The following is a 57671-nucleotide window of genomic DNA, read 5'->3' as shown; positions in this document are numbered from 1 at the left end:
GCGTCGCAGTATTTTTGAATCATGACTTCGATCTGCTCATCCTGCATGGCGCGGATTTCCACCCCGTCCTCGCGAGTCCCGTCAATCGTACCGTAAACAAAGCCGGGGTTGACCGGCATTAAACCAAGATTGGTGTTTTGTCCGGCGTGACAGAGCTCAATGGCGGCAACGGCACCATGCCGGGTGATGGCGGTACTGGTGCGGGTCAGATTAACTTTTCCAAGAATATCGTTGCCCCGCATTTGAAAGGGATGGCTGCGTCCATAATCACCATCGACGATCATATCGCCAACACAGACCGAAGCAAAACCGCCTAGCGCTTTGCGTTCATAAAAATAGGCGGCTTCTTCGGTTAAAAACCGGTCACTAGTTAAACCGGGATAATCCTGAGGTGACGAAAAGATCCGGTTTTTAAAAAGCGTCTTTCCCAGCTTGATGGGTTCAAACAGATGTTTATACTTTAATTCTGGCATATTGACAATCTCCTTCAATTTTTATAGATAGCTAAATTTTATAACAAGGACGTCATCGAAGCATCACACCAATGGCTGAAAATGCGGGCCGGAATTTCGACAATTACTTAAATGCTAAAAAATTGAAAACATGATAAACTTATTGAAAGTAGAAAGAACCGAAAGGGTCGACCAAATGAAAATTAAACTATCCATGATTCTGGATCAATTAAAAGCGTATCGATATGAATATGTTGAAGGTGACGCAGGCGATCAGCTGGGGTTTTCCAGTGTGCGTTTGCTCAAACCCTTGGAGCAGGGGTATAAGAAAGAGGTCTTATATCTGGGATCAGCAGCCGTAATGCAGCAGATTGATTCGCGTCATCTGCCATCCCAACTGATTTGCCTGGCCGATTCGTCTCTTGCGCTTGAAATTGAAAAGGTTCAAACCATCGGTCTGGCGCTGATCTATTCAGATTGCGATATTGAGGTATTACTGGAAAGAATCGCCGACATCATCAGCGAATATCACCAGATCTACGATGACATGATCAGGCGGATCACCGACAACAAAGGGTTGACGGAGATTATTAATGCCATAACTCCGATTCTCGGCAATCCGCTTTATGTGGCCGATGCGGATTTTAAGGTGTTGGCCCGAACCGACTGCGTCCTGGAGCAGCCGGATCAGTGGCGGCATATTGTTGAAAATGGCATTGAAGACGGTTATATTTCCAGCTCCGTCAATGATTTTTATTATATGAAAGACCTGGTACAAAAAACCGAGCATCAGCATGAGCCGGTATTCTTTTCCGGCAATGAACTCTATCCCCATTCTTTTTGCACCATGAATTTAACCAGTCGCAATAAAAAAATGGGCCTAGTGACGGTGTTTGAAACTGAGCGCCCATTTTCAATCGGCACCAAAGCAACCATTGAATTTTTCAGTGACATCCTGATCATGGAAATACAGAAAAATCAGACCTTAATCAGCAATGAAGGGGTCAAACTGGGCTACCTGTTTGCCGAAATTCTAACCGGTAATCATCATTCCGAAAATGAATTGCGAAAAGTCATCAACTATGTCGATATTGATTTTCCGGAAAAGTTTTTTATTGTGGTTTTAAAGTCCCGGCATGACAATCGCAACCGCTATGAACTGACGTTTTTAAGGAAAAAAATCATCAGTCTGGTCAAAAACACCATTTGTATTATTCATCAGAATAACATTGTCATGCTGGCCAATGACAGCAGCAGCCAATTTAGCGGACAGGGTTTGTCCGAAATTGAAAACTGGCTCCAGGATTCACAAATGGTGGTTGGGGTCAGTGATGATGGCTGTGATATTAAACAGTTCAGAAAATCTTATCAGGAAGCACTGACGGCCATCGAGTTGGGTCTGAAATCGGAACGGGAGGATGTGATCTTTTTATATGACCGTTACCGCTTTGCCCATCTGATGGATGTGCTGGTGAATCTGGAAAACAGTGAAGCGTTTGGCCATCCCGCCCTAGCTAGACTGCAGCTGTATGATCATAAAAAGGGCGCCAATCTGGTGGAAACCCTGTATTGTTATATGAAAAACGGTCGCTCCCAAGCCCAGACCGCCAAAGAATTGCATCTGCACCGTAGCTCCCTGCAGTATCGGCTGACGAAAATGGAAGAAGTCATGGGCGTGGAGTTGGATCATTATCAGACATTTTTGCATCTGCAGCTGACCTATGAGATGCTGAAACCGATATGATGGACGTATAATCAGTAGCTTAAAAAAATCTTAAACTAGTTAATGTGCAATCTTGACAAATTTTTACAAAAGTGGTATAAAATAATCAAAGTTAGCACTCGTTAAGTGCGAGTGCTAACAAATAAAATTTGTAAAGGAGTGGTTATGGTGACAGCACTGATTCCGTTTAACAGAAAACGCAATGATTTGATGAATACCGGTTTTGATGATTTCCAAAATATGCTTGACGACTTTTTTGCAGAAGGATGGCCTTTGAGAAGAAGTTTAGCAGGTGACACCTTCAAGATCGATTTACAAGACAATGAGAAAGAATACATTGTCGAAGCCGAGCTGCCCGGTGTTGCTAAAGGGGATATCAACCTTTCGCTTGAAGAAGGAAGACTTCAGATTTCAGTCAAGAAGGAAGAAGTTAAGGAAGAAAAAGAAAAGAATTATATTCATCGCGAAAGAAAATTCTCTTCGATGACCAGAAATGTATTTCTCGCTGATGCAGCTTCAGATGATATAAAAGCCAAACTGACTGATGGGGTTCTGACCATTACAGTACCAAAAGCAGTGAAGCAGGAACAGTCAAAATTAATAGAAATTGAATAAAGGTTATCCAGTGGGAGTTAAAAATTTCCGGTTTCATGAGCAAAAAACCTCGTCAGATAAGCTGATGAGGTTTTTTGCAGTAATCGACAATGGCCAGACAAAAAGTAGTACTTACTGTTATGGATAACAATAAACCTTGCTTAATTAGTAAATATAGACTATAATTAAATGTCAAGTAATAAACCAGCTGTATCTTCTGTGAATTCCCAGTGGATACAGCTTTTTAAATGGATTGAAATAAGTTTATAATAAAATAAAGAAAGCAGAAAAACGTGATAAATAAAAAGTTTAACCAGTACCAACTTAGTGATGAGCTCCTAAAAGCCATCGAAAAACTCAATTTTGAAAACCCGACCAAGGTTCAGGAAGCCGTGATTCCCATTGCTTTGGAAAACAAAGATATTCTCTGTAAGGCCCAAACCGGCAGCGGTAAAACGGCGGCCTTTGGCATTCCAATCTGTGAACTGCTGGACTGGGAAGAGAACAAACCTCAGGCCCTGGTGCTGACCCCGACCCGGGAACTGGCGCTGCAGGTCCACGAAGATATTTTTAACATTGGCCGCTTCAAGCGGGTGAAGGTGTCAGCCCTTTATGGAAAATCCCCGATCCGCCGGCAGGAAAAAGAGCTGAAACAGAAAACCCATGTGGTGGTGGGAACCCCAGGCCGGGTTATGGATCATATTGAACGGGGAACCTTTATCACCAATGAGATCCGTTTTCTGGTCATCGACGAAGCTGATGAGATGCTGAATATGGGTTTTATTGATCAGGTTGAGGAAATCATCAATGAGATGCCCAAAAATCGGGTCACGATGTTGTTTTCAGCGACGTTGGAAAATGAGATAAAGCGGTTGTCAAAAAAATATATGAACGATCCCCAGATCATCGAGATTGAAGCCGAGGCCAAACGGACCGATGCGATAGAACAGTTTGTTTATAAAACGGGCCATGACGATAAACTGGATGTGTTAAAGGATGTGCTGGTGGTGGAAAATCCCGACAGTTGCATTATTTTTTGTAATACCCAGGAAATGGTCAATGCCATTTATAATCTGCTCGGTAAGGATAATAAGGCCTGTGAAAAGATTCACGGTGGTATGGAACAGGATGACCGCACCCTGGTCATGCAACGTTTTAAAAAGGGCGCCTTCCGCTATTTGATTGCCACCGATGTGGCGGCTCGGGGGATTGATGTTCATGAGATTTCGCTGGTCATTAATTTTGATGTCCCCTGGGAAAAGGAAACCTATGTCCATCGCATCGGCCGGACCGGTCGTCGGGGCACCACTGGTAAAGCCATTACCCTGGTTTCGGCAAAGGAAGGCCGCTTATTTCGAGATATTGAAAACTATACCGACAAAGAAATAATTGAAAAAGAATGTCCCACGCTTTCCACGGTCCATTCACTAAAAGCGGCCTTTATCGAAAAACTACAGGAAAAACCGGAAGAAAAGTTGGACAAAGCCCATGACTTGACCCGGGAGATCACCAAGATCCATATCAATGCCGGCAAAAAGACAAAAATGCGACCGGTGGATATTGTTGGTACCCTGTGTAATCTGGAGGGGATGACCGCCGCGGATATCGGCGTAATCACGATTCTGGATGTCTCCACCTTTGTGGAAATTCTGAATAACAAAGGCCCTCAGGTGTTAAAAGAGCTGCAAACCCGAAATATCAAGGGGCGGCCGAGAAAGGTAACCCTGGCCGAAGACAAGCCAGTTACCATGGCCCGAAAAAAACCGATTCGTCGATTCTATTGATTAAAATTTAGTGTTTAAGATTAATATTTAACACGAGATGATTATAGTGAGGTGTCCATGGATTATTTAACCGCTATCACTGCGTTTAAACCGGGATCAGCCCAGGAACAGGCCGATCAGCAGACCTTTATCCGATTCATTAATAATAATCCGGATGTTTTGCTCCGGGAAAATAAAATTGCCCATCTGACCAGTTCAGCCTTGATTTTTAATGAGGCTCGGGATAAACTGTTAATGATCTACCATAACATTTATCAATCCTGGTCCTGGACCGGGGGGCATGCCGACGGTGAACCGGACCTGCTGCAGGTGGCGATCCGGGAAGCCAAAGAAGAAACCGGATTAAAGCAAGTAACAGCAACAGCCGATAAAATTATTTCTCTGGATATTTTACCGGTTTTTGGTCATGTCAAAAACAATCAGCCGGTTTCGGCCCATTTGCATTTATCAGTGGCCTATTTACTTTCGGCTTCGGAGGACGAACCACTGATGATCAAGCCCGACGAAAACAGTGGGGTCAGGTGGATCGCCGTTAATGAACTGGCAAACTATGTCAGTGAACCCCATATGCAGGTGGTTTATGATAAAATTTTAAATAAGCACTGATCATTACTTTCTGTTTTGGAATTATTTTGATAAGATTTAAAAATCTAGGAGGGTCTATGACAATATCAAAAGCCATTGAGTTTTCTGCCAAAGCCCACGAAGGTCATTTCCGGAAGGGCTCTCAGGTACCCTATATTACGCACCCTTTTGAGGTCGCCAAAATTCTCGGTGAGGCGGTGGACCCGGAAGAAAACGAAGCCCTGATCATTGCCGGCCTGCTTCACGACACAGTGGAAGATACGGATACCAACCTGGAAACCATTCGCCGGGAATTTGGTGACGTGGTGGCCGATCTGGTGGCCTCCGACTCGGAAAACAAACGGTTACCTTGGGAAGCGCGCAAGCAGCATACCATTGATTTTCTCAAGAATGAAGCAACCCGGGACATGCAGTTGCTGGCCTGCGCTGATAAACTGGCCAACATGAGAAGTGTTAAAGCCGATTATGCCAGAATCGGCGAAGAGGTCTGGGATATTTTTGTCAGAGGTAAGAAAAAGCAGGCCTGGTATTACCAGGGCGTGCTGGATGCATTGACACCGCTGGAAGGTTTAGCAATGTATCAGGAACTTAAAATACTGATTGAAGAAATTTTCGACTGAAATTTCAACTGAATTTGTTTGGTTGAATTTTAATGATTCGATAGGTGAATATAAAAACGGCGATTAAAGACAAAAGCAGGCTGAGTCATTCAGAATGCCTTTGTCTTTTTTATTTACAAACCTGTAATCGACAAACAGAAATTTAAACACCATCTATTTAACAGAGTGTTAACAATTTCTTTACCTCCCTAAAACCTTTTATGCATTTTTATTTGGTAAGATAGCTATGCAAACAACGAAAATTAAGGAAATTTGAAGGAGAAAAAAATGTCAAAAAAATTAAAAAAAGTTCTAGTATCACTGTTAGTTGGTGCAACAGTGCTGACCCTGGCAGGATGCGGTTCTTCAGGATCAACAACTTCAACAACTAAAGATGCGATTTCAGGCGAAATCAACGGCGGTGGTTCGACATCGGTCCAGAAAATTATCGATGCAGCCGGCTCAGAATTTACCGCGTTAAACCCAGATGCCAAGTTTACTTACAGCGGAACGGGTTCATCTGATGGAATCAAAGGCGCAACTGCTGGGACCTATTCCTTTGGTTGTGCATCCCGGGATTTGAAAACAGAAGAAAAGGGCAGCCTAACTGAGTTGATCTTTGCTTATGATGGCATTGCCATCGTCACTAATCCGGCGAATACCGTAACAAATCTGACAAAAGATCAGGTTGCAAAAATCTACATGGGCGAAATCACTAACTGGAGCGAAGTTGGTGGAGCAGATGCACCGATCGTCGTAGTTTCCCGAGAAGATGGATCAGGAACTCGAAGTGCGGTTGAAGAATTAGTTGGTTTTGCAGAAAAACTGAAAGTTGATGCCACCATTAAAGAAGGTAACGGAAACGTTCAAACGACAGTAGCCGGCAATGCCAATGCCATCGGCTATGTTTCGTTAACCTTTGTTGACAAAACCGTTAAAGCAGTCGATGTTGACGGCGTTAAAGCGAGTGTTGATAATGTTAAAAACAAAACCTATCCAATTTCAAGACCGTTCCTGGCCATGTATGATAAATCAAAGGTTGATGATGCAACCCTGGCATTCCTTGACTTCCTGATGAGCACAGAAGGACAGGCAATTGTTGAAGAGCACGGCGGTATCGCAGTTTAATACCAGAAAACTGAGACTCCTGAAAAGGAGTCTCTCTTCATTAAAATAATCCCATGACAGGCGACCAGCATGGGTAGGAAAAGGAGCGTTTATTTTGCAGGCAATTAAACGTAATAAACAAAAAGAGACAATCATCGAAGGCTTTTTTCTAATCTGTGCTTTCGTAGCTGTAATCAGTGTTCTGGCGATTACAGTTTTCGTTTTTTTCAATGGACTTAAACCATTTATTTCAAATAGTTATTCCCTTTGGGATTTTTTAACCGGCGTTGAATGGCGACCGGGTTCAAACATGTTTGGGATCTTTTATATGATCGTGGGATCGATTTTTGCAACGTTGGGGGCCATTCTGATCGGCGTGCCAGTAGCGATTTTCACGGCTGTTTATATATCTGAACTGGCTGGTTCCCGAATTGGTAAGATGATCCGCTTTGCGGTGGAATTGCTGGCGGGGATCCCATCGGTTTTATATGGGGTTTTTGGTTTGGGAATCATTGTTCCTTATGTGCTGAAAGTTTCACCGATGGCTCAGGGCGAATCCCTGCTGGCGACCATTTTGGTACTGGCGATTATGATTTTGCCGACGGTGGTCAGCATTTCGGAAACATCTATCAGTGCCGTCCCGAAAGAGTATCGGGAAGGTTCCTATGCACTGGGAGCTTCTAAAATCCAGACCATCTTCAAGGTCGTGCTGCCGGCCGCCCGATCCGGTATTATGACCGGTGTAATTCTGGGGATTGGTCGAGCCATTGGCGAAACCATGGCCGTCATGCTGGTTTGTGGTAATCCTATCGCCGGTATTCCGACCAGTCTGTTTGATCAGATCCGTCCTCTGACCACCAACATTGCCTTGGAAATGGGTTATGCCTCGGGCGTCCATCAGGAACTTTTGTACTCGACCGGGGTGGTGTTATTTATCTTCATTATGATCATTAATCTGGCAGTGAATAAACTGGTTAAGGCAAAGGTAGGCAGTTAGATGGGTAGAAAAGCAAAAGATAGTTTAGTCAAAGGTGTTATTTATCTGGCCACCGGCATCACCTTAAGCGTCTTGCTCTTTATTGTCGGGTTCATTTTTGTTAAAGGAATTGGGTTGGTTAACTGGGATTTTCTGACTCGCGACTTCAATGAAAAGGTAGTTTATGCCTTTATCGAGTCCAACGAGGTCCCGTTAAGCATCGACGAAGAAACCTTAAACGGAAAGAATCCCTACGATAAACGGTATGAAACACACTTGGAAGGACCCATTTATGTGGAGAATATTGGCGCCGCCATTGCGAAGGTAGCTTATAGGAATCACAGCACCGAGCGGGATCAGTTCGTCATTACCTACATTGAAAAAGATTCGCCCTTAAAAAGTGCGATAGATTCAACTGGTAAAAGTATCACGATTGGTAGCGATTATATTTTGCAGAGTATCAATGGTAATGATTTTACCGGGTTGACCCTGGAAGAAGTGGCAACAACCATTGCTGACGAATCCGGGGAACTTAAAATTAAAATCGTTCAGCCTGGCGGTGGGATTAAATCCAATATTATTACCACCCTATATATGGTATTGTTATCCCTTATCGTGGCATTACCCTTGGGGATTTTTGGAGCGATTTACCTGACCGAATATGCCAAGCCCGGCAGATTGGTGAATGCGATCCGCTTTGCGGCTGAGTGTCTGGCCGGCATCCCGTCAATTATATTTGGTTTATTTGGGATGGCGTTCTTTGTGGTCGCGCTGAAGTTTCAAATTTCGCTGATCTCCGGAAGCCTGACCGTGGCCATCATTCTACTGCCGGTTATCATCCGAAGTACTGAAGAAGCACTCAAAACAGTGCCGATGGCATTCCGGGAAGGTTCACTGGCTCTTGGAGCTACCAAGCTTCAAACCATCTTCAAGGTGGTGCTGCCCTGTGCGGTACCGGGTATTGCCACAGCAGTGCTGCTCAGCATCGGCCGGGTGGTCGGGGAGTCGGCGGCGTTACTATTAACCGCCGGAACAGTAGCACAAATTCCCGGGACCCTTTTTTCACCCGGCAGTACCCTGACGGTACAAGCTTATTATGTGGCGAAAGAAGAAGGTAACATCGAATTGGCCTGTGCCATCGGGATTGTCATAATTGTAATTGTTATTGTATTGAACATCTTGTCCCGCGTCACTTCCGACAAGTTGGATGTCTTTAATAAAAAATGAGGAGAAAAATGGACACAAATATAAAGTTTAACACCAAAAATCTGGATTTGTTTTATGGCGATTTCCAGGCTCTTAAATCAATCAATATGGAAATTCGTGAAAAGGAAGTAACTGCTTTTATCGGCCCCTCCGGTTGTGGGAAGTCAACCTTCCTGCGTTGTCTCAATCGCATGAATGATTTGATTGATTCGGTCAAAATTAAGGGTGAAATTATTTTTGACGGAAAAGATATTAACGGTCCGATCGATGTTATTAATTTACGGACTCGGGTGGGAATGGTTTTTCAGAAACCAAATCCCTTTCCGATGAGTATTTATGAAAACATTGCCTATGGCCCGAAATGTCAAGGAATGAAGGATAAAAACCAGTTGGATACCCTGGTTAAAGAAAGCCTGGTGAAGGCGGCACTGTGGGATGAAGTTAAAGATCGCTTAAACAAATCGGCATTGGGATTATCAGGTGGACAACAGCAGCGGCTCTGTATCGCCCGGACCATTGCCATGAATCCGGAAGTTATTTTAATGGACGAGCCAACATCGGCTTTGGATCCCATTGCGACAGCAAAGATCGAAGATTTGATGTCCAGTTTGAAAAAAGATTATACCATTATTATCGTCACCCATTCCATGCAGCAGGCCGGGCGAATATCTGATAGAACTGCTTTCTTTCTGATGGGAGAGGTGATAGAATTCAATGAAACACCGATCATATTCACGAACCCCCATGATAAACGGACAGAGGATTACATCACCGGGCGTTTCGGTTGATAAGGAGAATAAATCATGCGAGTAGAGTATAATGAAGAACTAAGAATGATCAAAGACGAGATCTTGTTGATGTCGGCAATAACAGAAAAAATGCTTTCAGATTCGGTTTTGGCATTAAAATCCAAGAATTCTGAATTGGCCAGATCGGTTATCGATCGGGATGATTTAGTGGATGCCAAAGAAATTGAGCTTCAACTGATTGTCAGTAAGGTGATCGCCACCCAGGGTCCGGTTGCCACCGATCTGAGACGTCTGGCATCAACCTATAAAATTATCACCAACCTGGAACGAATCGCCGATTTGGCGGTGAATATCTCCAAACGGGTGCTGGAATTATCAGATGTGGTTTACATGAAGCGTCTCATCGATATTCCCCGGGCCTGTGAACTGGCCCAAACCCTGCTTAAGCTGGCGATTCAGGCTTTTATTCATGAAGATATCAGCCAGTTAAGAAAAATAGTGGATCTGGAAGATGAGATCGATGCGCTTAATATGCAGATTCATCATGATTGTTTGGCTTATATGATGGATAATTCTAAAAACATCCATCAAGGATCAGTATTTATTTTTGTGGGATCTTATCTGGAACGGATTGGTGATCATGCCACCAATATTTTCGAGACTGTTTTTTATATCGTCACCGGGGACTATATTGATTTCAATGATCTGGATGAGGAAATAATCAGTCAAACCCTGGAAATACAGAAGAAGATTGATCAGATCGAAAAAGAAGACTAACCGGTTCAAGATAAATGCACCTTTTAACATAATCGAGCAGGTAAGCCAGAGGATTTATTTCTCTGGCTTTTTTTGTAGAGAAATTTGCAGTTATTAATCAGATGCAGATATAAATTGAAGGGTGCGATTTCGAATAAATTACTAGTAAATTTTGGTGAAAATCATTATAATTAAGACATTAACGAAATCATTCGTAATTAACGGGAATATTGTTTAAACAAGTAAAGTTATAGAGAGTGTCAGGACTGGAAGGTACTAAAATGAAAACAGTGGAAATACCGAGAAAGACTTTTGATAAAGAGGCTCGGGGAGATGAGGCCCGGTTACTGAGACTGGTTGATATTTTACAACATCCTTCCGAGACGATTCAGGAATTTTTGGACTATGCATTGAAACAGGCCATTGAACTCACCGAAAGCCGGATCGGTTACATTTATCATTATAATGAGGAAAGATGTGAGTTTGTTCTTAACACCTGGTCTGAAGAGGTCATGGAAGCGTGTCACGTTGAAAAACGGGAAACAACCTATCAACTGGATAAGACGGGAATCTGGGGGGAAGCAGTGCGACAGCGGCGGCCAATCGTAATTAACGACTTTCAGAAAGAAAATCCGCTCAAGAAGGGTTGCCCTAAAGGGCACGTTCCGATGACGAATTTTTTGACGATTCCCATTTTCAAGCATCAAAAAATTGTTGGGGTCGTGGGACTGGCCAATAAGGAAACCGATTTTGATGAAAATGATCTCTTGAATGTTACCCTATTGATGGAAGCCGTCTGGACAGTGACCGAGAGTAAAAAAGCTGAACAGGCCTTAGCAGAAAGCGAAGAACGTTTTAGAGCCCTTCATAATGCTTCATTTGGCGGTATTGCGATTCACGATGGAGGCGTCATTTTAGAATGCAATCAGGGTCTTGCCGAAATGTTCCAATATACCAGGGAAGAGCTGATTGGAATGGATGGCCTGTTACTGATCGCGCCGGAATACCGGGAACTGGTTGGCAACAATATCGCAACCGGCTATGAAAAATCCTATGAAGCTTTTGGACGACGTAAAAATGGTGAAATCTTTCCGATGCGATTAGAAGGCAGAAATATTCCTTACAAAGGAAAAATAGTCCGTGTCGTTGAATTCAGGGATATTACAAAAGAAAAGGAAACGTATGCTAAAACAATCGAAATAAATCGGCGACTGCAGGATGAAATCATTGAGCGTAAATATATAGAAGAAGCCCTCAGAGCCAGTGAAGAAAAATTCAAGGCGATTATTGAGACATCACCTGATGGCATTGCCATTTCAACCCTGGATGGGATTGTAGAGTTTGCGACAGAAAAATCCTATTCGATGTGGGGGTTTGCGTCTGACGAAGAATGTATCGGCAGAAATATTATTGAATTCATTCATGAAAGTCATCAACAGAAAGCCATTCATTATGTCACCGAAATGTTAAACGGGAATTTAACCGGTGCGGCAGAATATTTGATGGTCAAAAAAGACGGCAGTCAGTTTTATTGTGAGGTCAATGCGAATATTCTTCGGGATAAAAATAATAATCCGACTGGTGTTCTTTATATTGAAAGGGATGTGACCGAACGCAAACATTTAGAAGAGGAACTGAAGGTTCTGGCCATTAAAGATCAGCTCACCGGACTTTATAATCGCCGCAAAATTGATGAAGTATTGATAAATGAAAAGGCCGAGGCTGATAGCAATGACCGGAATTTATCGGTAATTATGGTGGATATTGATTTATTTAAACTGGTGAATGACCAATATGGCCATCTGGTAGGAGATCAGGTATTAACTGAGGTTACAGAAATTCTGGCTAAAGGCACCCGGAGTATGGACGTACTTGGACGTTGGGGTGGTGAAGAGTTCATTATTATCTGCACCGATACAGATTTAGATGGCGCTACGGTTTTGGCTGAAAAATTACGGGAAATGATCGCAGCTCATGAGTTTAAGCTAGTGGGCAAAAAGACCTGCTCTTTTGGTGTTTCTCAGCTGCACAGTCATGAAACCATTGATGCACTGCTAATCCGATCGGATCAGGCCCTTTATCGTGCCAAAGACCAGGGACGGAATCGGGTGGTAACAGAATTTTAAGGATAAGACCTTTTTATCTAGTAAAGTACAAAAAAACAAGGGGTTAATCACCCCTTGTACATGTTTAGAGACCACGGTTTTTTATTTCTTCATCGCATTCATTGATGCATTCCTTAAGTTTTTTGGATTCAGCATCAAATTCTTCCATTTGCGCAACAATTTTTCCGCTTGATACGTGCATGCCAGATTGCTTAAAAATAAAGCTGCGTTCATTTTCAACATCTTCCAGGTCTTCTTTCAATTGTGCCAGCTTATTCTTGAGTTCGATGTCACTTAATTTACTTAATTCATCCATATTTTTCTCCTGTTATTTAAAATGATTCTTTTTTCAAGTATAACATGGTCAATTTCAGAATGCAACCGCTTAAACAATTGAGATTAAGACCGATTTATTAAAAATCATTCCTAAATCTTTCGCTTTTTTATTAGTCAGGCGCTATAATAGAATTACAGATGGAAGTGTTTTTATAAATCTGATCAAGCCCTTTATCTGGCAAAAAATAATGGCCGAAACCGGGTTGCGTTTTGTCAATAAGAATTATAAAACATGAAATTAACAGGAGGATACAATGGAAACCATTCATGAACGAAAAAACAAATTTTATATCGGTGCCAACGAAGAGGAGCCCATCGGTTTATTAAATTATCATATAGAAGGAGAGCTTTTTATTATCGATCATGTCTATGTGACCAGAGAACTCAGAGGGCAGGAACTTGGTGTTAAGCTGGTGGCCAAGGCGGTGGCCTTTGCCCGGGAAAACAAGCTGAAAATTATCGCTTACTGCTCCTATGCGGAAAAGGTGCTGACCGAAAATCAGGACTACCGGGATGTTTTTTCAGTCAGTAACGACGAATCAACAAAATGACAGAAATAAAATTAGCTTATTAAAAAGTAAAAATAAACTGACTCAGGGAGTTTCATATGAATGTTTTAGTTGCTGAAGATGAAAACGATATCCGAAACCTTTTAAAACTTCATCTTGAAGAAAATGGTTATACCGTCTTTACTGCAGTTGATGGTTTCGAAGCCTTGGCGATTTTTAGAAGTAATTCAATCAATATAGGGATTTTTGATGTGATGATGCCCCGGCTGGATGGCTTTAATCTGCTGCGAAAAATCCGGGAAACCAGTCAGATGCCGGTTATCTTTCTGACCGCCCGGGGAAACGAAATGGATAAGGTGCTGGGGTTGGGTCTTGGCGGTGATGATTATCTGGTTAAGCCTTTCAGTATGGCCGAACTCATTGCCCGGGTTAGCGCCCAGCTCAGACGTAACTATGAATACTCAGATAATAATCAAATGATGAAGTCCTATCTGAATGTCGGGAACTTATGTCTTGACGAGGATGGCTGTTGTCTTTATGTGAATGGCGTATTGGTGGAACTCAGTGCCAAGGAGTATTTGATACTACAGTTTTTAATGAAAAACCCGGACAAGGTTTTTACTAAAAAGCAGCTCTACCGGCAGGTTTGGGAAGAAGAGCTTTACTATGATGATAACACCATCATGGTTCATATCAGCCGACTGCGCAACAAATTAGAAGCAGATCCCAGAAATCCTGAGTATCTCAAAACGATTCGCGGGATTGGCTATAAATTTCATAGTCCCAAGGTTCCCTAGGATGAAAAAAAGAATTCAAAATCGCTTTGTCGCTAATTATGTGCTGATGTTTTTAATCTCCACCCTGATTGGTGTTTTGGCGGTGATGCTGTTAAGCTTTGCCAATGATGTGATCTCAAAAAATCTGGTCCATCATAACTATACAGCAGAAAAAATCATGAGCGATGATCTGTCGGTTATCGATGCGCTGCCGGTGCTGGAAAATGGCGGAGGGGTTCAAGTTGTTAATAAAAATTACGAGGTCATTTTCAACCAGGGAATTAACAATTTACCAGAAATGTTAAACCCGGAAACATTCACCGACTTTTTAACCGCCAGTCACGCCAAGGGTAACCCCTACAGTTACAGTATTGCTTATAATCCCAGAGCAGAATTCTGGTTAGTGGTAACCTTTCCCACCTCCATTCGCATTGATTTTGCGATTGTTCATAATCCTGATTTTTCATCGGTGGATACCCAGGGGGTTGTCGGCGTCATTCTTGCCATCATTTTGTTTTACTTAATGCTACTGGGAATCAGTACGGTTATTTATTCAAAGCTGACCTCACTAAGTATCATTAATCCCCTTAAAAAGTTGTGCAGCAGTGCCAGCCGGTTAAAAGCAGGCGATTATACATCACGGGTTGACTTGAATCTGGATAATGAATTCGGAGAACTAGAAACCATTTTTAATGAAATGGCCGATGAAATTGAAAAAGAAATTGCTTTAAGAAAACAAAGCGAGGAAAATCGGAAGAAGCTGATTTTGGATATTTCTCACGATCTCAAAAATCCCCTGGCCAGTATTATGGGCTACGCAGAACTCTGTTTAATAAAAAAAGAAATGACCACCGAACAATTGCGGACTTATCTGACCACGATTTATAATAACAGCAGTCGGGCTAACCGCTTGATGAGCGATCTGTTTGAACTGTCTAAAATGGAAGCCTCGGACTACATATTAGTTAGGGAAAAGCTGGATTTCGTTGAATATCTGCGGGAACAAATGGGTGCAGCCGTGGCAGGTTTGGATGGCGCCGGATTTTTTTATGAATTCGAGCTTCCCGATCACGAGATTACGGCAACAGTGGACAGACAGCAGATGAGCCGGGTGTTTGAAAATCTTGTTGATAACGCCATCAACCATAACCCAGTCGGCACCCGGATTGACCTGACTATGTTAAATCATCCCGAACTAATTGAGATTCGTTTTAAGGATAATGGGGTCGGAATCCCCGTGGAGTTAAGCGATCAGGTTTTTGAGCCCTTTGTTAGGGGCGATCCGGCCAGGTCTTCAGAAAACGGGGGGACCGGTTTGGGTTTAGCCATCGTCAGAAAAGTGATGGAAGCTCATGGCGGATCCATCAAACTGGCAATTGAGAACACGGTCGGGAGTGAATTCATTTTGCTTTTACCAAAGAGTTAAGATTGAGTTAAGATTAAAAACAGCTTCATGTATGAATCGCTTGCTATAGTAATAGCAAGGGATTACATGAAGCTTTTTATGTGATTCCATTAAAATTTGGAGGTTGAGAAATTGGAAACATTGGATAGTCATTTTTATAATTGGTTTGGGGTCGTATTCTTTGCGGTACTTTATGGCGTGATCTTGTTGTTTATGCCATTTTATAAAAAAATGGATCGGAAGCCGGCGGGTACTTATCTTGCGTTCGTGATCGCTTTTGCCATCGAAATGCATGGGATTCCCTTCAGTATGTATGTGATTTCCTGGTTGATTGGAAAAAATCTACCCGAAGGGGTTTTATGGGGCCACACGCTTTTTGATACCATCGGTTATTGGGGGATGTATATTAATATTGCCTGTGGGACAGTTGGCATATTTTTAATTATGAATGGCTGGTACAATATTTACAAAAAATACTGGTCCCGGGAAACCGGAACGGGAACCCTGGTGGAAACGGGGATTTACAAATACATCCGTCATCCCCAGTATACCGGCTTGTTGTTATTATCCTTCGGAATGATGGTGGAATGGGCTACCTTGCCCTTGTTGATTCTATATCCGGTGATGGTTTTTATGTATGTGCGGCTGGCAAAAAAAGAAGAACAGGACATGATTGAAGAATTTGGAATAGATTATAAAAATTATATGGCGGATACAAAGATGTTTATTCCCCATCTTATTTAATGTGTCGATAGAACTATAATATGGCAAAAGAGCAAAAAGACAGGTATTTTACATGTCTTTTTGCTCTTTTGTCATTGCTTTTAGTAATTTATATCCGTATAATAAGCGAGCATTAGAAAATATAACAATGAAATCTATATAAATTAGCGAATAACGTTTACATGATATCAAAAGTGGTATATTATTACAGCGAGTTTGTTTAAATTTTATTGACAAAATGCATCGCCAAGCTAAGTGAAGCTCATGAAACTAAATTATAAGAAAAGGGAAAAGGAAGGGGAAACTATGAAGTCAATCCGATTACGTCTGATCACATTGTTTACCGCACTCATTTTGGCAGTCACAGGTATTTTAGGGGTGGTTGTCGTTAACCAGTTCACCAGCGTTCTGGAGGAGGATGCGCATGAAGAATTACAGAATATGGCGGAGGTCCAGGCGAGGTACATTGAATCGAAACGAGATGCGGAGCTCCAGTATATGGAGAGTCTGGCACAGAATTCGCTATTACTTGATGGGGTGATTCCCCAGAGCCAACGGGTAGCATTTTTAGAGGCGGAAGCTGCCAGAGCCGGTTATGATGCCTATGTTTTAGCTGATTTGGCTGGCAATGGTGTTACCCAGAACGCAGCCGGGGATACGGTTAATGTCGCCGACCGGAGTTATTTTAAGGGGGCTGCCGCCGGGACACCGACGGCATCGGATATCACCATCAGCCGGGTAACCGGAGAGCCAGTTATACTGTATGCGACACCAGTTTATCAAAACGGCGCTATTGCGGCGGTACTATACGGTCGTAAAGATGGTACTTCATTAAGTGAAATTACCAAACAGGTTACCTACGGCAAAACCGGTTTTGCCTCGCTGGTCAACAATGAGGGGGTTGCCGTTGGAAATTCGAATCTGGATTTGGTCAAACAACAATTTAACTATGCCAAAGCTGACGAAGAAAATCCTGATTACGCAGAATTGGCAGAATTAGTACGTAGTAAAATGATGACCCGGGAACCGGGCTTTGGCGATTATACCCTTGAAGGGAAAGATCTGTTAGTCGGTTTTGCGCCGGTTGAAGGCAGTCCCTGGATCATGTCAGTGGCCATGGATCAGGCTGAGCTGGATGCCCAGGTGGCGGAAGTCAGAAATACGATTATTACGGTGATCATTCTGGCAATTATCGCCGCAGCTTTCGCTGTATTCCTGATCAGTGGCACCATTGCCAAACCGATTGTGGCAACCACCGAGGAATTAAACCGGCTGGCTGGCTTTGATTTTAGACATAATGAACATTCTAATGCCGTTAGATATATTAATCGGCATGATGAAATAGGTACCATGCTTAAAGCGGTAGCGTCTATGCAACAGAATGTTCAGGATAATCTGATCGACAAACTTGAACATATTTCACAGGGGAATCTGGATGACGAAATTATCATGGTCGGTGACAATGATCAGGTCGGACCAGCCTTACAGGATACCCAGGGAGCCATCAAAACGCTGATTACGGATACCAATATGTTGGTTAGAGCAGCAGTTGAAGGTCGGCTGGATGAACGGGCCGATGCTTCAAAATACAATGGCGATTATCAAAAGGTTATTGCAGGGGTCAATGCCACCCTGGATGCCGTTGTCGAACCGATTAAAGAGGCCTCCGGCGTTCTGGAAGCAATGGCTCGAGGGGATCTTGAACAAGACATGCAAGGGGATTATAAGGGCGAACATGCCGCCATCAAAGTCTCCGTCAACAAGACTTTTGCCAGCATTAAAATGCTGGTAAGCGATACTAATGGTCTCGTCGCAGCTGCCGTCGCCGGCGAGCTAGATACCCGGGCTGACAAATCCAAACATCAGGGTGAATACGCCAAAATCATCGCCGGGGTCAATGCCACCCTGGATGCCATGGCAGAACCGATCCATGAAGCCTCCGGGGTGCTCGAAGAAATGGCTCAGGGTAATCTCGACCAAAGTATGGCAGGCAATTACAAAGGGGAGTATGCCGTCATCAAAGAATCAGTCAATAAGACCTTTGATAGTATCAAAATGCTGGTGGATGATACCAACAGTCTGGTCGAATCGGCCGTAGCCGGGGATCTCAACGCCCGGGCCGACACCTACAAACACAGCGGCGAATATGCCCGAATTGTGGCCGGTGTCAATGCTACTCTGGATGCCATGGTGGCACCAATTCAGGAAGCCAACACGGTACTGGAAGAAGTGGCCAATGGCAGTCTGAAGCTGCGAATGGAAGGGGAATACATGGGCGAACATTCCGCCATCAAAGATTCCCTGAACAGTACCCTGGACTTTTTGCAGGGGGTTATCGATGAAGTGTCTGAAATTCTGGACCAGATGGCTAATTCCAATATGGCCGTCAGCATCACCGGTGACTATAAAGGCGATTTTGAACCAATTAAAACAGCCCTTAACCACATTATTGAGTCCTTCAATGGCATTCTTAAAGACATGAACGAAGCGGCTGATCAGGTCTCAGCTGGGGCTTCTCAGGTATCCGACGGCAGTCAGATGCTGGCTCAGGGTTCCACCGAACAGGCCGCCGCCATCCAGCAATTGAGTTCGTCGATTGATGAAATAGCGGATAAAACCAAAGACAACGCTAAAAGGGCCAGTGAAGCCAATATGCTTTCTACCACCGCTCAGGAAAAAGCTCAAAAAGGTAATGACAGCATGCGCCAGCTCCAGGAGTCCATGGATGAAATCAACCAGGCGTCGGGCAATATTTCAAAAATTATCAAGGTTATTGATGACATTGCCTTCCAGACCAATATCCTGTCTCTAAATGCTGCCGTGGAAGCGGCCAGAGCTGGCCAGCATGGCAAGGGCTTTGCCGTGGTAGCTGAAGAGGTTCGATCATTAGCCGCCAGAAGTGCAGAAGCCGCCAAAGAAACCACCGTTTTAATCGAAGGTTCGGTGAAAAAGACTGAAGGCGGTACTGCCATCGCTGATGAAACTGCCAATGCGTTGGAAGAAATTGTGGTAGAAATTACCAAAGCAGCCCAGTTGGTTCAGGAAATTGCGGAAGCATCCAATGACCAGGCCACCAATATCACTCAGATTAACCTGGGGGTGGATCAGGTTTCTCAAGTTGTTCAGGGAAATACGGCAACAGCTGAGCAATCGGCTGCTGCCAGCGAAGAATTATCGGGGCAGTCGCAGTTACTCAAGGAAATGATCTCACGATTTAAACTTAAAAGATAAAAAAACGAAGTAAAAAGTAAAACAAAAAGACAAGGAAAAAATTCCTTGTCTTTTTGTCGATAAAAGTGCTTTATCTCTGGTAAATGAGAACACCGTCACGTAAAAAGGCTTGTTATTCTTCTTTGGCCCAATCATCAAAGCCCTGCATGACCTTATCATAGGTTTGCTGGGAGATTTCGGGAAGTTCACCGCCAAATGCTTCTTTGGCACTTTCAAAACCGTCTTTGAAGGCATTTCTCAAGGTCTCAATTTTACTTTTATCACCACCGGAGAGGGCTTTGGCAAAATCGACAATTCGTTCTGATGTTTTATTAACCCCAAAATAACCGTCTTCAGAAATCGCTTCTTGAGCAGCAGCCCGGGTTTCAGAATCAACCGTGATCTCAACATCTTTTCCTTCAGCCAGATCTTTTAGAACCTGATTGACCTTCAAACCTTGTTTTTCCAGCATGGCGGTAACCATTTTTTTGAATGACTCGGTATTTCGGGCAAAATCTTGTTTGATTTCATTTATCTTTTTGCGGTCGACAGTGTAGGTTCCGATGTCTTCAGAAGTTGCGGTGCCAAGTTCAATGGAGTCGAGTTTTTGCACAACTGGTTGCACTTTGTCAGCAGCCTCGGGTTCCACTTTGACGTCGGCATTTTGGGTAACGCCTTTTGTCTGAATCGCTTGATTAAGAGACTTATTCGCATCAATTGTATTGGTATTCATAACATCCTCCTTGATAAATATTTATAAACAGTAATGAGCTTCTCTAGACTATATCGACAAAATTCAGCTGAAAATAACATTTATTTCTAATTAATCAGATAAAAATGTCCCTTCAGCATTTTCAATGATAAGATTATGCTAAATAAAAGTACTTGATAAAAGAAAAACAGGATGGTATACTAAAACACAGGAGTTAGCAAAAACTAACTCCTGTGTTTTAGTGTTGAGTTAGATTAGACTAATAAAAAAGTGGGAGTTGTCGATGGAGAATAAACAAAAGGATCATATCTTTACTGAAATATATATGGGGATCCATTGCGTTATGGTATTAATGGTACTGGTTTATTACATATATTCCCAGACAATGGCGGAAATGATGACCGTGATGCTGGTTGTTTACGGAATCTATATTGGCTTTGAACTATACTTGTTTGCCACCAGACAAATACTAAAATTGGAAAGCATGTTAGGCGGATATTTTCAGAGCATTATCGATATTCTTTTCATTTCCATTTGCAGTATTTATCTGGAATACTATTTCTTTATTGTTCTGCCGATCTTTTGTCTGTTTATCTTAACCGCCAGTTTGGCCAATCATCGCACAAAAAGTATGATCCTCGGTCTGTTGTCAACCATTGGTTATCTGGCGGTCGGAATATTAAATGGCTATTTCACACTGGGTGTTGTTTTATTTCAGGGAGTGCTCCTGATCGGTTTCAGTTTTTTTGTGGGTGAACTGCATCAACTGATCAGTGATGTGTATAAAAGAAACCACTATGCCATGGTAGAAATTGAATATAAAAATCAGTTGCTGGAATATCGAGCGACTACTGACTTTCTGACTGATTTATCCAATCATCAGGCGTTCTATCAGTCGCTGGAAGTGATTGCTGAAAAACATGCACCAATTACTTTGATCCTCCTTGACATTGACGATTTTAAGGCAGTCAATGACGCTTATGGCCACCTCTCAGGAGATTACGTGATTCGGGAGGTTTCACAGATTATTAAAAAACAGCTCCGCACCACTGATATCGGGGCCCGATATGGCGGCGAAGAGTTTGCGGTATTGCTGCCAGGAACAGGGGATCCTTTTGGACAGCGAATCGCCGAACGGATTTGCACTGCTGTTGCGGAATACCCCTTTGAATTTGATAATCAAAAGATGAGGATCACCCTTTCTGCCGGCGTTTGTCATTCAACGGTGGCATTGAATCGGGGGGAACAGACCATGTTGGTGGATCAGGCAGATGAACTGCTTTATTATTCAAAAAGAAACGGCAAGAACCGGGTTACCAGCGCTCAATTCAAATAAGGTCTAATGCAATGAAAGGATATTCAGATGACTGAAAAAAAAGCATCCCGCGATATATATGTATTTTCACAATATTTAAACGAAGTGTACCGATTGTATGGCTTAGCCGGTAATCAGGAAATATTTACCGATAAATTCAGGACCTATCTGAAACGGATGATTGTAAAACTAAAAGATGCATCATTCAGGGATCTCGAAAAGTATCGGAATGCAAACTGTGCCAGCAATTGCCTGCCGGGACATTCAATCCGAACCGCTTTGCTGGCCATGGGTCTTGCTAAAGAGCTGGGTTTAAAGGACTCAGAAATCACTGAAGTCGGGGTGGGGGCCTTACTTCATGATATCGGCAAACTCTTTCTACCCAGAGAGATTTTGGACAAACCCTGTAAACTGAGCGAATTCGAATTTGATGTGATCAAAAGCCATTCAGAAATCGGGTTTCAGGCACTCAAGAACGAAAACTGGTTGCCCGGACCCTGTATTGAAATTGTCCATAATCATCACGAACGTTTAGACGGCAGTGGTTATCCAAATCATTTATGCGGGGATGAGATTCATCAATACGAGCGCATTGTAGGGGTCGCTGATGTTTTTGATGCGATGACCAGCAAGCGTAATTATCGGGAGGCGCTGAGTTATGAGTTGGCTTTTCAGGAAATTAAAAAAGAGTCACCCCTGCTGCTGGATCGACAAATCGTTTTTGTGTTAGGTGATCTTATCAAGAAATACAGCTATCCCAAACGGGAATTAACAGAGCGATTAGAAATGAGGAGAGAAATATGCCATTATCCATGTGCCGAATAGGAAGTACGGTTGTTGTAAAAAATCTAAGCGTGGATGAAGCCTTAGCTAAAAGGCTTTACAGCATGGGTTTGATTAAGGGCGCACTTCTTAAAGTTATTTCTACTGAGCATCACGGGCCGATGACCATTGAACTATTGGGCAGTCAATTGGTACTGGGATATGAGATAGCCTCGCAAATACAAGTGGTGACAGCAAAATATCACTAAAGTGTTAGTTTTAAATAGGCAACCATAAAAGCAAAAAATAAGGTAATAGAGAGACAGATTTCATTAAAGCCAAGTTCGAATGAAGTAATGAAAGCCAGACGATTTGTTTTTTTGAATAAGCCGCGATAAATAAGTATACCCAGGAATATTGATCCTATGAAAAGTAGCATTTTTACACCGTAAGACAATAGGTCGACAGTCAATTTGACGTTAAAAAGGATGGCGATCAGTTCGCTGCCAAAAATACCACCGAGAAAACACAGCATACTCAGAGTTAAGACCACCGTTTTCTCCAGAATATCGGAGTCGGCGGTTTCTTTTTTGCCCGAACTGCCAAAAAGAAGTTGGCCATATTTAATAAAGACGACAATGGTTCCCAGATTAATCAGAATCAGTGCAGATTCGATCCAAGTGCCGCTTGAACCAGAAGCAATCAAATATTTTGAGATACTGCCATTAAATAGCGGGGCCCCAATAATCCCCAGAATAGACAAGATAGTGGCGACCCCGACGGCCGGCATGTGTTTAAAAACACCGTTAATCTCGGCAAGGTTCCGGGTCTGGTACTCGGAGATGATCATCCCGGCCGTAAGAAACAGGGTTGATTTAAAAATGGCATGATTCATCAGATGATAGAGTCCGCCCCAGTAAGCCATGGGATTGTCCAGGTTAAGACCAATCATAATGACACCAATCTGAGAAACGGTTGAATAAGCCAATAGCAATTTAATATCCTTTTGAGCTAAGGCCAGGATAAAACCGACGATAGCCGTAATAAATCCGAGGAACACAAAAAGTTCGGAGGTATCAATAAGGGGGGAAAAAGCAATCTGCAGCCTGAGAAATACGTAGATACCGGTTTTAACATATAATCCGGATAAGATGGCCGAAACTACTGACGGGGCACTTGGGGTACCATGAGCCTTCGGCAGCCAGCTGAAAAGTGGCATTAAAGCTGCTTTTAAACTAACTGCAGTAATCATAAAGGCATAGGGCAGAATCAGGCTTTGGGGGTCTTTGACCTGGCTGAGTGCTGTTTCCAAGGCATAGAAGTCAAGAACGCCAATTTTTTTATAAAGCATGCCCAGACCCATCAGGAAAAATGACATCGCCACGACATTGATCAGAAGATACATCATGCCATCATAAATAGCGACATTGGCCTTCTTATACATGATTAGAATGGTGATGATCAGGGTGGCGGCTTCAATCAAAACAAAAATGTTAAACAGGTCATTTGAAAGAAAGATACCAATAATCAAGCTTTCCATACTAAGAAAAAGAAAGAAAAAAAGGTGGTCGGCATAATTTTTATTGTGAACAAAGATGACCATCGCCAGAAATAAAAAGCAGGTCAGCAGAACCATGGCAGAGGCCAGTAGATCGGCCCTTAAGGTGATCCCGATGGTATCTGGCCAGCCACCAATATTTTCCAGGACGGTGCCATTTTTACGCACATCAATAAAGATCATGGTAGCAAAAACCAATAACGATGACTGAAAAAGAACCATGATTTTTTTTGCGCTTTTAATGGAAATCAACTTAACGATGGTGCCTAAAATAATCGGTAATAAAATAACCCAATGCAAATTAATCATGGTGTTTCCTTTTTTTCATAACCTTTTGCCAGTTGGTGGAGCCGAAACGATGATAGAGGTGAATAAACATGGTCAAACTAGCTGCTGTTACCCCAATACCAATAACAATATCGGTAATCATTAAGGCCTGGGGGAGCGGATCAGCCACTTGTAAGGTTTGGGCCACATCGCCAATCGGTGGGACGCTTCCCGGGGCAGTATTGGCAGAAATAAAATACAAAATAATAGCCACTTGCATGATACTGATGGACATAATTGATTTGATAATGTTTCTTCGGGCAATCAGGCCGTAAACACCCACAAAAAAAAGTAGAATGCTGATGGATTCTCCGTTAATAGATATCATGAGATACCCCCTTCATAAAAAGCAAATCGAAAAAAAATGATAGTAAAACCGCTACAGACTTTTAAGCCGATCAAAAAATTCATCACAACAAGATAGGTCAGATTCATCAGTTCTGTGTGGTTGGCGGTGGTGGCGAATAAAAAAAGGGCCGGGTAAAGAATAATGCAGACAAAAAGTGTCTTTTCCGCTGTTTTTAAGGTTTTTAAACGGATGCAGCGATCCGGCTCGACCAGATAGCGGGTGATAAAAACTGAAGCCAGTACCGCACCGCCCTGAAATCCGCCACCGGGACTGGCATGGCCGTTCAAAATAATGTAAAATCCAAACAATAAAATAAAGGGGTATAAAAGTCCGGTCATCCGGGAAATAATTTCAGAATGGTCAGTCATCAGTGCGCCTCCAGGAAAAATTTATGACGGCTGAAACGCTGACCAGCAGAATCAGAGTTTCAAAAATACTGTCAAATACCCGATAATTGAGGTAGATCGCCGCCACCGCATTTTGGGTATGAGTGTCGGCAGTGAAATGTTCAAGATAAAAATCTGCGATGAGCGGATTAGCCACCAGATTAGCATCAAAATTAATAAAAAGCACCAGACCGGCAAGGGCCATGGTAAAAATCATGGTAATGACTCTACGCTTCATTATCTTCTCCTTCCGCACATCGAATCAGGTGGATATTCAAATCACCATGGTACGCGAGTAAATATTCTTCAACGGCATCAAGCTGATAGTCCTCAGCACAACCATAAACCCGAATGTCCTGGTCGGAATGATGGATGGCCAGATCAAAATTTTCCTGATTCAGAATCGTCTCGATGGGATTAGTTGAATAGATAATCTGAGGCTCCATTTCCCGTTTGATCAAAAAAGCTTCAAGATTATTTAAAAAGGTTGAATTGTTCTTACGCTGTTGGATATCCTGATCATTCAAGCTACTGGTATAGTAAATCGAAAAGACCTGATATTTTCGCAGTGCCACCAGATATAAAACAGTGGTGATGGTGCTTCCGATTATCGCTTCAGCAATGGCCACGTCAGGGGCTCCATAGAGTAGATAAACAAAGGAACTCACTAGCGAAAAAACACCCAGATAGACAACTGCCCGGCGCAGTTTTTTGGTGTTCAAAGCGACCACTGCCAGAACAATCAAGGTGATCAAAAAGATATTTTCGGTCATCGTCGGGGCTCCTGATTAATGGGATAACCGCTTAAAAAAGCCGATCGGGCGATGGTGTGGGTGGACAGGGGGTTGGTGATCATTACCATCAGCGTAATCAACAGAATTTTCATGGCAGCATAGCTGAGCCCGGATAAAATCACAAAACCAATCATAATGGTCAAAAAGCCAACCGTTTCAATTTTCGCAGAAATTAAAATTCGCGAGTAAAAATCTTTAAAACGAAACAAGCCGATGACCCCTAAAGCCATAAAAATAAGGGCGATGGTGATGAGCAGATAAGCCAGTAAATCGATCATGAGATATCTCCTTTTTTTTCGATGAAGCGGGCAATCAAGACTGTACCGATAAATCCCAGCAGTGCGTAAACCAACGCCACATCCAGCAAATAGGGCTGTTCGGTGATGATTGAAAAAATGACGATGGACATGATAATTTTGGCTGAAATGGCGTTCAAACCGAGCAGACGATCCCAAATGGTGGGGCCCAAAATGACCCGAACAAGGACTAGAGCAATGTAGATAGCAATGACAAATAGAGCTGTTTCTAAAAAGGTCAATGGTCCATCCTCCTTAAAATCATTTCGTAGGGGGAACAGGTATTACCTTCAGTAATATCGGTGAAGGTATTTTCATCCTGAAAAGCCAGGATTTGAAGCTGGTGACCATTCTTGTCAATTGTGACAGTACCGGGAGTTAGAGTAATGGCATTGGCTAACAGACAGATACCTAGTTCATTACTCATACAGGTTTCATATGTAATGATTTTGATAGAGTCTTCACCTTTAATAATTTTTAGAATAGCGGCAAAGCCGGATTGATAAATTTGGATAAATAAATACAGACTGTAATGTAAAAGAACTTCAGGTTTAATCGAGTAGGCACCGAGATAATCAGCTTCCAGCAGATAACGATTGGTGAAGAGAAGAGTTACTGCTGAAAAAAACAGGCCGATGAGAAGCTGTGAAACAGCAAGACTTTCATTTAAAATAAGCCAAAAGCCGGTAAAGATCAAAACGAGAATAAGAGTGCGAATCATTTTTTTCATAGGAACTCCTTTAACGTTACGAAGATAACCATGAGATTATTTCATTATAATCAAGGTAAGAACTTGATGTCAACGAATTTTCTGACAGTCACAGTATCGTGAAACGGAATCAAGACCAGTTCGGAGATATGAAAATGAGGCCTGGATAAAGAAACCAGGCCTCAAAAATGTGTTGCTTATACTGAACTAGTATTTATCCATCTCCATATCATCGAGAATGATACTTGGTTCCGGTGTTGGTGTTGCAGCCGGTTTTACCGATGGTACAGAAACTTTCCGGGTTGTTTTAACAGCGTCACTTTTGGCTTTCAACTGGAAAGCGTCTACCATATGTTTAAGCATTTCGGCCTGGCCGGAGAGTTCTTCACTGGCAGCAGCGCTTTCTTCGGCAGTAGCCGAATTGGTTTGAACTACCTGAGATACCTGTTCAATCCCCTGGGTGATCTGGGCAATTTCAGAGGCCTGATCATTGGAGGCCTGGGCAATGGTACCGACTAAACCGGCAACCTTGTCGATTTGACTGAGAATCTCTTTCAAACTTTCGGCGGTGTCATCGGCTATTTTTGTACCGACGCTGACCTTGTCGATGGAGCCTTCAATTAAGCCGGTAGTTTCTTTGGCCGCTTCGGCACTTCGGGCCGCCAGGGTTCTTACTTCTTCAGCGACCACGGCAAAGCCCTTGCCATGTTGTCCGGCTCGGGCTGCTTCAACAGCGGCGTTCAGGGCCAGAATATTAGTCTGGAAGGCAATATCATCAATGACCTTGATAATTTTAGATATATTGTTTGAAGAATCATTGATGTCGCCCATGGCGCCAATCATGGTGGCCATTTGACCATTACCTTTTTCGGCATTAGTACGAACATTCATAGCCAGATCATTGGCTTCATTGGCATTCATGGCATTACGTTTGGTCTCGGCAGCTACCTCTTCTATAGAAGCGGTCAGTTCCTGGATGGCACTGGCCTGTTCGGTGGTGCCCTGAGATAAGGCTTGTCCGCCGTCAGAAATCTGTTTGGCGCCCATATCCACCTGACCTGCCGCCATATTGATTTCGGTCATGGTATCGCTTAAGGTGCTGTTAATACCATTTAGCGCTGTTTTGATAGCCTGAAAATCGCCCAGGTATTCGGTAGTAATTTCTTGATTCAGATTTCCCTGACCCATTTCTTCCAGAGTATAGGTGATTTCATCTACATAACGTTTCAGGAAAGCAACAGTCTGGTTCATGTTATCTTTAATCAGGGTGTAATCACCGTTGTAGTTGCCAACCATGCCGGTGTTCAGATTTCCCTGAGCCAGTTCTTTTAAGGTGGCAGAAGCTTCCTGCACCGGTTCGACTACGGCATCAAGAGTGGCATTGACGCCATCGACAATTCGAGCAAAATCGCCCTGATGTCGGCTGGCATCAGCTCGGGTATCTAATCGGCCATCAATACCGGCTTCGGCCAGCATCGTGGCATCACTGATCAGGTTCTCGACTGAATTTTTAACTTCGCCCAAAGTGTTGCCAATTTCATGGAATTGGGCACTGACTTCAGTGGTATACTCATCAGCTTCGCCAACATTCATGTCGAAATCCAGATCGCCTGCTGACAAGCGGATCAGATTGTTACCCAGCCGCGATACTTCGGTTTTGGTATAGTCGCTAACTCGGATAATTGGTGTTAAATCAGTAACAACTTCAACGAAACCAATGTTTTCGCCTTTTTTGTTTTTGAGATAGGCGGTATCCTGTTTATTACTGCGGCCGACCCATTCGAAATAGCTGTCATTTAAGCCCTGGTCAACCAGACGTCTGATCCCGCAACCTTCGGTACGGCAGATATTAGCGTTGGCATTGTAGCAGTCCATCCCACACGCTGAAGTACGATCTTTGATAACCCCATTGGCAATCATTAAATCTTCAAACGGTTTGTTCATAAAGGTCCATTTCATATCGTTGTCAGTAACATGGAGCGGGAAGGGGATGGCGTCAATAATAGCTTCGTACCAGACCATTTTATCAACAACTGTATCCAAGGTGGCATTAACCCCTTCGACAATTTCCTTAAAACCGCCGTTGAAAGCTTCGGCCTTACCCCGGGTTTCCCACTGGCCGGCAATGGCCGCATGGGATAGCATGGTTGCTTCACTGATCAGCCCTCGGATTGTTTCAATAGTTAGTTTAAGGGCTGGAGAAAGCTCGTCCTGTGCATCTTTCGGTTCAACGTCAGTGCTGACGTCGCCATTTGAAATCTGATTCATGGTACCAATGACAAGAGTTTGGATGTCATCAGAAAAGTTGTCCATGGATTCTGCCATTTCGCCGATTTCGTCCTTTCGTTTCATGTTCAGACGCATGGTGAAATGTCCCATACTCATTTCTTTGATCATATGGTTAGCTTGTTGCAGGGGTTTGCTGATCATCGAACGGAGTACCAGACCAAAAATGAGGGCAACAGCAAAAGCAGCAAGCGTCACAATAATCATCGTAGTCATGGCCGCATTAGCAGCGGCTGTATCCTGCTCTTCAGTCCGTTGTGCTTCTTCCAATTTCATCGGTACCAGTTTATTGATTAGATCCATTTCTGCCGAAGCGGCAATTTCGTATGACCCAGTATCAGAAAGCAGTGCAAAGGCTTCAGCATCACGATTTTGGACCGCCAGCGCTTTGACCTTTTCAAATTCATCGGCTAAAACCTTTCGGGAGGCTACAAATTCGTCAAAGACAGCCTGCATCTCCGGATCAATAATGGTTTCCTGGAAAGCGGCAGCAGCTTCATCAATTTCGCCGTTACGGATAACAACCTTATCCGCATTGGACTGGATCAATTCCGGACTGCTTTCAATAATCATATCCCGGACGATAACCCGCATCCTTTGGTAGGAGGTGGAGATCTGACCGACCTCGGCAATTGGCACGGTCATCTTTTCATAAAGTATTTTGTTGGAGTTTTGAAGTGTTTGCAGATTCATAATTCCCACAATGCCGACAACCCCAGTGATGAGAGCGACGATAATGAAACTCACAATCAGTTTCGCTCCGATTTTCATGTTATACATCCATTGCATTTTTAATTCCCCCTTTGACTAAGATAAAGTAATTCCTCTTTCAGAAGATATTTACCCAAATCAAATAAACAATAACAGCAAAAGAGAATAAAATGATTTGTGAAAATAAGTAAAAATTGTCTGAAGGACGTCTGAAAACCGCTCCAAACATTAGTTGAACAACCAAAAGCCCCCCGGTGTCATGAACTGACAACCGGGGGGCCGGGTGATAATTTGAACTGATCCTGAGAAAGCCACTTTTAACCAGATGTTTTAAGTTTTAATTCAGCTCTGGGGGCTATCAGTATTTATCCATCTCCAGATCATCCAAAAGGATTCGTGGTTCGGCGGCCGGCGATTCAACCGCGGGTTCTGGTTTTGAAATGACAGTGGCAGTGAAGGTGGGTTGGCCTGCTGTTTTGACTTTAAAAGCACCCACCATTTCTTTGAGCATTTCAGCTTGACCGGACAGCTCTTCACTGGCGGCGGCGCTTTGCTCGGCGGTGGCTGAATTGGTTTGAACCACTTGAGAAACTTGTTCGATACCCTGGGTAATCTGGGCGATTTCCGAGGCTTGTTCATTAGAGGCCTGGGCAATGTCGCCGACCAGCCCGGTAACTTTTTCAATCTCATCAAGAATTTCTTTGAGGCTGATGGCTGTTTCATCGGCGATTTTTGTGCCCATGTCCACCTTGTCGATGGAGCCTTCGATGAGGCCGGTGGTCTCTTTGGCAGCTTCGGCGCTTCGGGCAGCCAGGCTTCTGACTTCTTCAGCAACGACGGCAAAACCTTTGCCGTGTTGTCCGGCCCGGGCAGCCTCGACGGCGGCATTCAGGGCCAGAATATTGGTCTGAAAAGCGATGTCATCAATCACCTTGATGATCTTGGAAATATCATTGGATGACATGTTGATATCGCCCATGGCGGAGATCATTTTGGTCATTTGGGCATTGCCGACTTCCGCGTTGGTGCGAACTTCAATGGCCCGTTCATTGGCTTCATTAGCCCGCATGGCGTTTTTCTTAGTTTCGCCGGCGACTTCTTCGATGGAAGCGGTTAATTCCTGAATCGAGCTGGCCTGTTCGGTGGTGCCTTGAGCCAGCCCCTGACCGCCATCAGAAATCTGGCGGGCCCCGACTTCAACCTGTCCGGCAGCGACATCAATATCAGTCATGGTGGTGCTGAGGTTGGTGTTGATATCGTTGAGGGCCGTTTTAATGGCCTGGAAATCGCCCAGATAATCAGTGGTGATTTCCAGGTCTAGATTGCCGCGACCCATTTCTTCCAGGGTACTGGTTATTTCCGCAACATATTGGCTCAGGAAGCTGATGGTTCGGTTTAGGGCTTCTTTGATCTGGGCATGATCCCCACGGTAGTTACCGGCCATTTTGGTGTGCAGGTTCCCCTGGGATAATTGGGTAAGAGTCGCCGAAGCTTCTTCGATGGGCGCAATGATGGCATCTAAAGTCTGATTAAAGCCTGTGACGATTTTCCCGTATTCGCCAGGGAAGCCGGAAACATCGCCTCGGTTACTTAAATTACCTTCGATGGCAATACTGGCCATTTTTTCGGTTTCGTCAACCAGGTTGATAATATTCTGAATCATGCCAACCAGGGCGGGAATCAAGGTATCGTTGGCGCTGCGTTTGCCAACTTTTGTCAATACGTCCAGGTCGCACAGATCGCCATTGGCAATATTGGTAGAGATTTCAACAATCCGGGTTAAGCGGGTATGGACATCGTTGATGGAATGGCCAATTTCAGCATAGATACCCAGATAATTAGTGGGCATGGTTTCTGAATAATCATTGAGACTCATTTTGCCTAGCACCCGGTTACTTTCTTCCAGAGCTCCCAAGCCATCAATACAGGCATTGATACTATTCTTCAGAGTGTTAAAATCACCATTATAGGTAGCAGTAATTTTTTCTGGAATTTGCCCTTTTCCAATACGATCCACATAATCTGCAGCCACGTTAAGGGGGCCAACCACGGCGTCAAGGGTGTCATTGACACCGACGACAATATCTTTGAATCCGCCTTTGAAGGCTTCCGCATCCCCCCGGGTGGATAGCTGTCCGGCCACACCAGCCTTGGCCAGCATGGAGGCTTCATCAATTAAACCCCGGATTGATTCAATGGTCTTTTTAAGGGCCGGTTTGATTTCATCCTGATCGTCGATGATTTCAATATCGGCCGAGACATTGCCGTCAGATATTTGGTCCATCACCTGAATTACCTCAGTTTGCAGGTTATCCGCAAAATTATCCATGGCCAGAGCCATTTCGCCAATTTCATCATTGGTTTCCATATTAAGCCGAGCACTTAAATGACCCAGTCCCATTTCTTTGATCATATGATTGACTTTTTTTATCGGGTCGGTAATCCGTTTGGCAATGAAATAGCAGAAGATGATGCTGACGACTAAAACAACAATGGAGATCAGCACACTACTTAAGATAGCGCCAGGCAGAGCGGATAGCACTTCGTCGGATTCCACTGCCAGAACCACTGTCCAATCCATACCTGCCACTTTAGCGGAGGCCATGTAGTACTCCTGATTGTCCAGGTTATATGTCGATGTGAAAGAATCCTGCTCCAGCGCTGATCCTATGGCAGCGCCCAGCCCTTTATAATTGGCATCTGTTTCTGCTAGGGTGAGGGGATTCATTTGATTGACAACATTATCCCGATCGGGATGAGAGATGGCGGTACCGGTTGAATCGACAATGTAGGTATAGCCGGTTTCACCGAATTTCATATTATCGGTGATGTCATTTAAGAACCAGGCATTCGCCACCGCTACCAGAACGCCGGTGATGGTACCATTTTCATAAATAGGCACCGAGTAGGCCATGATTAAGGCGCCATTGTCATCGGGATTCACACTGATAACCGGATTCATGGTGCCTCGTTCACCGGCAGCAGAATCATGAAAATAATCCCGTTTGGTGATATCCACTATCTGTCCCCGGTCACCGTAACTGTCAGACAGGTAGAGGTTTCCATTGAGATCGGAAACCCCGATTCGCAGGAAACGATCGGAACTGCTGACGTCATTTTTCAGCATTACCATTTTTTCATTTATCGGTACGTTGCTGGAAAAAATCTTATCCCGGGAGGCGATCCCTTCAAGATAAATATAATTTTGCTCGTTGCGGCTGCTGATGATTTCAGCTGAATTCTGAGCCTGAGTTTTCAGTGATTTTTCAGCTTCAGTCACCACTGCATTGGTTAAGGCATTAATGGAGACAAAAGTAAAGACTGCGCAGACAACCAGAATCAGTCCGGAAAAATAAATCATGAGTTTTGTTCGAATGCTTTTCATAGATACCACCCCTTTTGTGTAAAAAAATTCTTGTACGATAAAAATTTAATAATACGTATGCTGGTTTATAGCTTTTTTATAGGATATCTCTTCTTATCTGTTTGATCAATGGTGAATTATGCCGTATTGATAGATTTTTTTAATTTCAGTTAGTTCTTAGCTGTATACCCTAAAATGATTGTTTAATTCGTTCTTTTTAGTGATTGGGATAGTGGAATTGTAAAAAAAGATAACAATCGCAAAAGGGATACGTTTCACGTAAATTAAGTGGTATTAATTTACGCCTGAAACAAAAAAAGAAATAGACTTCCTTTCCCTGATTTGTTAAGATGAAGATACAGAATTAAGGCGATTTGATATGAGTCGGCGTTGACCCGAAAAAATCAATTAGCCCAGGCATTTTTGTCTGAAATAATAAAAACAAATAGCAGGAGGAAAAAATGGCAATTTTTGAACGTCTTAGTGACTTGTTAAAGGCGAATGTAAACGACATGCTGGATAAGGCAGAAGATCCAGAAAAAATGGTTAAACAGATTATCATTGACATGGAAGCACAGGTTAACAGTGCGACCCAGGCATTGGGAGCAGCCATGGGCAGTGAAAAACAGGCTTTAAAACAATTGGAATCTGCTAAAGCCGCTTCAGCAGACTGGACTAACAAAGCGAAAACTGCTTTAACGGCGGGTAATGAAGAACTTGCAAAAAAAGCATTGGCGCAAAAAACCAGCGTGGATAGTGATTTAGTTCAGTTCCAGGCTGCTTATGACTCGATGAGCATGCAGGTTGGCCAATTGAAAGATCAGGTACGTCAATTAAAAGCCAAGCTGGAAGAAGCCCGGATGAAACAGAATATGCTGATCGCTCGTTCTAAAATGGCCGATGCTCAAAAAAGTGTCAGTACCTCTTTAAACAGCACCGACAGTACCAGTGCTTTTACCAAGCTGGATAAAATGGAACAGAAAGTGAATGCCAAAGAAGCAGAAGCTCAGGCGTTTACCGAAATGGCGGGCGAAAATACCAGTCTTGAAGATGAGTTTGCCGCATTGGAACAAACATCAGCTGTCGACAATGAACTGGCCAAGCTAAAAGCTGAGATGGGAATAGAATAGAACCATGGCATTTATTATTGGAATACTGATTATGATTGCAGGGATTTGCTACGCTGTTTACGTTTTGAAAAAAAGTAAGACAAAAGCGCAGGAAATCCAGTTTCAACAGACAACCTGCATTAAAGACGTGTTGGATATTGTTGGGGATTTATCCAGTTTGGATGAAAATTACCGGCATTACAGTGAGGTGAAGGGCCACCTTCACAGTGTATCAGGCGATGTTGAAGCCCCCTTTTCACAACGACCGGTGGCCTATTACGAAAATGAAGTATTTTCTGTTCATGAAGAAACTAGAACCGAACGGGATGATGAAGGAAATACTAGAACCATTACTGATAAAGTGGAAAGCTCTTTATCCAGCGAAAAAAGTCCGGTGGAGGTTTATCTTTCGGACAGCAGCTCGGATGAAAAAGTTTATATTGACATGGCCAGCTTTGGCAGCGATGTGGATTTAATGCCAGGTTGCAACCGTATGGAATCATCTGATTCCAATTGGGTCAGAGATAACTTCAATTTCAGTTTTTCGAATCCGCGAGGATCCCGCTTTCTGGGCTATCGTTTTTTTGAAGAAATTCTCCCGGAAGATCAACCGATGTATATTTTGGGTGAAATTCACAAACGGGGAAACCGGCTTTATGTGGGACGTTCGGTGACAACCAAGAAACCATCCCACGTGACCTATAAATCAGAAGATGAATTGCTGGATGATATTAAAAACGAAAAATTCATCGCATTGGCTATTGCCATCGGCAGTGTCATTGCCGGAATTGCAGTGATGTTTCTATTCTCCTAGACTAAACCAGTCAGGTAACTACAAAATTTGAACTTGAAAACCCTGATGATTGAAAAATCATCAGGGTTTTACGTAAAAAAATAAAAAAGCAGTGATCCCGGATGGATGCACTGCTTTTTTTATATTAGGAATGAAAAGAAAAAGGGGAGATGTTTATCTCTTGTACAGATAATAACCCGCTAACCTTTAGTGAAACTTGGAATTCAGCAATTCTTAAGAAAAGTCGTAAGGGTGGAATGGCATAAATAATTAGTGATTGAATAAAAGCGTTCTTACAGGTATAATTTCTATATCAAATAATACAAGAATGTCAAACAATGACAAAACCGTGCTCGGCAAAAGATGTTGGAGCAATCCAAAAACGAAATCATCTGATTAAAAAAAAGAAAGCGCAAGAGGTAATATCAATGAAATTCAAGAAGGCAATTGTCTTCCTGCTCGCTATGGTTTTAATTGGGAGTTCCTGTCCGCTGGGGGTTATGGCTGAAGGCCAGTCCATGGTCATCCAAAGCCTGGACCAAGTTGCAAATCTTGATGCCGATTCAAATATTAATGATCAAATTATCGTCATTTACAAAGACCAGGCCACGATTGGAAGTCTTGCCCTGACCAGCGAGGACATTAAGGGCGGCGAATCATTAGGAGCTCAGGTGGATATCATCGAAGTGGCCGATTCTACAAATACTGACGCACTGATTGCCCAATTGTCAGAAAATCCCAATGTGCTGGTAGCCGAAAAAAATGCTTATATCCAGACCTCAGCGCTTCCCAATGATCCAAATTTGTCGGCAGCCTGGCAGTTTGAACGAATTGGCGCTGATGAGACCTGGAACAAGGTTAATAATTCAGAAACGGTAGTGGTAGCTGTCATTGATACCGGCCTGAATACTCAACATCCTGATATCTCCGATAATGTGGTTACCGGCTATGATTATGTCGAAGGGACCACTAATATGATGGATTTATCCGGCCATGGAACACTGGTCTCGGGCTGTGTGGCAGCGGTGACCAATAATGGCATTGGTTTTGCCGGGATCACAGGTACCGCCAACATCAAGGTCGCTCCGTATCGGGTTGGCGGCCTATCAGACGGCGACAAGAACCTGGATGTCGGCTATATTTGCGCCGCCTTGTATGATGCGGCAGCACGATCAGATGTAAAAGTCATCAATATGAGTTTTGGTGGCTATATGGTTTCATCGGCGTTACGAACTGCTGTGGAAAATGCCGCCAACGCTGGTAAGGTGATGGTAGCGGCAGCGGGAAATGAAGGTAGTAACGCTAATTACAGTGGTGAACTGGCAGTTCCGGCCTCCTATAATAATGTTATTTCAGTGGGTGCCACGGATAATACCAATAAGATTGCCTATTTTTCGCAACACAACAGTCTGGTCGATTTATGTGCTCCGGGCTACAGAGTATATTCGACAAACCATGACGGAACCTATGAAGAAACCTCCGGAACATCTTTTGCCAGCCCCATCACGGCTGGAGCCTGTGCGGTGTTAATGGCGGCGGACTATACGATGACCAGTGCCCAGGTGGAAACTCTGCTAAAAGAAACCGCGTTAGATTTTGGTACTACAGGTCGGGATGATTACTATGGCTACGGCTTGATTCAGTTGGATGCGGCCATGGCCAAGGTTACGCCGAGTAATCCACTAAGTATTGATACCTTTACGGTTGATAAACCAACCGGACAAACGCTGGGAACGCTGCTTGTCCTGAGTGCCGCAGCCAGTGGGGGTGAAGGGGATTATCAGTATGGATTTTATTATGAGTTAAACGGAAAAACCACCACCATCCAGGACTACAGCAGTGTTCCCACCGCTGCCTTTACACCAACCGTTGCGGGAATCTATACCATATCGGTGCAAGTACTGGATGGTAAAGGCAATACCGTCAAAGAATCGATTGTCAATTATGTGGTGAAAGAAAAAGCGACACCGGCCATTGAATATCGAACTCATGTCCAAAATGTCGGCTGGCAGAGTTTTGTCGCTGATGGTGCTGTCAGTGGAACCGCAGGGAAATCCCTGCGACTGGAAGCGATTGAGATCAATGCTATTACAGATATCTATGACCTTGGAGTGAAATATAAAACCCATGTCCAGAATATTGGCTGGCAGAATTTTGTGGCGGATGGTGCTTTAAGCGGAACCGCCGGGAAATCCTTGCGACTGGAGGCAATCGCCATCGAATTAACCGGTACCGATGCCGAACTTTTTGATGTTTATTATCAGGTACATGCCCAGAACGTGGGCTGGATGGGCTGGGCCAGCAATGGCGCACAAGCTGGAACCGCCGGTTTTGGCTATCGACTGGAAGGCATCCGCATCGAGATTGTGCCAAAGGGCAGCGCTGCCCCAGGCTCGACAGTTAACCCTTTTATCGAAAAGTGATTGAATAAGAATTGCAACAGAATCTTTATAAGTAGATTTACTAAGACCAGCGAATGCTGGTCTGTTTTTATTTTATCAACTAAAAATGACGAGAGACAATGAATTTTAGATATTACATCCGGATTTGATAAAAGTTGTTCGATAGATTTCATTTATATCTGGCGGTAAAGGGTATGTAGTTATTAATATAGTGTTGTGTAGCAGAAAAATTGAATTGTAAGAAAGGAGTAAAAATGAAACTATTAGATAAGATCCGGGAAAAACTCAGCAATCTGGTTGAGGCGCTATCCCGCTATCCGCTCACCGTTGTTTTTCTGGCGGCGGCCGCGGTGGTAAATGCCATGGCCATTGAGCAGGATGTGGATTATACCAAATATCTATTGACCTTTCTGGTCGGGGCATTTCTGGGGTTTGCTCTCCAGGCTGGCTGGGAACGATTTTTTAACAAGCTTTCCTATCGAATGACGGCGATGGGTCTGGGTCTGGTACTGACTCTTGGCTATTTTCTGATTGTCAGACAATACACCAGCACCAGAATGGAAACCTGGATACGGACAGCGGTGGCGCTGTTTGCCTTGCTGATTGCCTATATCTGGGTGCCGGTTATCAAAAGCGAGGTCAGTTTCAATGGCAGTTTTATGGCTTGCTTTAAGTCGTTCTTTAATTCTTTGCTTTTTTCAGGAGTCATCTTTTTGGGGGTCACCCTGATCCTTGCCGCCATTGATTTGCTGCTGTTCAGAGTACCAGAAAAGTCTTACCTGCATACCTTAAATATTGTGGGAATACTGTTTGCGCCGATTTACTTGCTCTCGCTGATTCCCATTTATCCCGGCGCATCGGATAAAAACCGGTCGCCAGAAAATTTGGAGCATAACCGGGAAAAGGTGGAGCGATCCTGTCTCTGTCCGAAATTTCTGGAGGTACTGATTTCCTATATTATCATTCCGCTTTTGTCAGTATATACGGTGATATTGATTATTTATATTGCCAGAAATATCACCGGAAATTTCTGGACCGATAACCGTTTAGAACCGATGCTGGTAGGTTTTGCCATCGCCGTTATTCTGCTTTACATCTTGGCCAGCAATCTGGTAAACAAATTTGCTGAATGGTTCCGGAAGATTTTTCCCAAAGTCCTGGTGCCTATCGTTTTATTTCAGATTGTCGCTTCGGTATTACGAATTCAGGAAACCGGAATGACCCACGGCCGTTATTACGTGATTCTCTTTGGCATCTTTGCCGCTGTTTCTGGCATTCTGATGAGTTTTATGCCGGTTCGTAAGAATGGTCTCATAGCTGCCCTGCTAATTGGTTTTTCGCTGTTTTCCATCATACCGCCGGTAGATGCCTTCACGATCAGTCGGGCTAGTCAGGTGGGGCGACTGACCGATACTTTGGTTGAGAACAAGATGCTGGAAAATAACATGATCAGTCCTAATGCATTGTTATCTGAGGTGGATAAAAAGATCATCTCCGATACCGTCAATTACCTGGCCATGATGGAATACACCAGAGAAATTCCTTATCTGGGAGAAGATTTTGATGTCTACGAGGATTTTTATAATACCTTTGGTTTTTATCGTTACGAAGAAAATCCCTACGGACAGGATTCGGTTTATCTTAATTTGAACCAACAGTCACCCCTTGATATTTCCGACTACGAGACCTTTGTAGTGGCGAATTTCTACATGTTGGAAGAAAAGATGGATCCACTAATCTGCGACTTTGAGTCAACTGGAAAAAGCTATACCCTGTCCCGAGCAAAAACTGGGGTTGCTGGGGCGCTACTGCTCACCGATGCAACCGGTCAGGTGTTGATGCAGATCAATATGAAAGACGTCTTTGATTATTTTGATACCTCTCAGGGCGGTAATTATCAGATTAGCAAAGATTTTATCAATGCCGATGAAGCCACTTTTACTCAGGAAAATGACAAGGCCGTCATTTCACTGGTTCCAATGTTTTTAGCCATCGAAAAATCAGGGTCAGAGACGTTGTATAATGGTGACTTTTATGTGTTGATTCATATCAAATAAACAAAAAAAGTGTGGGTCGCCCACACTTTTTTTTGTTAAGTATGAAAGCAAAAGAATGTAAATAAGAAACCTGAGAAAACGAGTTGTAAATATATTAAATACGAACAAATGTATTCGCTGTCTGTATGGATTAATTGCTTAATTAAGCGGATTGACAATGAATTTGTAAAATATTAAATACGTTTAAAAAAATGATTGACGTTCCTTTACACCGGTGCTATACTATACACGTACAAACGACCGATGCAGGACAGCTCCCGGCATTTTCGTAATAAGTTGAGAAATAAAGTTTCGTAAAAATAACTGATTGCAAATAGTTTGCAATCAGTTTAAGTACTGAGTAAATAAAGAATTACTAGGAGGCAAGAATAAAATGATTATTATCGGAGAAAAAATTAACGGTGCGATTCCTTCCACCGCGAAAGCAATCGCCGCCAAAGATGGCGAATTTATTAAAAATCTGGCCAGGATTCAAACCGAAGCCGGCGTGGATTACATTGATGTCTGTGCTTCAGTTGATGACGACATTGAACTGGAAACCATGAAATGGTTGATCGATCTGGTTCAGGAAGTTACCGAAACCCCCATTGCGGTGGACAGCCCCAATGTTTATACCTGTATCGAATCGATGAAATACTGTAACAAACCCGGTTTATTTAACTCCGTATCGTTAGAAGGCGATAAGATCGACGCGGCATTTAAAGCCATTGCCGATACAAAATGGGAATGCGTAGCGCTGTTAAACAGTGACAAAGGGATTCCTAAAACCGCCAAAGACCGTCTCGATGTATTTGCCGATTTAATGGCCAAGGTCAAAGAATATGGCATCGATCCATCAAGAATGCACATTGATCCATTGGTAGAAATGCTTTGTACGTCTGAAGATGGGATTGCTATGGTCGTCGAAGTGATCCGCAGCATTAAAGAACAATATCCCACCATCCATGTTACCGGCGCGGTCAGCAATATTTCCTTTAACCTGCCGGCCCGAAAAATGGTCAATATGGGCTTTACCGTCCTGGCCATGAACGCTGGTCTGGACAGTGCCATTCTCGACCCAACCAACGGCGACTTAATGGGCATCATCTTTGCCACGGAAGCGTTACTGGGTGAAGACGACTACTGTATGGAATATATTGGCGCTTACCGGGAAGGGATTTTCGGTCAGAAAAAATAGTCTAGCCAGTTGTTTATAACCAAAAATCACTAAACTGTACAACCTATTTTGACAACCGGTGCACACAGCCAGTTGTCAGATGTTAAAAATACTCAAAATAAATATTGAACAGGAGAAAAGACATGTCAAAAATTCAAGAAGTTAAAGCAAAAGTAGAAATTGGTAAAACAAAACTGATTCCCGGATTAGTTCAGGAAGCATTAGACGAAGGCAACGCACCAGGTGAAATTCTGCAAGCGATGGTTGACTCGATGGGTGTTGTTGGCGAGAAATTCTCTTCCGGAGAAATCTTTGTCCCTGAAATGCTGATCGCTGCAAAAGCGATGTCAAAAGGCGTTGACGTTTTACGACCATTGATGGCTGGAGATACTTCTGCATCTTTAGGCACCTGTATTATCGGAACGGTTGCCGGCGATTTACATGATATCGGTAAAAACCTGGTTTCGATGATGATCGAAAGTGCTGGATTTACGATGGTTGACCTGGGTGTTGATGTTCCGGCTGAAAAGTTTGTCGAAGCCATCAAAGAAAACGAAAATGTCACCTTGGTAGCCTGTTCTGGTCTGTTAACGACAACCATGCCAGCCCTGAAAGAAGCGGTTCAAACCATTAAAGCAAGCGGACTGGATGTTAAAGTCATCGTTGGTGGTGCCCCTGTGACACCAGAATACGCTGCCGAAATCGGCGCTGATGGATTTGCTCCAGATGCTGGTAGTGCCGCTGTTAAAGCCAAAGAATTAGTCGCATAATTAAATAATTCAATAACCTGATTTTTTAAATATCTAAATTCAAAGGAGACCGTGAATGTTAACAAAAAGACAGAATTTAATAGAAACCATCAAGGGTGGTAACCCGGATCGTTTTGTAAATCAATATGAGTTCATGAATCTGATTATGGAAGCACCCCTGGGAGAAATGGCTGGACCTGGTCAGACAATTAAGAATGGCTGGGGTATAACTTTTAGCTGGCCAGCGGACCAACTGGGTGGATTCCCGGTGCATGATGAGGAACATAAGGTATTAAAAGATATCACCGACTGGAAAAATCAGGTTAAAGCACCAGCCGTTGCTACATCAGACGAAGCCTGGGTAGCCGCCGTTGCTCACGCCAATGCGGTTGATCGTAACGAAGAATTTGTAACTGCTTTTGTGGCTCCCGGCGTTTTTGAAATGACCCATCATCTGATGAGCATGGAAGACGCGCTGATGGCTCTTTATGAAGAACCGGAAGACATGCATGACCTGATCGACTATCTGGTTGACTATGAACTGGCTTATGCCAAAGAATTGATCAACCGAATTCATCCAGATTGTATTTTCCATCATGATGACTGGGGTAGCCAACGTTCGTCTTTTGTTTCACCAGAAATGTTTGAAGAATTCTTTTTGCCAGCCTATAAAAAAATCTACGGTTTCTACAAAGAAAATGGCGTTGAACTGATTGTTCACCATAGCGATTCTTATGGGGTTAACCTGGTTCCGTTTATGATCGACATGGGCATTGATATCTGGCAGGGCGTTATGACAACCAATAATGTCCCAGAACTGATTGAAAAATATGGCAAACAAATGACATTCATGGGAGCGATCGACAGCGGTGTTGTTGATTTCCCCGGCTGGACACCAGAAATCGTGGCTGAATATACTAAAAAAGCCTGCGATGAATGTGGTAAATTATATTTCATTCCGAACCTGACCCAAGGCTTGAATTTCAGTTCATTCCCAGGTGTTTATGAAGAAACAACCAAGGTTATTGATCGACTCAGCAAGGAAATGTTCTAACATCAACTCGCTGAACTCACCCGACTCACTTAAAAAATTCATATAAAACAATTTAACATCTAAATTATTTGCACTCCAATAATAATGACATAAAAAGACCAGTCCCGACAGAACCCATTGGGTTTTTGTCGGGACTGGTCTTTTTTGAGCCGATTGTGTAAAGGATCGGTGCTATTTTTTGACCGTATCAATTAATAATGACAGGGTTGTTTTGATAAAATCATTTTCTTTCACATCCAGGAATTTCAAATATGATTGACCGGAAAGAGAGAACATATAGAAAAACCCCGTTAGGGTAAAGATGAAAGAACCCATTAATTGTGGGGCGTCAATATCGTCTCGCAAACTGCCATCCGCTTTGCCCATTACAAAAATCTGGTTGATCGCTGCGAACATAACTTTATTGTGGGCATAGAATCTTTCTTGATGAGGAAGATCAATACCGGCATTTTGGGATCGGACTTGTCCGATTTTACCCATCAAGGAAAACACCCCCGGTTCGCTCGTATAGAAAGCATAAAAAGCCGTACAGGAAAGTTCCAGCTTTTCCAGCCCGGTATGGCCATTCTCGCATTGACAACTGATCTTCTGCCAGAGTTTCTGATAGCCGTTCAAAATAACGGCAAAGAAAAGATCATCCTTGCTTGCAAAATATTTATAAAGCGTCCGTTTTGTCAGATTTGTCGCTTGGGCCAGGTCATTCATGGTGGTCGCTTCGTAGCCGGACAGCGAAAATAAACGATCAGCCGAATCGATAATGAAGGCCTCTTTTTTTTGTTTCTCCTGGTTGCGGATAGATAAAGGTTCCATAAAATTTTCCTTTCTGTTGACATTAGAGTATACTGGCAGTATACTCTAATGTATAACGACGGTATACTTTATTCTAGTGATTAAAGGGCGCAATGTCAAGATGGAGGAAAAAGGATGAATATTTGGGTAACAGTTTTGGGAACAATCGGCTTTTTTGCAAGTCTGATCCTGATGGAATTTACCAATCTGGGAGCACGGGGCATTAAGCAATACGACCCCGGTTTTGGTCTGCTGGACATGCGTTTGCGGTACGATGCCAACACCGTGTATCAGGTCTTTGGCCAAATTGGGGCGGAGGGACAAAAGGCGTACAAACACTATTTACTGTTGGATTACTGTTTCATCGCCTGTTTTCTGATTGTAATGCTGGCTCTGTCATTTCGGATTACTGCAGATCCGGTGCAACGAAATATCCTGATCTTCTTGGCCAGCGCCCGGGCATTGTGTGATATCCTCGAAAACACATTGCTGATAGTATTAATCAACAACTATCCGCAGCAAAATATGTTGTTGGCGACGGTTTGTTCCTGGTCAACCACGATCAAGTTCATTTTTCTGTTTTTATGGTTGGGCATGCTACTTTTATTTTGGATTTTGAACTTTGTCAGGTAGTCACGGCTGATTTACGGTAAATGTTTGTATTTTGCTCAGTAAATATCGCTTCTTATACTTAATCCGGGCGTATTTGCCGATTTTATTAATCATAACGGGATTAATCACCCCACCGATGACGCCGACAAGAGGCAGTCCCTGGATAAATTTGGCAGTCAGCAGGGTATTGGATAGCAGGTCGGAGGTCTCCTTCATAAAAGCATCTAGATCAATGTTGGTTGGGGTATGGGCATCAATGTCCTGACCTAAGCGCTCAGTTTTTAGATCATAGGCTTGGCGCTGGTCTTCTTTTGACATGGCGGCGCAGATCAAATAAAGCAGGTATGCTTTTTCTTCGTCAGTGTTATATTGAAAGCCGTAAGACAAAGCGATTTCATTAATAGTTTTGACGATTACCCCAAGAAACAGGGGGATATCCGGCAGTCCAATCCCCAACAAACCCAGAACACCGCCTTCTATGGCGGCAATGGATTCATTGATGGTTTTGGAATGTTTTGACGACTTATCCAACGTTTTCAGGTGTTTTTTAGTCATGTATTTTTCAATGGCGTAATTATTTAAATCATATGTCACGTCAATTTTTTCTTTATTGTATGTTTTTTCGATCAGCGAACTACCTTTTTCAAATACCAAATGAAAACCCACATAGAAGGCCGCATCTAGTGTTGAATGCAGTTTATCAGGGATTTTAGCCTGGATTTTATTGGCCATGGGGGTAAAATTGGACTTTATAAACGGACTTTCTGTTTGATTTAAAAACTTTTGTTCCTGTTTTTCAAGAAGGGCCAACTGTTTTGATAGAATAAGGTCTTTCTTCATTTTTGCAACTCCAATCGGGTGATTTAATAAAAACTATCTAATCTTAATATTCTATCATGTTTTCTTTAATAATCGCTGTGGTAACAATCAATCGACTTTCTTGACTGGAAACTGGATTTCGGTCAACCAATCCTCAGCAGAATCCTGGTTCCAGATACCATCGATGTAAGATTCCCGGGGATTGTCAATGATTTCATAGCCATTGTTTTCAACCCATTTAAGGACTGCGTTATATGCTTTGGGGAAACCCTCATAGGGACCTTTGTGAAGGACACAGGCGGCATATTCGACGCGGTCAATGGTTTTGAATGTCAACATTTCCGTATCCGCTTTTTTTTCAGTGACCGCTTCGCAGATTTCCACGTCCACATCGGTTTCCCGGTATTCGCCGTCGTGATAGATATTAAAACAGTATTCTGGTACCGCACAGACGCAACCCAACCGCTCCATTTCTGCCCCCATCGGTGGAACAACGTCAAACAGGGCGTCGTATCCAGGAATAACCGTCCGCATCGATGCCACAATAACCTGGGGAAGATCTTTAAGAATGATGTGGTATTCGTTGCTGTCTCCATCTTTTTGCGTAAGATAAGATTCAATCTGGGCCAGGCGAAGGGTTTCCGTCGCAATTTTTTTCATGATCTCCAGTTTCTTTTTTTGAAGTAATTCTTGCTCAGGGATCCCGCCCTGGACCTGTTTTATTTCGTCCAGGGTGAATCCCATTTCGCGCAGTGCCAGAATCTGGTGGAGGATCGGGAGTTGTGCCGATGAATAATAACGGTATCCGGTAAATTCTTCGATAAACGCCGGTGGTAGTAGACCGATTTCGTCATAATGTCGCAGTGCTTTAATGGTGACCCGATTCATTTTTGAAAATAGACCGATCTTATAATAAGCGGTTTCGACTCGTTCACATTGGTAGGTTTCGTTCATTGTCTCTCCTTTCTTATTCCCAGCGGAATAACCGCATCGATAAAATAATTCCTAGAATCAGGGCTGCTATTAAAACAACCAGAGGAATCAACAGACTTGTTTCCAACCCCAGACTGACAGACTTTAGAAGTTTAATACCCTGGGTAAGCGGAAGAATACCGGCTACGGTCTGAAGAGGTTTTGGAAAAATTTCAAAGGGAATAGTGGCACCAGATAAAAAAAGCATCGGAAAATAAACAATACTGCAAACCACGTTGGCTGTTTTAACGGTTCGGCAAAAACTGGCGATGAGCAGGCCTAAACTGTACATCGAAACCATAACCAGGAAATAAGAACCGATAAACGCCAGTTTGGAACCCGACATTTCATAACCGAAGAAGGTTTGAGCGACAAGGTAAATGGCCAGCGCCGAAACCGCGGACAGCAGCATGTTTATGACGGCATGAACCCATAATAACATAGTTGGGCTCACCGGTGTCACAAAAAAATGTTTGAGAATTTTCTTGTCCCGATAGTCGGCAATAGTCAAAGGGATACCCATAAAAGCAGTGGCACAGATTCCCACCGTGATCAGGGCACCAAAGGAACTTTCGAGAAGTGTATAACCGGCAGTGGTGGTAGCCGGGTTTTGTCCGGCAATGAGTCCGATTAAGATGAGTATACCCACCGGCATGCTGACTCCGAAAAAGATGCTGTCAATAGAGCGCAACGACAGCAAACCTTCGATTTTTAGTAAGGTAAAAAACTTTTTCATATGGCGATTTCCTCCTTCATGACCCAGAGATAGGCTTCTTCAAGACGCTGATACGGGCTATTTTCAATTAACTGTGGTACGGTATTGGTTACCAGGGCATGTCCGCGATTAATAATGCAGACCCGGTCACAAAGCATTTCCACCTCATCCATGTAATGGGAAGTAAGAAACAGTGTCAGCCCTTTATTTTTTAAATCAGTCAAAACCTGCCAGACTTCCCGTCTGGCCTCGGTGTCCAGACCGGTGGTGAGCTCATCCAGAAAGAGTACCTCGGGTTGCGGGATCAATGCCAGCAACACTGACAGCTTCTGTTTTTCACCGCCGGAGAGGTTTGTGACGGATTGCCGATGGTATTGATCCAATTTAAACTGAATCAGCAAGTCATGGTAATCAGCTGGTGCGTGATAAAGGGCAGCGATTTCTTCGCAGACTTCACCCACCCGGATGTTACCCTGATAACTGGATGATTGCAGTTGCACCCCGACCCGTTCAAAAAGTCGCTTTCTTTCCCTGACCGGATCCATGCCCAGCACCCGAACCGTCCCGTTTTCAAATGACTTCAGTCCCAGGATGCAGTCGATAGTGGTTGATTTACCAGCGCCGTTTGGTCCCAGGAGACCAAATATTTCACCTTTTTTTACTGTCAGGTTTAAATTACTCACGGCCAACCGGTTACCATAAGACTTGGTTAGATTTGTTACTTCAATACAGTTTTCCATTTTTTCCTCCAATCATTTCTTGTTTCAATTTGAAGTATAAATCCTCCTCCACGGGGAGAGTCAAGGACGATTTTAGATACGGATGCAGGCGCTTTTTCACATAAAAAAAAACACCTGAACGGTGTTTTTGGGTTAAGATTAATTATTGCTTTGAAAAGCTCGCATGGTAGATCCGGGGGCTGGGGAGCCAGCCGGAACGACCATTACTTCGATTGCTTCCAGGCGGTAGCCGAAACCTTCGGTACCTGAGCTACCGCCATTTTTAGCCCAGTCCAGCCAGCCGATATTTTCGGCATGAACCCGATAGTACACATCATAGCGGTAAGCATCAGCGCCTGTCAAACGGACTTCAATGGCTTCCAGACGAAGCCCCTGATTGGAGGTACCGCTGATTTCACCGTTGTGTTTCCACTCCTGCCAGCCGATATTCTGGATATGGGTGCGGTATTCAATACCCAGATCATAGCCCTTGTTGTCGACCTGAATTTCAATGGCTTCCAGGCGTTTGGATTCTCCTGAGGTACCACTAAGCTCACCGTTCATTTTCCAGCGCTGCCAGCCGTAATCCTGGACATGGGTTTGATAAGAACAGGAAATACTCTTCTGGGCTGATACGCTCAAAGCTGTACAGGCCGTATTTCCGGCACCGTCGTAGGCATAAACATGAACGGCATAGATGCCCTGTTCATTGCGATGCTGGCTGTACAAAACCCGGTAGGAGGCAGTATTACCGCTAATATTTGCCTGATGCCAGACAATATCGTCCTGGCCGTTTGCTTCAGTCCAGGTGGGAATTAGTACCGATGCAATACCAGAATCGGCGTCTGAAACCTGACAGGTAACGGTAAAACCTTCATCATTGATGTCGGTAATTTGTGCATTGGTAAGAGTTGGTGGGGTAGTGTCCCGAGTTGGTTCGGGACCAAAGTCACCAATATAGATGTATCCCTGGAAACCGCCGACAGAGACAGAGTTTTCAGAACCGGCCGTGAAGGTAGTGGTGTAGAAGTACGAACCACTCCAGGAAGACTCCGACACAGTGACCTTGTTGCCTTCAATTTTTTCGACCACTGCAACGTGGCCGCAGGAACTGCCGTCCCAGCAGAGAATCGCGCCAACCTTAGGGGTACTGCCATAAGAATAGGCACCGCTGTTCAGGTTATAACCCCAAAACTCATTAGCATTTCCGTTGCTTAAATTGGGTTTACTACCCAGGATCTCATAAGCTCGTCCCCACGCGTAGGCGGTGCAGTTAGGCATGCCATAGCCACCCAGATAGAAAATATTTTTTGCAAAATAATAATCATTATCTGAGCTGGGGGCGGTGAGTCGGGGTGAGAAAACCGACGAAGTATTCATGGTATCAGTTTGATACGCTTCATCAGGCCAACCCGGGTCGGGTGCCACATCACCGGGGAGCATCTCCTTTGTTTCCACAAATGGTTGGGCGTCGATGGCAGTCACCACTGTCTCGCTATCACTAATTTCTTCTGCCAGTACTGCAGCCGGGTAAATTCCCAGGACTAGAATCAAAACAAAACAAATAAAAGTCCCTCGATAAAATTTCATTTCCAGTATCCTCCTGTATTTCGGTTTAAAGTTATGATAAATTCGTTAAGATTAATTGTTCAATAAAAATCAGCTTAAATCTACATTGAAATAATTTTTTTCAGATACAATTCGTTACGTAAATTTTACACCTTTATTATAAAATTTGCAATGATTAACTTGATTTATATAAAAAAATGCAAAAATCGTAGAACAATCACATAAAAATCTATTGCTAGTCACAATTTTGTATTAAATTATAGATAAGTAATGTTTTTAAAGGAGTGCCATATTAAAAATATGTTAAATTTTTGTTAAATGAGTTCTATTTAGGGAACTTATGGTGTAGAATGAGTACGGCAAAAAAACACCAGTATGACATTCGAAAGAAAAATTTTGAGTGTGTAGAGAGAAAAGGGGTATTCTTAACAAAATGACAATCACTTTATCGGATTTTATCAGTAGCATCGCCGGCAATCCAGCGCTGCTCATCATTGTAGTATTAACCCTTGGGGTAATTTTGGTAAACGGATGGACCGACGCGCCAAATGCTATTGCCACCTGTGTGTCCACACGATCGATGGAACCCAGAAAAGCAATTGTTATGGCCGCCGTCTTCAATTTCCTCGGTGTATTCGTTATGACAGCCGTCAATGCGACAGTGGCGCAAACTGTAGCAAATATGGTTAATTTCAGTGGTTCAGACGATGCCCTCATCGCGCTGTGTGCGGCCCTTTTTGCAATCGTGCTCTGGGCTACCGCCGCCTGGTATTTCGGGATTCCAACCAGTGAAAGCCATGCTTTAATTGCGGGCATCTCTGGTGCTGCCATTGCCCTGCAGGGCGGTATCAGTGGGATTAACGGACAGGCCTGGATAAAGGTTGTTTATGGTTTAGGAACATCAACACTTTTAGGGTTCGGACTGGGTTTTCTGGTTGTTAGAATTGTCATGCAGATCTGCAAGAGCATGTCACGGCAACAGACCAATGCTTTTTTTAAAAAAGGTCAGATTGGGGCTGGCGCGGCTATGGCTTTTATGCATGGAGCTCAGGATGGACAAAAGTTCATGGGAATTTTTATGTTGGGAATTTTTCTGGCTCAGGGAAATAGTGATGCTACGAATTTTGTCATTCCGGTTTGGATGATGATACTCTGCTCACTGGTGATGGCACTGGGAACTTCCATTGGCGGTATGAAAATTATCAAAACCGTTGGTATGGACATGGTTAAGCTGGAATCCTTCCAGGGGTTCAGTGCAGATCTGGCAGCTGCAATTTGTCTGATGATCTCATCAGTTTTTGGATTGCCTGTCAGCACCACCCATACCAAAACAACTGCGATCATGGGAGTTGGTGCAGCCAAACGGTTTTCCTCGGTTAACTGGTCAACGGTCGGGGAAATGATTTTAGCCTGGGTGCTTACATTCCCGGGATGCGGCCTGGTCGGATTTATCATGGCCTGGGTTTTCATGCAAATATTCTAAATAAACAATATCTAAAAGGGAGACATTATGTCAAAAAAAGTTAAAACAAAAGGGTATAACTATTACAAAGAATTTATCGCTGTTTCTAATTTGATCGTTAAAGCATCCCATATGCTCAACGAAACCCTACAGGATTACGATCTTAAAAGTTTAGAAAAGAAGCTAGTCAAACTCCATGAAGTGGAACGGACAGCAGATAATCTCAAGTATGAGATGATGGAATTTATGTACAGTGATTTTCTGCCCCCCATTGAACGGGAAGATATCATCAATCTGGCCTGTGCCCTGGACACCATTATTGATCTGATTGAAGATATTTTAAAATACATCGATATGTTCCAGATTGAAAAAATCACCCCGGAAATGATTAAATTTATGGATTTGATCGAAAAAAGTGCGACCTGTCTGCATGATGCCGTCAAGGAATTAAAATCCTTTAAGAAACCAAAAGCTTTAAATGAAGCGATCATCGCTATTAATCGGCTGGAGAACGAAGGGGATGACCTGTATGTTCAGTCTGTGAAGCAACTTTTTGTGGACAAACGGGATCATATCGAAACCATTGCCTTTATCCGTATTTATGATTATTTCGAAGAAAGTTGTGACTCTTTTGAGGATGCAGCAGATATTATTTCCAGTATTATCTTGAAAAATTCCTAAATTAAACGCGATTTGGATGGGTAGCGTGAAGCTATTTTAATTGCACCACTGTTTTGCTGAGACAAGCTCAAAACAGTGGTGTTTATTAATCGATCTGTGACTAGTTTTACAAAGCTGACGTGAACGTACGCAAAAGATATACAAACATTTACACCTTATCTATTTACTTATGCGAATAAAGTGATATACTGTAATCGAGTCAAAAATCAACTTAATCTTTTTCTATAGCAAACAAACGTACGACTCACCAATAAAATTAAGATTTACCAGAGTTGATGTAAAAATTAACCAAAGGCAAATTGAGTTATTTTAAAGGCAGTGGGAAAAATTTGAATGAGAAAACAGATTGCTCCGAAATGAAGTACGGAAGAAACCTCAACCACATCAAACAGAAATAGTCAAAGATCATTGGGTATCAAGAAAAACCATTCGGTGAAGATGATGACGAAAAGATTTCTGAATGATTGGAACGAGTTAAAACAAATCCAAACTAAAGAGTAAGATGATTCCAAAAAGTTGGCGAAGTTTGTGAAGAAAAGTGAAAAAGAAGATTTTTGATAAAATCAATAGAAGGAGTCCAAACGGATGACAACAGAGATTTTAGACTAGGCCGGTTTTACAGATGAAAATGTAAAATCGGCCTTAGTCTTTTTTGATTAATAAAAGCAAATAAAGATGAAGCGTTAAAATTAATAATTGTTGCCAGCTTTAAAAATAAAAGTTATAATAAAAGTTAATTGTAAAATTTATAATCCGTCGAGACAGCATTGAATTATTGTTGAAAACTCATGGACCATTCAATGCAATTATGTCATACTAAAAAAATATCGGAGGAAATTTATTTGTCAAGAGGAAACGTAGAAAATCTTTTGAAGGTTCCAGAATTGGAAGCCTTTTTAAAAAATAGGGTCATTGAAAACAAAGAATTATTTTTAGGCGTTCGGGATGAGAGCATTATCATTTATTACTGGGGAAAAAACATGATGGAGCTGGTCTATGCAGAAGACCAGAAATGCATTGTTAAAATCAGCAAGTTCTTTATTGACCGGACCGCTTTTTGCGGCCTGAAATTTACCCAAAAATCAGATACCATGATCTTTCCATTTGATCCGGAATTTGTTCAGGCGTTTGTTGAATCCTATCCAGAATTCAAAGAAAATGTAGAGAATGCTTTAGTTGAAAGTGCTCCCATTGAAGCAAAAGCCGGACCACTGGGACAGAAATACCAGGGAATTATTGCTTGCAATAATAACGCCAGCATGGAGTCGGACTGGTACTGTGTAGATCTGAACTACTCACCCGAGGCAACCCCACTAGGCAGAATGGATATGGTGGCCATTTCAAAGGAAAAACAGAACGGTAAGCACCGCATGGTTCTCATTGAGTGCAAGTATTCCTGGCAAGCCTACAAATCCGGGTATCGCAAAAATCTCTATAACAACAAGAAGAATAAGGGATATTATATTGAAGCCAACGGATTAAAAACCAAGGCGACCGCCAAGGGCGATCAGCATCGGAGACGATTTGGCTGTAAATATGACGAAAAGAAACAACAGATTGTTGCCTATGAATTCGGATCCGGCATCACCGGTGATTTTTATAACTATTCCCAGTTTCTCTTTGCAGAAAACGGCAAACTGGTTAAGGATTTAAAAGAAGAGTGCTTTGATATTTTAAACGCAAAAAAAAGCTTGGGCTGTTTTGAAACAAACGACCAAATTGGAACTGAACTGTTACTGCTTTTAAACGGCACAAAAGAAGCCTTTGTTGATGCTTTGGGGGATCAGCCGGAGTGTGTCTTTCTAACTGTCGGTTGTGGCGATTCTACCGAAAAAGCACAACAGGCAATGACTTCCTATCTCACCCCCGGACCAAACAGTACCGCCGATGTACTGAGCATTACCCAAGATAAATGGGTACTTTGTTACAATAACGGCAAGGGCCGAAGTCGGGCCATTGCCCGGGACCTCAACTTGGCTGAAGCTTTTCCGGCAGCATTTGAAGAACGGGTGCGATATTTATTCACCAGAAAAATTGCTTTGGAGAATTTAAATATTATTGATCATTTGGATCCTGCCAGTGCGGATGAATTAAAGATCAAGATATTCGAATGAGTTTATAAAAGTTAAATATAAAATAAAGAAGCAATCAAAAAAAGCGGTATGATTATCAGGATCATATCGCTTTTTTATATAAGTGCAGTTGTCGAATCAAGTCCGTTTCAGTCTGATTAAAATGGGTATAACAAGTAACACCTGACAGGTACTGAAAAAATCTAAACACAATCTATCAATAAGAGGAAAAATTATCTAAAAACGGAGGATACGACTATGAAATTACTGGTACCCATCGATGGTTCCAAGGCATCGATCAATGCACTTAAAAAAGCTATTGAGATTGCAAAAAGAAATGATTTTTCTATGACTTTACTTACGGTTGTTGAGGAGAGTCATATTTCGGGGTATGGTAGAAATCAGAATTTCTGGCACCAGGTTGATGGCTCTATCATATCGGTCGGGGTGGAACCTGAAATAGTATCGAAACTGGAAGAAAGTGCCGCTGAATTTCTAGATGATATCGCCTCCGCATTTGATTTTTCTGGAATCGATTTGGAAAAAACAGTTGTGACGGGAGAACCATCGATAGAAATTTTAGATCTGGCCCGGAGCGAAGCATTTGATTTAATTGTGATGGGCAACAGAGGAATGTCAAAGTTAAAACGATTTTTTACGGGATCAGTAACCCAGCGGGTGATTGCCGAAGCACCATGTCCAGTCCTGTCGATTCATGAAGATCTTAAGTAAGTTTCAGGAATCAGCAAACGGCCGTACAAAGGCAATTACAAAGCATTTAAGATTACTATACAAATTTTATATAAACGTTTACAAAAAATCTATTTACTTATTTCCAAAAGGTGTTATAATACAATTAATCAAAGATCATTGATCATTTAAAAGTAAATAAGAACCAACTTGCCAATAAGATAAACGAAATAATCAAGATCAACCTAAAATTGACGCCGATTAAATCACTTAAATTAAAGGCCAAATAATTTGAGTAAAATCAAGTTATCTGAAATTAAGATGAAAGGGTAACCTCACAAAGAATTAAATGAACGATAAATGAAAAGTATAAATGAAAAAAGAAAAGTTCTCACGGTTTCTGCAAGCCATGTCCAATTAAAAATTGGAAACGAGAAAAAGTTCTTAAATCAAAAATATCAAGTAAAGAATCCAGTAAATAATGATCCAGTGAGTATAAAACAAATCGAATCTTAAAAGTAAAACAAAAGAAGTTGGTGACATTTACATTAAAAAGTGAAAAAGGAGCTTTGATAAAAAATCATAGGAGGAATCCAAACGGATGACAACAGAGATTTTGGACTAGGCCGATTCTACAGGTAAAAGCGTGGAATCGGCATTAGTCTTTTTTTGTGGTTGTTTGAGCTTCAGGATGGAGATGATTTTTGGATAAAAAAACCAGAAACAAGCTGTTTCTGGCATTTTGTTGGAAGAGCGTTCAGGGGAACCACATTTAATAGAAAAAAGATATGCAGCCGGGATCAGGATGCGCATTGAATCTGGTTACGACCATTTTCTTTGGCTGTATACAGACTGATATCCGCAGCTTCAAACAAGTCAGTTTTACTCATCTCCGGAGTGAACGGGGTAAAACCGATGCTCATTGTTACGATCTCATCTGGCATGGAATCAAAAACGGCGGTTTCAAGATCCAAACGAATTTTTTCCAGAATTTCAAGACAAGCTTCCGGAGATTTTTCGGTAAAAATAACAGCAAACTCCTCACCGCCGTAACGGGCGGCAAAATCATTGGCTTTCAGGTTATCCAGAATAATGGCAGCGGCGGAACTATTCATCCATTTTTTCTTTTAAATATTGGTAGATTTGGCTGAAATCATTGAGTTCATCTTCATAAGCCGCACTGCGAATGGTCTCAATTTGATCAATATTGGCCACGAAAATATTCACCAGTCTGGGTTCAAAAAACTTCCCTTCTTCTTCAAGCAAATAAGCAACTGCAGCTTCCTGGGACCAGGCGTCTTTATAAACCCGGATGCTGCGCAGAGCATCATAGACATCCGCAATGGCTGTAATTCTGGCAAAAACATGGATATCTTCTCCTGATTTACCGCTGGGATAGCCACCACCGCCCCACTTTTCATGATGCTCCAGAGCAACTAGCGATGCATAACGCAGCATTTCCCGTTCTGGATTTTTCAAGATTTCATAGCCGATACTGGTGTGATATTTCATAATCTCAAACTCCTGCTCTGAGAGCCGTCCCGGCTTATGGAGGATATTTTCCCCGATACCGATTTTTCCGACATCATGCATCGGGGAAACAGCCGTAAGGATGGCGATATCTCTTTCGGAAAGCCCATATTCTTTGGCCAAAAATGCGGATACTCTAGCCACCCGTTTGACATGATTAGCGGTTTCAAAGGAGCGGGTTTCGATCACGGCCCCTAATTTTGTAATCAGGACTTTCTGGGTATCGACAATCTCCTGATTCAAATCTGCAATTTCAATGGTTTTCTGGTTGAGAATGTTTTTTTCGCGAATGGCATAAAGAAGGAGACCGATAATCATCATCAGTACGCCGGTGATCGCCGAGAATAGGATGATCAGGTTTTTGTTTTTTTCAAAGTATGTGACCGGTTCATTGATAATCGTGGAGCCTTCCGGAATATTACTCAACTGGTAGACTTTGAGGACATTGTAGTCAAACATATACTGATAGTGGGAACCATCCTCGTAGATCAGGGATGAAACGGATTTTCCCGCCCAGAGATCAAGCAGGGTATTGGCTGCACTTTCGCCATACTTATAGGAAGAAGCCACATATCCTCCTACTACCCCGGTGCCTAGATAAAAGTCCCACAGGGCATACACCGGGTTTTTAGCATTTTTTAAGATGTATTGGGGAACCTCATCGTAATGATAAGTGACATTGTATCGGTCCCGGGAATACAACACATAGAAAAACAGATCACTTTCGCCGCTGTTATCAATGATCGCTTTGAGCTCTTCAGGGGTTTTATCATAATAGTGTTGACTTACATAATTTGGGTATTTTTCAGCAAGCATTGCGATGATGTCAGACCGCATTTCGTTGCTGGTGGTGGTTTCGTCATAAATAAAATGCAACGTTTTAATATCTTTGGATTGATTTTGCTCTAACGCTAATGCAATATTTTTTTCCACATCAGGCCGCTCTTCGATGATGACCATTCCCGGGATCCCCTGAACGTAGGGACGTAGAGAATTGATGCCAGTGCTGACGACATTAATAGTATTCGGCCAGATTGTTTTACCAAAACGACTATAAAATTGTAGAGCATCGTCGTCACAGATAATTACCCCATCTAGCGCGACATCCTTGTATTTTTGAGTCATGGTCTCGGCCAATGTCTGGAAGGCGTCGGCATCGAGACTGTTTTTGGCATCAAGAAATTCATAGCGGATGCGAACCTTTTCGCCTGATTCGGATAAAACAGCTTCGATACCTTCTTCCAGAACCCGGGTATGGTAATAATCACGCTGATAAGATTCAAGAATGAGTATCTCTTTGGTATAGATTCCAAGATCATTTGATTGGGAAAAGACAGGTGGTGAGAATAGGTAACAAAAAAGACAGGGAACGATGAAAAGGAATATTGTGCGCAGATTCTTCATAGCTTTAGCCTCCAATTAAACAGTCTTTATTACGTTTATACCAATAATTTTCCAGCTTAATCAAAAGAAATTCAAATCCAATAGTCTGAATCCTTTAAATATTAACGCAACATCTAACTAAAGAAAAACTAAGGGTAAGTATGAGGCATTGAAGCTTAGATAAATATACATATGAAGTACTTCTTGGGCATTAATTCGTGAAAGCTACAAAAAATTCTAACTATTTTATCGAGTTAGTCGATTACATAAGTAGCAAAACAACATGCCGGTATATTAATATCAGTAGATAAGAAATTTGAGAAGGAGATGCCATGATTGATTTACCAGAAACCACTAGTGTATACAAACGAATGCCCAAAGAGCTATTTTATAAATATTTAAATGACGATTGCATATCTAAAAAGACTTTCATTGATGAAATCGGAAGCATTATCTGGATCAACACCCTATCTTCAGAAACGACAACCACCCCAGAAGGGAAACATGTTACTGAAATAGCAATCGTCGAGATTGTTTTAAACCGTCAGGCCATCAGCCATAACATCCTTGAAATTGTAAACAGGGAAATTGATCAATATGCTGTTTTTATTGTCCGATATGAAGAATGGGGCCAGGTCTGGTGCTGTGATCATCAGTCGCTCAATCTACAAACCGGGCAGTTCAATTGCCAAAACTATTACCAAACAAACTGGATGATTGCCGAAGATTTGATGTTGAAAATTGACGGTGGAAATTTGGATCAGGTCTATGAAAACTTTTTTATGCAGATTGCCGGAAAACCCCTTCCTGCCAAGGTTGACAGTAACCACAAACAGACCGACGAACCGATCGTAAAAGTCGAACAATCAGGAAAAAATGAAGAATTGGAACAGCTGGTAGCTACAATCAAAAATCTGGAGAGCCAGATGGAAAAAGAAATGTTGTTTGGTAAACAAGTTAAGTTAGCTACTGATTTAAAAAATGCTAAAGATGAACTTCAACAAATAAAAAGATCCCAGACAACCCATATCGAAATCCAGCAGCCTGAAATAGTGGCGGCACAAGAGGATCCGGCAGAAACGGTACGATCCTTTTTTCCCAATGTTTACATGAAGATGCAGTGTAAATTTTCACATTATTTCGGACTGGTTTAATCACAATAAAACGGATCGAA

General features: G+C 42.7%; 53 protein-coding genes (1 of these 53 running past the window's edge). 32 read left to right on the top strand and 21 right to left on the bottom strand.

Features of this window, described 5'->3' with window-relative positions; all coding sequences use genetic code 11:
- On the bottom strand, positions 1-473 hold the 5' end (the start) of the coding sequence (locus tag ABGU93_RS06450; protein WP_347412659.1) for an FAD-dependent oxidoreductase. Its footprint begins 1546 nt before the window's first position; only the first 473 of its 2019 coding nucleotides appear in the window; the start codon lies at positions 471-473; the stop codon falls past the left edge of the window.
- Between the two features lie 175 nt (positions 474-648).
- On the opposite strand from ABGU93_RS06450, the gene ABGU93_RS06445 reads away from it, so the two are divergent.
- From ABGU93_RS06445 to ABGU93_RS06395, 11 genes are all read left to right on the top strand, one after another.
- Positions 649-2196 carry a helix-turn-helix domain-containing protein gene (locus ABGU93_RS06445; RefSeq protein ID WP_347412658.1) on the top strand — a complete coding sequence of 516 codons (1548 nt, stop codon included), beginning with the start codon at positions 649-651 and terminating at the stop codon, positions 2194-2196.
- A gap of 147 nt (positions 2197-2343) precedes the next feature.
- Complete coding sequence (locus ABGU93_RS06440) at positions 2344-2790, top strand: Hsp20 family protein (protein ID WP_347412657.1); 447 nt, start codon at positions 2344-2346, stop codon at positions 2788-2790.
- Between the two features lie 272 nt (positions 2791-3062).
- Positions 3063-4553: a DEAD/DEAH box helicase gene (locus tag ABGU93_RS06435; RefSeq protein ID WP_347412656.1), complete on the top strand. Its 1491-nt coding sequence runs from the start codon at positions 3063-3065 to the stop codon at positions 4551-4553.
- A 57-nt stretch (positions 4554-4610) separates the two neighbouring features.
- Complete coding sequence (locus tag ABGU93_RS06430; RefSeq protein WP_347412655.1) at positions 4611-5159, top strand: NUDIX hydrolase; 549 nt, start codon at positions 4611-4613, stop codon at positions 5157-5159.
- Between the two features lie 56 nt (positions 5160-5215).
- Positions 5216-5758 carry an HD domain-containing protein gene (locus ABGU93_RS06425; protein WP_347412654.1) on the top strand — a complete coding sequence of 181 codons (543 nt, stop codon included), beginning with the start codon at positions 5216-5218 and terminating at the stop codon, positions 5756-5758.
- Between the two features lie 267 nt (positions 5759-6025).
- The gene (locus ABGU93_RS06420) at positions 6026-6865 is read left to right on the top strand and encodes a phosphate ABC transporter substrate-binding protein (protein WP_347412653.1); all 840 of its coding nucleotides are present in this window, start codon (positions 6026-6028) and stop codon (positions 6863-6865) included.
- Between the two features lie 94 nt (positions 6866-6959).
- On the top strand, positions 6960-7841 hold the full coding sequence (gene pstC / locus ABGU93_RS06415) for a phosphate ABC transporter permease subunit PstC (RefSeq protein WP_347412652.1): 882 nt from the start codon (positions 6960-6962) through the stop codon (positions 7839-7841).
- Positions 7842-9047: a phosphate ABC transporter permease PstA gene (pstA, locus tag ABGU93_RS06410; RefSeq protein WP_347412651.1), complete on the top strand. Its 1206-nt coding sequence runs from the start codon at positions 7842-7844 to the stop codon at positions 9045-9047.
- An 8-nt stretch (positions 9048-9055) separates the two neighbouring features.
- Positions 9056-9814 carry a phosphate ABC transporter ATP-binding protein PstB gene (gene pstB / locus ABGU93_RS06405; RefSeq protein ID WP_347412650.1) on the top strand — a complete coding sequence of 253 codons (759 nt, stop codon included), beginning with the start codon at positions 9056-9058 and terminating at the stop codon, positions 9812-9814.
- A gap of 15 nt (positions 9815-9829) precedes the next feature.
- Complete coding sequence (gene phoU, locus ABGU93_RS06400; protein ID WP_347412649.1) at positions 9830-10552, top strand: phosphate signaling complex protein PhoU; 723 nt, start codon at positions 9830-9832, stop codon at positions 10550-10552.
- Positions 10553-10812: 260 nt separating this feature from the next.
- Positions 10813-12657, top strand: coding sequence for a diguanylate cyclase (locus tag ABGU93_RS06395; protein WP_347412648.1), 1845 nt, complete (start codon positions 10813-10815; stop codon positions 12655-12657).
- Between the two features lie 64 nt (positions 12658-12721).
- On the opposite strand, the gene ABGU93_RS06390 is transcribed toward ABGU93_RS06395, so the two are convergent.
- Positions 12722-12952, bottom strand: coding sequence for a hypothetical protein (locus ABGU93_RS06390; protein WP_347412647.1), 231 nt, complete (start codon positions 12950-12952; stop codon positions 12722-12724).
- A gap of 274 nt (positions 12953-13226) precedes the next feature.
- Between ABGU93_RS06390 and ABGU93_RS06385 the strand changes: the two genes are divergently transcribed.
- The 5 genes from ABGU93_RS06385 to ABGU93_RS06365 all read left to right on the top strand — a co-directional run bounded on the left by ABGU93_RS06385 (position 13227) and on the right by ABGU93_RS06365 (position 19616).
- A complete protein-coding gene (locus tag ABGU93_RS06385) occupies positions 13227-13523 on the top strand; it encodes a GNAT family N-acetyltransferase (protein WP_347412646.1) in 297 nt (98 codons plus the stop codon).
- A gap of 56 nt (positions 13524-13579) precedes the next feature.
- The gene (locus ABGU93_RS06380; RefSeq protein WP_347412645.1) at positions 13580-14278 is read left to right on the top strand and encodes a response regulator transcription factor; all 699 of its coding nucleotides are present in this window, start codon (positions 13580-13582) and stop codon (positions 14276-14278) included.
- A gap of 1 nt (position 14279) precedes the next feature.
- A complete protein-coding gene (locus tag ABGU93_RS06375; RefSeq protein WP_347412644.1) occupies positions 14280-15683 on the top strand; it encodes a HAMP domain-containing sensor histidine kinase in 1404 nt (467 codons plus the stop codon).
- 111 nt (positions 15684-15794) lie between these two features.
- Positions 15795-16406, top strand: coding sequence for an isoprenylcysteine carboxylmethyltransferase family protein (locus ABGU93_RS06370; protein WP_347412643.1), 612 nt, complete (start codon positions 15795-15797; stop codon positions 16404-16406).
- 285 nt (positions 16407-16691) lie between these two features.
- Positions 16692-19616: a methyl-accepting chemotaxis protein gene (locus ABGU93_RS06365; RefSeq protein ID WP_347412642.1), complete on the top strand. Its 2925-nt coding sequence runs from the start codon at positions 16692-16694 to the stop codon at positions 19614-19616.
- Between the two features lie 112 nt (positions 19617-19728).
- Here the strand turns inward: ABGU93_RS06365 and ABGU93_RS06360 are convergent, their stop codons facing one another.
- The gene (locus ABGU93_RS06360) at positions 19729-20328 is read right to left on the bottom strand and encodes a hypothetical protein (protein ID WP_347412641.1); all 600 of its coding nucleotides are present in this window, start codon (positions 20326-20328) and stop codon (positions 19729-19731) included.
- Between the two features lie 262 nt (positions 20329-20590).
- On the opposite strand from ABGU93_RS06360, the gene ABGU93_RS06355 reads away from it, so the two are divergent.
- The 3 genes from ABGU93_RS06355 to ABGU93_RS06345 are packed head-to-tail and all read left to right on the top strand — an operon-like array spanning position 20591 to position 22653.
- Complete coding sequence (locus ABGU93_RS06355; protein WP_347412640.1) at positions 20591-21643, top strand: GGDEF domain-containing protein; 1053 nt, start codon at positions 20591-20593, stop codon at positions 21641-21643.
- Positions 21644-21670: 27 nt separating this feature from the next.
- The gene (locus ABGU93_RS06350; protein ID WP_347412639.1) at positions 21671-22447 is read left to right on the top strand and encodes an HD domain-containing phosphohydrolase; all 777 of its coding nucleotides are present in this window, start codon (positions 21671-21673) and stop codon (positions 22445-22447) included.
- Positions 22423-22653, top strand: coding sequence for a FeoA family protein (locus ABGU93_RS06345; RefSeq protein ID WP_347412638.1), 231 nt, complete (start codon positions 22423-22425; stop codon positions 22651-22653). The genes ABGU93_RS06350 and ABGU93_RS06345 overlap by 25 nt, the downstream gene beginning before the upstream one ends.
- Here the strand turns inward: ABGU93_RS06345 and ABGU93_RS06340 are convergent.
- The 10 genes from ABGU93_RS06340 to ABGU93_RS06295 form a co-directional block, all read right to left on the bottom strand.
- Positions 22650-24251 carry a proton-conducting transporter membrane subunit gene (locus tag ABGU93_RS06340; protein WP_347412637.1) on the bottom strand — a complete coding sequence of 534 codons (1602 nt, stop codon included), beginning with the start codon at positions 24249-24251 and terminating at the stop codon, positions 22650-22652. The genes ABGU93_RS06345 and ABGU93_RS06340 overlap by 4 nt on opposite strands.
- A complete protein-coding gene (locus ABGU93_RS06335) occupies positions 24244-24597 on the bottom strand; it encodes a cation:proton antiporter subunit C (protein ID WP_347412636.1) in 354 nt (117 codons plus the stop codon). Before ABGU93_RS06335 ends, ABGU93_RS06340 begins: the two co-directional genes overlap by 8 nt.
- Entirely contained in the window at positions 24594-24986 is a 393-nt protein-coding gene (locus ABGU93_RS06330; protein ID WP_347412635.1) for an MnhB domain-containing protein, read from the bottom strand. Before ABGU93_RS06330 ends, ABGU93_RS06335 begins: the two co-directional genes overlap by 4 nt.
- Positions 24979-25242 (bottom strand): hypothetical protein, encoded by a 264-nt coding sequence (locus ABGU93_RS06325; protein ID WP_347412634.1) that lies wholly within the window; start codon positions 25240-25242, stop codon positions 24979-24981. The genes ABGU93_RS06330 and ABGU93_RS06325 overlap by 8 nt, the downstream gene beginning before the upstream one ends.
- Positions 25232-25777 (bottom strand): DUF4040 domain-containing protein, encoded by a 546-nt coding sequence (locus ABGU93_RS06320; protein ID WP_347412633.1) that lies wholly within the window; start codon positions 25775-25777, stop codon positions 25232-25234. The genes ABGU93_RS06325 and ABGU93_RS06320 overlap by 11 nt, the downstream gene beginning before the upstream one ends.
- Complete coding sequence (gene mnhG, locus ABGU93_RS06315) at positions 25774-26076, bottom strand: monovalent cation/H(+) antiporter subunit G (protein WP_347412632.1); 303 nt, start codon at positions 26074-26076, stop codon at positions 25774-25776. The genes ABGU93_RS06320 and mnhG overlap by 4 nt, the downstream gene beginning before the upstream one ends.
- On the bottom strand, positions 26073-26336 hold the full coding sequence (locus ABGU93_RS06310; RefSeq protein WP_026394747.1) for a monovalent cation/H+ antiporter complex subunit F: 264 nt from the start codon (positions 26334-26336) through the stop codon (positions 26073-26075). Before ABGU93_RS06310 ends, mnhG begins: the two co-directional genes overlap by 4 nt.
- Positions 26333-26824 carry a Na+/H+ antiporter subunit E gene (locus ABGU93_RS06305; protein WP_347412631.1) on the bottom strand — a complete coding sequence of 164 codons (492 nt, stop codon included), beginning with the start codon at positions 26822-26824 and terminating at the stop codon, positions 26333-26335. The genes ABGU93_RS06310 and ABGU93_RS06305 overlap by 4 nt, the downstream gene beginning before the upstream one ends.
- Before the next feature lie 186 nt (positions 26825-27010).
- Complete coding sequence (locus ABGU93_RS06300) at positions 27011-29878, bottom strand: methyl-accepting chemotaxis protein (RefSeq protein WP_347412630.1); 2868 nt, start codon at positions 29876-29878, stop codon at positions 27011-27013.
- A 280-nt stretch (positions 29879-30158) separates the two neighbouring features.
- The gene (locus tag ABGU93_RS06295) at positions 30159-33185 is read right to left on the bottom strand and encodes a methyl-accepting chemotaxis protein (protein ID WP_347412629.1); all 3027 of its coding nucleotides are present in this window, start codon (positions 33183-33185) and stop codon (positions 30159-30161) included.
- A 440-nt stretch (positions 33186-33625) separates the two neighbouring features.
- Here ABGU93_RS06295 and ABGU93_RS06290 point away from each other — a divergent pair, with 440 nt between their 5' ends.
- The 7 genes from ABGU93_RS06290 (at position 33626) to ABGU93_RS06260 (ending at position 42484) form a co-directional block, all read left to right on the top strand.
- Positions 33626-34294, top strand: coding sequence for a PspA/IM30 family protein (locus ABGU93_RS06290; RefSeq protein WP_347412628.1), 669 nt, complete (start codon positions 33626-33628; stop codon positions 34292-34294).
- A gap of 4 nt (positions 34295-34298) precedes the next feature.
- Complete coding sequence (locus ABGU93_RS06285) at positions 34299-35087, top strand: GIDE domain-containing protein (protein WP_347412627.1); 789 nt, start codon at positions 34299-34301, stop codon at positions 35085-35087.
- A 407-nt stretch (positions 35088-35494) separates the two neighbouring features.
- Positions 35495-37489: a S8 family serine peptidase gene (locus tag ABGU93_RS06280; protein ID WP_347412626.1), complete on the top strand. Its 1995-nt coding sequence runs from the start codon at positions 35495-35497 to the stop codon at positions 37487-37489.
- A 233-nt stretch (positions 37490-37722) separates the two neighbouring features.
- A complete protein-coding gene (locus tag ABGU93_RS06275) occupies positions 37723-39525 on the top strand; it encodes a DUF4153 domain-containing protein (RefSeq protein WP_347412625.1) in 1803 nt (600 codons plus the stop codon).
- Positions 39526-39898: 373 nt separating this feature from the next.
- Positions 39899-40702, top strand: a complete 804-nt coding sequence (locus tag ABGU93_RS06270) for a methyltetrahydrofolate cobalamin methyltransferase (protein ID WP_347412624.1) — start codon at positions 39899-39901, stop codon at positions 40700-40702.
- A 122-nt stretch (positions 40703-40824) separates the two neighbouring features.
- A complete protein-coding gene (locus tag ABGU93_RS06265; RefSeq protein ID WP_347412623.1) occupies positions 40825-41451 on the top strand; it encodes a corrinoid protein in 627 nt (208 codons plus the stop codon).
- A gap of 55 nt (positions 41452-41506) precedes the next feature.
- The gene (locus tag ABGU93_RS06260) at positions 41507-42484 is read left to right on the top strand and encodes a uroporphyrinogen decarboxylase family protein (protein WP_347412622.1); all 978 of its coding nucleotides are present in this window, start codon (positions 41507-41509) and stop codon (positions 42482-42484) included.
- A gap of 171 nt (positions 42485-42655) precedes the next feature.
- On the opposite strand, the gene ABGU93_RS06255 is transcribed toward ABGU93_RS06260, so the two are convergent.
- Positions 42656-43294: a TetR/AcrR family transcriptional regulator gene (locus ABGU93_RS06255; protein ID WP_347412621.1), complete on the bottom strand. Its 639-nt coding sequence runs from the start codon at positions 43292-43294 to the stop codon at positions 42656-42658.
- A gap of 114 nt (positions 43295-43408) precedes the next feature.
- Between ABGU93_RS06255 and ABGU93_RS06250 the strand changes: the two genes are divergently transcribed.
- Positions 43409-43906: a hypothetical protein gene (locus tag ABGU93_RS06250; protein ID WP_347412620.1), complete on the top strand. Its 498-nt coding sequence runs from the start codon at positions 43409-43411 to the stop codon at positions 43904-43906.
- Here ABGU93_RS06250 and ABGU93_RS06245 read toward each other — a convergent pair whose 3' ends face one another.
- From ABGU93_RS06245 to ABGU93_RS06225, 5 genes are all read right to left on the bottom strand, one after another.
- On the bottom strand, positions 43907-44725 hold the full coding sequence (locus ABGU93_RS06245; protein ID WP_347412619.1) for an EcsC family protein: 819 nt from the start codon (positions 44723-44725) through the stop codon (positions 43907-43909).
- A gap of 87 nt (positions 44726-44812) precedes the next feature.
- Positions 44813-45658 carry a MerR family transcriptional regulator gene (locus tag ABGU93_RS06240; protein ID WP_347412618.1) on the bottom strand — a complete coding sequence of 282 codons (846 nt, stop codon included), beginning with the start codon at positions 45656-45658 and terminating at the stop codon, positions 44813-44815.
- 13 nt (positions 45659-45671) lie between these two features.
- The gene (locus ABGU93_RS06235) at positions 45672-46412 is read right to left on the bottom strand and encodes an ABC transporter permease (RefSeq protein WP_347412617.1); all 741 of its coding nucleotides are present in this window, start codon (positions 46410-46412) and stop codon (positions 45672-45674) included.
- Complete coding sequence (locus ABGU93_RS06230; protein ID WP_347412616.1) at positions 46409-47131, bottom strand: ABC transporter ATP-binding protein; 723 nt, start codon at positions 47129-47131, stop codon at positions 46409-46411. The genes ABGU93_RS06235 and ABGU93_RS06230 overlap by 4 nt, the downstream gene beginning before the upstream one ends.
- Positions 47132-47269: 138 nt before the next feature.
- Positions 47270-48700, bottom strand: coding sequence for a GBS Bsp-like repeat-containing protein (locus ABGU93_RS06225; RefSeq protein WP_347412615.1), 1431 nt, complete (start codon positions 48698-48700; stop codon positions 47270-47272).
- Between the two features lie 412 nt (positions 48701-49112).
- On the opposite strand from ABGU93_RS06225, the gene ABGU93_RS06220 reads away from it, so the two are divergent.
- From ABGU93_RS06220 to ABGU93_RS06205, 4 genes are all read left to right on the top strand, one after another.
- A complete protein-coding gene (locus ABGU93_RS06220) occupies positions 49113-50162 on the top strand; it encodes an inorganic phosphate transporter (RefSeq protein ID WP_347412614.1) in 1050 nt (349 codons plus the stop codon).
- A gap of 27 nt (positions 50163-50189) precedes the next feature.
- A complete protein-coding gene (locus ABGU93_RS06215) occupies positions 50190-50822 on the top strand; it encodes a DUF47 family protein (RefSeq protein WP_347412613.1) in 633 nt (210 codons plus the stop codon).
- A gap of 842 nt (positions 50823-51664) precedes the next feature.
- Positions 51665-52936 carry a hypothetical protein gene (locus tag ABGU93_RS06210; protein WP_347412612.1) on the top strand — a complete coding sequence of 424 codons (1272 nt, stop codon included), beginning with the start codon at positions 51665-51667 and terminating at the stop codon, positions 52934-52936.
- Positions 52937-53152: 216 nt separating this feature from the next.
- Positions 53153-53626, top strand: coding sequence for a universal stress protein (locus ABGU93_RS06205; RefSeq protein ID WP_347412611.1), 474 nt, complete (start codon positions 53153-53155; stop codon positions 53624-53626).
- 758 nt (positions 53627-54384) lie between these two features.
- Here the strand turns inward: ABGU93_RS06205 and ABGU93_RS06200 are convergent.
- A complete protein-coding gene (locus tag ABGU93_RS06200; RefSeq protein ID WP_347412610.1) occupies positions 54385-54699 on the bottom strand; it encodes a GGDEF domain-containing protein in 315 nt (104 codons plus the stop codon).
- Complete coding sequence (locus ABGU93_RS06195; RefSeq protein ID WP_347412609.1) at positions 54692-56518, bottom strand: HD domain-containing phosphohydrolase; 1827 nt, start codon at positions 56516-56518, stop codon at positions 54692-54694. Before ABGU93_RS06195 ends, ABGU93_RS06200 begins: the two co-directional genes overlap by 8 nt.
- A 311-nt stretch (positions 56519-56829) precedes the next feature.
- On the opposite strand from ABGU93_RS06195, the gene ABGU93_RS06190 reads away from it, so the two are divergent.
- The gene (locus ABGU93_RS06190; protein WP_347412608.1) at positions 56830-57651 is read left to right on the top strand and encodes a DUF4391 domain-containing protein; all 822 of its coding nucleotides are present in this window, start codon (positions 56830-56832) and stop codon (positions 57649-57651) included.
- Positions 57652-57671: the final 20 nt, after the last annotated feature.

The sequence above is a fragment of the Acetobacterium sp. genome (assembly GCF_039830195.1).
In the GTDB taxonomy this organism is placed as follows: domain Bacteria; phylum Bacillota; class Clostridia; order Eubacteriales; family Eubacteriaceae; genus Acetobacterium.
This window is presented reverse-complemented; position numbering and strand designations above follow the sequence as displayed.

Excerpts from the sequence above, each read along its gene's own strand:
- ABGU93_RS06445 (WP_347412658.1), top strand. The coding sequence starts at position 649 with ATGAAAATTAAACTATCCATGATTCTGGATCAATTAAAAGCGTATCGA.
- ABGU93_RS06430 (WP_347412655.1), top strand. The coding sequence starts at position 4,611 with ATGGATTATTTAACCGCTATCACTGCGTTTAAACCGGGATCAGCCCAG.
- ABGU93_RS06425 (WP_347412654.1), top strand. The coding sequence starts at position 5,216 with ATGACAATATCAAAAGCCATTGAGTTTTCTGCCAAAGCCCACGAAGGT.
- ABGU93_RS06420 (WP_347412653.1), top strand. The coding sequence starts at position 6,026 with ATGTCAAAAAAATTAAAAAAAGTTCTAGTATCACTGTTAGTTGGTGCA.
- pstA (WP_347412651.1), top strand. The coding sequence starts at position 7,842 with ATGGGTAGAAAAGCAAAAGATAGTTTAGTCAAAGGTGTTATTTATCTG.
- pstB (WP_347412650.1), top strand. The coding sequence starts at position 9,056 with ATGGACACAAATATAAAGTTTAACACCAAAAATCTGGATTTGTTTTAT.
- phoU (WP_347412649.1), top strand. The coding sequence starts at position 9,830 with ATGCGAGTAGAGTATAATGAAGAACTAAGAATGATCAAAGACGAGATC.
- ABGU93_RS06395 (WP_347412648.1), top strand. The coding sequence starts at position 10,813 with ATGAAAACAGTGGAAATACCGAGAAAGACTTTTGATAAAGAGGCTCGG.
- ABGU93_RS06390 (WP_347412647.1), bottom strand. The coding sequence starts at position 12,952 with ATGGATGAATTAAGTAAATTAAGTGACATCGAACTCAAGAATAAGCTG.
- ABGU93_RS06385 (WP_347412646.1), top strand. The coding sequence starts at position 13,227 with ATGGAAACCATTCATGAACGAAAAAACAAATTTTATATCGGTGCCAAC.
- ABGU93_RS06380 (WP_347412645.1), top strand. The coding sequence starts at position 13,580 with ATGAATGTTTTAGTTGCTGAAGATGAAAACGATATCCGAAACCTTTTA.
- ABGU93_RS06375 (WP_347412644.1), top strand. The coding sequence starts at position 14,280 with ATGAAAAAAAGAATTCAAAATCGCTTTGTCGCTAATTATGTGCTGATG.
- ABGU93_RS06365 (WP_347412642.1), top strand. The coding sequence starts at position 16,692 with ATGAAGTCAATCCGATTACGTCTGATCACATTGTTTACCGCACTCATT.
- ABGU93_RS06360 (WP_347412641.1), bottom strand. The coding sequence starts at position 20,328 with ATGAATACCAATACAATTGATGCGAATAAGTCTCTTAATCAAGCGATT.
- ABGU93_RS06355 (WP_347412640.1), top strand. The coding sequence starts at position 20,591 with ATGGAGAATAAACAAAAGGATCATATCTTTACTGAAATATATATGGGG.
- ABGU93_RS06350 (WP_347412639.1), top strand. The coding sequence starts at position 21,671 with ATGACTGAAAAAAAAGCATCCCGCGATATATATGTATTTTCACAATAT.
- ABGU93_RS06345 (WP_347412638.1), top strand. The coding sequence starts at position 22,423 with ATGCCATTATCCATGTGCCGAATAGGAAGTACGGTTGTTGTAAAAAAT.
- ABGU93_RS06340 (WP_347412637.1), bottom strand. The coding sequence starts at position 24,251 with ATGATTAATTTGCATTGGGTTATTTTATTACCGATTATTTTAGGCACC.
- ABGU93_RS06335 (WP_347412636.1), bottom strand. The coding sequence starts at position 24,597 with ATGATATCTATTAACGGAGAATCCATCAGCATTCTACTTTTTTTTGTG.
- ABGU93_RS06330 (WP_347412635.1), bottom strand. The coding sequence starts at position 24,986 with ATGACTGACCATTCTGAAATTATTTCCCGGATGACCGGACTTTTATAC.
- ABGU93_RS06325 (WP_347412634.1), bottom strand. The coding sequence starts at position 25,242 with ATGAAGCGTAGAGTCATTACCATGATTTTTACCATGGCCCTTGCCGGT.
- ABGU93_RS06320 (WP_347412633.1), bottom strand. The coding sequence starts at position 25,777 with ATGACCGAAAATATCTTTTTGATCACCTTGATTGTTCTGGCAGTGGTC.
- mnhG (WP_347412632.1), bottom strand. The coding sequence starts at position 26,076 with ATGATCGATTTACTGGCTTATCTGCTCATCACCATCGCCCTTATTTTT.
- ABGU93_RS06305 (WP_347412631.1), bottom strand. The coding sequence starts at position 26,824 with ATGAAAAAAATGATTCGCACTCTTATTCTCGTTTTGATCTTTACCGGC.
- ABGU93_RS06300 (WP_347412630.1), bottom strand. The coding sequence starts at position 29,878 with ATGCAATGGATGTATAACATGAAAATCGGAGCGAAACTGATTGTGAGT.
- ABGU93_RS06295 (WP_347412629.1), bottom strand. The coding sequence starts at position 33,185 with ATGAAAAGCATTCGAACAAAACTCATGATTTATTTTTCCGGACTGATT.
- ABGU93_RS06290 (WP_347412628.1), top strand. The coding sequence starts at position 33,626 with ATGGCAATTTTTGAACGTCTTAGTGACTTGTTAAAGGCGAATGTAAAC.
- ABGU93_RS06285 (WP_347412627.1), top strand. The coding sequence starts at position 34,299 with ATGGCATTTATTATTGGAATACTGATTATGATTGCAGGGATTTGCTAC.
- ABGU93_RS06280 (WP_347412626.1), top strand. The coding sequence starts at position 35,495 with ATGAAATTCAAGAAGGCAATTGTCTTCCTGCTCGCTATGGTTTTAATT.
- ABGU93_RS06275 (WP_347412625.1), top strand. The coding sequence starts at position 37,723 with ATGAAACTATTAGATAAGATCCGGGAAAAACTCAGCAATCTGGTTGAG.
- ABGU93_RS06270 (WP_347412624.1), top strand. The coding sequence starts at position 39,899 with ATGATTATTATCGGAGAAAAAATTAACGGTGCGATTCCTTCCACCGCG.
- ABGU93_RS06265 (WP_347412623.1), top strand. The coding sequence starts at position 40,825 with ATGTCAAAAATTCAAGAAGTTAAAGCAAAAGTAGAAATTGGTAAAACA.
- ABGU93_RS06260 (WP_347412622.1), top strand. The coding sequence starts at position 41,507 with ATGTTAACAAAAAGACAGAATTTAATAGAAACCATCAAGGGTGGTAAC.
- ABGU93_RS06255 (WP_347412621.1), bottom strand. The coding sequence starts at position 43,294 with ATGGAACCTTTATCTATCCGCAACCAGGAGAAACAAAAAAAAGAGGCC.
- ABGU93_RS06250 (WP_347412620.1), top strand. The coding sequence starts at position 43,409 with ATGAATATTTGGGTAACAGTTTTGGGAACAATCGGCTTTTTTGCAAGT.
- ABGU93_RS06245 (WP_347412619.1), bottom strand. The coding sequence starts at position 44,725 with ATGAAGAAAGACCTTATTCTATCAAAACAGTTGGCCCTTCTTGAAAAA.
- ABGU93_RS06240 (WP_347412618.1), bottom strand. The coding sequence starts at position 45,658 with ATGAACGAAACCTACCAATGTGAACGAGTCGAAACCGCTTATTATAAG.
- ABGU93_RS06235 (WP_347412617.1), bottom strand. The coding sequence starts at position 46,412 with ATGAAAAAGTTTTTTACCTTACTAAAAATCGAAGGTTTGCTGTCGTTG.
- ABGU93_RS06230 (WP_347412616.1), bottom strand. The coding sequence starts at position 47,131 with ATGGAAAACTGTATTGAAGTAACAAATCTAACCAAGTCTTATGGTAAC.
- ABGU93_RS06225 (WP_347412615.1), bottom strand. The coding sequence starts at position 48,700 with ATGAAATTTTATCGAGGGACTTTTATTTGTTTTGTTTTGATTCTAGTC.
- ABGU93_RS06220 (WP_347412614.1), top strand. The coding sequence starts at position 49,113 with ATGACAATCACTTTATCGGATTTTATCAGTAGCATCGCCGGCAATCCA.
- ABGU93_RS06215 (WP_347412613.1), top strand. The coding sequence starts at position 50,190 with ATGTCAAAAAAAGTTAAAACAAAAGGGTATAACTATTACAAAGAATTT.
- ABGU93_RS06205 (WP_347412611.1), top strand. The coding sequence starts at position 53,153 with ATGAAATTACTGGTACCCATCGATGGTTCCAAGGCATCGATCAATGCA.
- ABGU93_RS06200 (WP_347412610.1), bottom strand. The coding sequence starts at position 54,699 with ATGAATAGTTCCGCCGCTGCCATTATTCTGGATAACCTGAAAGCCAAT.
- ABGU93_RS06195 (WP_347412609.1), bottom strand. The coding sequence starts at position 56,518 with ATGAAGAATCTGCGCACAATATTCCTTTTCATCGTTCCCTGTCTTTTT.
- ABGU93_RS06190 (WP_347412608.1), top strand. The coding sequence starts at position 56,830 with ATGATTGATTTACCAGAAACCACTAGTGTATACAAACGAATGCCCAAA.